Origin of the sequence: Antarcticirhabdus aurantiaca, assembly GCF_009765365.1 — a bacterium.
Taxonomy (GTDB): domain Bacteria; phylum Pseudomonadota; class Alphaproteobacteria; order Rhizobiales; family Rhizobiaceae; genus Antarcticirhabdus; species Antarcticirhabdus aurantiaca.
In genome coordinates this window covers 112,972-168,183 of the sequence record NZ_VTOM01000011.1, presented here as the reverse complement: position 1 = coordinate 168,183, position 55,212 = coordinate 112,972, and the positions used below count along the sequence as shown (strand labels likewise).

At 69.5% G+C, this 55,212-nt stretch carries 54 protein-coding genes and 1 tRNA gene (1 of these 55 only partly in view); 24 read left to right on the top strand and 31 right to left on the bottom strand.

The features are described 5' to 3' along the window. The 3 genes from FZN60_RS14915 to FZN60_RS14905 all read left to right on the top strand — a co-directional run. Window positions 1-25: the 3' portion of a glycoside hydrolase family 25 protein gene (locus tag FZN60_RS14915; RefSeq protein ID WP_158874284.1), read on the top strand. 746 nt of this gene lie to the left of the window's left edge; 25 of the gene's 771 nt are visible here — the last part of the coding sequence; its start codon lies off the left edge, out of view; the stop codon is at window positions 23-25. Window positions 26-111: 86 nt separating this feature from the next. Next, window positions 112-1,344 (top strand): lytic murein transglycosylase, encoded by a 1,233-nt coding sequence (locus FZN60_RS14910; RefSeq protein WP_158874283.1) that lies wholly within the window; start codon window positions 112-114, stop codon window positions 1,342-1,344. Window positions 1,345-1,626: 282 nt separating this feature from the next. Continuing rightward, entirely contained in the window at window positions 1,627-2,082 is a 456-nt protein-coding gene (locus FZN60_RS14905; RefSeq protein WP_158874282.1) for a DUF4112 domain-containing protein, read from the top strand. Between the two features lie 40 nt (window positions 2,083-2,122). On the opposite strand, the gene FZN60_RS14900 is transcribed toward FZN60_RS14905, so the two are convergent. Continuing rightward, a complete protein-coding gene (locus FZN60_RS14900; RefSeq protein WP_158874281.1) occupies window positions 2,123-3,343 on the bottom strand; it encodes a type III PLP-dependent enzyme domain-containing protein in 1,221 nt (406 codons plus the stop codon). Window positions 3,344-3,492: 149 nt separating this feature from the next. Here FZN60_RS14900 and FZN60_RS14895 point away from each other — a divergent pair, with 149 nt between their 5' ends. Then, window positions 3,493-4,752, top strand: a complete 1,260-nt coding sequence (locus tag FZN60_RS14895) for an amidase (protein WP_246726821.1) — start codon at window positions 3,493-3,495, stop codon at window positions 4,750-4,752. A 365-nt stretch (window positions 4,753-5,117) separates the two neighbouring features. Here the strand turns inward: FZN60_RS14895 and metF are convergent, their stop codons facing one another. Continuing rightward, on the bottom strand, window positions 5,118-6,035 hold the full coding sequence (gene metF / locus FZN60_RS14890) for a methylenetetrahydrofolate reductase [NAD(P)H] (RefSeq protein WP_158874279.1): 918 nt from the start codon (window positions 6,033-6,035) through the stop codon (window positions 5,118-5,120). Window positions 6,036-6,055: 20 nt separating this feature from the next. Next, window positions 6,056-7,072: an ArsR/SmtB family transcription factor gene (locus FZN60_RS14885; protein WP_158874278.1), complete on the bottom strand. Its 1,017-nt coding sequence runs from the start codon at window positions 7,070-7,072 to the stop codon at window positions 6,056-6,058. 105 nt (window positions 7,073-7,177) lie between these two features. Here FZN60_RS14885 and FZN60_RS14880 point away from each other — a divergent pair, with 105 nt between their 5' ends. Both FZN60_RS14880 and FZN60_RS14875 read left to right on the top strand, forming a co-directional pair. Further along, complete coding sequence (locus tag FZN60_RS14880; protein WP_246726820.1) at window positions 7,178-7,681, top strand: SAM-dependent methyltransferase; 504 nt, start codon at window positions 7,178-7,180, stop codon at window positions 7,679-7,681. Beyond that, window positions 7,681-8,049, top strand: coding sequence for a DUF2293 domain-containing protein (locus FZN60_RS14875; RefSeq protein ID WP_158874277.1), 369 nt, complete (start codon window positions 7,681-7,683; stop codon window positions 8,047-8,049). The genes FZN60_RS14880 and FZN60_RS14875 overlap by 1 nt, the downstream gene beginning before the upstream one ends. On the opposite strand, the gene FZN60_RS14870 is transcribed toward FZN60_RS14875, so the two are convergent. From FZN60_RS14870 to FZN60_RS14855, 4 genes are all read right to left on the bottom strand, one after another. Further along, window positions 8,022-8,642: an MOSC domain-containing protein gene (locus FZN60_RS14870; protein ID WP_158874276.1), complete on the bottom strand. Its 621-nt coding sequence runs from the start codon at window positions 8,640-8,642 to the stop codon at window positions 8,022-8,024. The two genes, FZN60_RS14875 and FZN60_RS14870, sit on opposite strands and share 28 nt — an antisense overlap. Continuing rightward, on the bottom strand, window positions 8,629-9,279 hold the full coding sequence (locus FZN60_RS14865) for a DedA family protein (RefSeq protein ID WP_158874275.1): 651 nt from the start codon (window positions 9,277-9,279) through the stop codon (window positions 8,629-8,631). The genes FZN60_RS14870 and FZN60_RS14865 overlap by 14 nt, the downstream gene beginning before the upstream one ends. A 105-nt stretch (window positions 9,280-9,384) precedes the next feature. Further along, the gene (locus tag FZN60_RS14860) at window positions 9,385-9,789 is read right to left on the bottom strand and encodes a response regulator (protein WP_246726819.1); all 405 of its coding nucleotides are present in this window, start codon (window positions 9,787-9,789) and stop codon (window positions 9,385-9,387) included. Next, complete coding sequence (locus FZN60_RS14855; protein ID WP_158874274.1) at window positions 9,767-11,248, bottom strand: sensor histidine kinase; 1,482 nt, start codon at window positions 11,246-11,248, stop codon at window positions 9,767-9,769. The genes FZN60_RS14860 and FZN60_RS14855 overlap by 23 nt, the downstream gene beginning before the upstream one ends. A 579-nt stretch (window positions 11,249-11,827) precedes the next feature. On the opposite strand from FZN60_RS14855, the gene FZN60_RS14850 reads away from it, so the two are divergent. After that, entirely contained in the window at window positions 11,828-12,799 is a 972-nt protein-coding gene (locus FZN60_RS14850; RefSeq protein WP_158874273.1) for a sll0787 family AIR synthase-like protein, read from the top strand. Between the two features lie 15 nt (window positions 12,800-12,814). On the opposite strand, the gene FZN60_RS14845 is transcribed toward FZN60_RS14850, so the two are convergent. Genes FZN60_RS14845 through FZN60_RS14835 form a run of 3 tightly spaced genes read right to left on the bottom strand, consistent with a single transcriptional unit; the run spans window position 12,815 to window position 13,844 of the window. Then, window positions 12,815-12,994, bottom strand: coding sequence for a hypothetical protein (locus FZN60_RS14845; RefSeq protein WP_158874272.1), 180 nt, complete (start codon window positions 12,992-12,994; stop codon window positions 12,815-12,817). Window positions 12,995-13,026: 32 nt separating this feature from the next. Then, on the bottom strand, window positions 13,027-13,392 hold the full coding sequence (locus FZN60_RS14840; protein WP_158874271.1) for a YbaN family protein: 366 nt from the start codon (window positions 13,390-13,392) through the stop codon (window positions 13,027-13,029). 35 nt (window positions 13,393-13,427) lie between these two features. Then, window positions 13,428-13,844 (bottom strand): DUF423 domain-containing protein, encoded by a 417-nt coding sequence (locus tag FZN60_RS14835; protein WP_158874270.1) that lies wholly within the window; start codon window positions 13,842-13,844, stop codon window positions 13,428-13,430. A gap of 276 nt (window positions 13,845-14,120) precedes the next feature. Between FZN60_RS14835 and FZN60_RS14830 the strand changes: the two genes are divergently transcribed. Then, on the top strand, window positions 14,121-16,226 hold the full coding sequence (locus tag FZN60_RS14830; protein WP_158874269.1) for a S9 family peptidase: 2,106 nt from the start codon (window positions 14,121-14,123) through the stop codon (window positions 16,224-16,226). A gap of 206 nt (window positions 16,227-16,432) precedes the next feature. Here FZN60_RS14830 and FZN60_RS14825 read toward each other — a convergent pair whose 3' ends face one another. The 5 genes from FZN60_RS14825 to FZN60_RS14805 form a co-directional block, all read right to left on the bottom strand. Further along, window positions 16,433-17,638, bottom strand: a complete 1,206-nt coding sequence (locus FZN60_RS14825) for a Gfo/Idh/MocA family protein (RefSeq protein ID WP_158874268.1) — start codon at window positions 17,636-17,638, stop codon at window positions 16,433-16,435. 74 nt (window positions 17,639-17,712) lie between these two features. Then, window positions 17,713-18,657, bottom strand: a complete 945-nt coding sequence (locus FZN60_RS14820; RefSeq protein ID WP_158874267.1) for a c-type cytochrome — start codon at window positions 18,655-18,657, stop codon at window positions 17,713-17,715. Between the two features lie 14 nt (window positions 18,658-18,671). Continuing rightward, window positions 18,672-19,136, bottom strand: a complete 465-nt coding sequence (locus FZN60_RS14815; protein ID WP_158874266.1) for a c-type cytochrome — start codon at window positions 19,134-19,136, stop codon at window positions 18,672-18,674. A gap of 189 nt (window positions 19,137-19,325) precedes the next feature. Next, window positions 19,326-19,928 carry a superoxide dismutase gene (locus FZN60_RS14810; RefSeq protein WP_158874265.1) on the bottom strand — a complete coding sequence of 201 codons (603 nt, stop codon included), beginning with the start codon at window positions 19,926-19,928 and terminating at the stop codon, window positions 19,326-19,328. Window positions 19,929-20,050: 122 nt separating this feature from the next. Next, window positions 20,051-20,923 carry a branched-chain amino acid aminotransferase gene (locus tag FZN60_RS14805; protein WP_158874264.1) on the bottom strand — a complete coding sequence of 291 codons (873 nt, stop codon included), beginning with the start codon at window positions 20,921-20,923 and terminating at the stop codon, window positions 20,051-20,053. Between the two features lie 127 nt (window positions 20,924-21,050). Here FZN60_RS14805 and FZN60_RS14800 point away from each other — a divergent pair, with 127 nt between their 5' ends. The 3 genes from FZN60_RS14800 to FZN60_RS14790 all read left to right on the top strand — a co-directional run bounded on the left by FZN60_RS14800 (window position 21,051) and on the right by FZN60_RS14790 (window position 24,266). Further along, complete coding sequence (locus FZN60_RS14800) at window positions 21,051-21,713, top strand: haloacid dehalogenase type II (RefSeq protein WP_246726818.1); 663 nt, start codon at window positions 21,051-21,053, stop codon at window positions 21,711-21,713. Window positions 21,714-21,837: 124 nt separating this feature from the next. Then, window positions 21,838-22,554, top strand: a complete 717-nt coding sequence (locus tag FZN60_RS14795; RefSeq protein WP_158874262.1) for a L,D-transpeptidase — start codon at window positions 21,838-21,840, stop codon at window positions 22,552-22,554. A gap of 158 nt (window positions 22,555-22,712) precedes the next feature. Then, on the top strand, window positions 22,713-24,266 hold the full coding sequence (locus FZN60_RS14790) for an FAD-dependent oxidoreductase (RefSeq protein ID WP_246726816.1): 1,554 nt from the start codon (window positions 22,713-22,715) through the stop codon (window positions 24,264-24,266). A gap of 9 nt (window positions 24,267-24,275) precedes the next feature. Here FZN60_RS14790 and FZN60_RS14785 read toward each other — a convergent pair whose 3' ends face one another. Then, window positions 24,276-24,515, bottom strand: coding sequence for an NINE protein (locus FZN60_RS14785; RefSeq protein WP_158874261.1), 240 nt, complete (start codon window positions 24,513-24,515; stop codon window positions 24,276-24,278). Window positions 24,516-24,748: 233 nt separating this feature from the next. Between FZN60_RS14785 and FZN60_RS14780 the strand changes: the two genes are divergently transcribed. From FZN60_RS14780 to FZN60_RS14765, 4 genes are all read left to right on the top strand, one after another. Then, window positions 24,749-26,380, top strand: a complete 1,632-nt coding sequence (locus FZN60_RS14780) for a sensor histidine kinase (RefSeq protein WP_158874260.1) — start codon at window positions 24,749-24,751, stop codon at window positions 26,378-26,380. 67 nt (window positions 26,381-26,447) lie between these two features. Beyond that, window positions 26,448-26,669: an AbrB/MazE/SpoVT family DNA-binding domain-containing protein gene (locus FZN60_RS14775; RefSeq protein ID WP_158874259.1), complete on the top strand. Its 222-nt coding sequence runs from the start codon at window positions 26,448-26,450 to the stop codon at window positions 26,667-26,669. Further along, a complete protein-coding gene (locus tag FZN60_RS14770; protein WP_158874258.1) occupies window positions 26,666-27,052 on the top strand; it encodes a type II toxin-antitoxin system death-on-curing family toxin in 387 nt (128 codons plus the stop codon). The genes FZN60_RS14775 and FZN60_RS14770 overlap by 4 nt, the downstream gene beginning before the upstream one ends. 88 nt (window positions 27,053-27,140) lie before the next feature. After that, window positions 27,141-27,944 (top strand): NYN domain-containing protein, encoded by an 804-nt coding sequence (locus FZN60_RS14765; protein ID WP_158874257.1) that lies wholly within the window; start codon window positions 27,141-27,143, stop codon window positions 27,942-27,944. A gap of 9 nt (window positions 27,945-27,953) precedes the next feature. Here FZN60_RS14765 and FZN60_RS14760 read toward each other — a convergent pair whose 3' ends face one another. Further along, window positions 27,954-28,973, bottom strand: a complete 1,020-nt coding sequence (locus tag FZN60_RS14760; protein ID WP_158874256.1) for an asparaginase — start codon at window positions 28,971-28,973, stop codon at window positions 27,954-27,956. 101 nt (window positions 28,974-29,074) lie between these two features. On the opposite strand from FZN60_RS14760, the gene FZN60_RS14755 reads away from it, so the two are divergent. The 3 genes from FZN60_RS14755 to FZN60_RS14745 all read left to right on the top strand — a co-directional run bounded on the left by FZN60_RS14755 (window position 29,075) and on the right by FZN60_RS14745 (window position 31,425). Continuing rightward, the gene (locus tag FZN60_RS14755; RefSeq protein ID WP_158874255.1) at window positions 29,075-29,827 is read left to right on the top strand and encodes a DUF3750 domain-containing protein; all 753 of its coding nucleotides are present in this window, start codon (window positions 29,075-29,077) and stop codon (window positions 29,825-29,827) included. Between the two features lie 96 nt (window positions 29,828-29,923). Beyond that, window positions 29,924-30,880: a carbohydrate kinase family protein gene (locus tag FZN60_RS14750; protein WP_158874254.1), complete on the top strand. Its 957-nt coding sequence runs from the start codon at window positions 29,924-29,926 to the stop codon at window positions 30,878-30,880. Between the two features lie 113 nt (window positions 30,881-30,993). Continuing rightward, a complete protein-coding gene (locus FZN60_RS14745; RefSeq protein ID WP_158874253.1) occupies window positions 30,994-31,425 on the top strand; it encodes a c-type cytochrome in 432 nt (143 codons plus the stop codon). A 27-nt stretch (window positions 31,426-31,452) separates the two neighbouring features. On the opposite strand, the gene FZN60_RS14740 is transcribed toward FZN60_RS14745, so the two are convergent. Genes FZN60_RS14740 through FZN60_RS14730 form a run of 3 tightly spaced genes read right to left on the bottom strand, consistent with a single transcriptional unit; the run spans window position 31,453 to window position 33,595 of the window. Beyond that, window positions 31,453-31,860 carry a Fur family transcriptional regulator gene (locus FZN60_RS14740; protein WP_158874252.1) on the bottom strand — a complete coding sequence of 136 codons (408 nt, stop codon included), beginning with the start codon at window positions 31,858-31,860 and terminating at the stop codon, window positions 31,453-31,455. Further along, entirely contained in the window at window positions 31,860-32,663 is an 804-nt protein-coding gene (locus tag FZN60_RS14735) for a metal ABC transporter permease (protein ID WP_158874251.1), read from the bottom strand. Before FZN60_RS14735 ends, FZN60_RS14740 begins: the two co-directional genes overlap by 1 nt. Then, window positions 32,663-33,595, bottom strand: coding sequence for an ATP-binding cassette domain-containing protein (locus FZN60_RS14730; RefSeq protein WP_158874250.1), 933 nt, complete (start codon window positions 33,593-33,595; stop codon window positions 32,663-32,665). Before FZN60_RS14730 ends, FZN60_RS14735 begins: the two co-directional genes overlap by 1 nt. A 53-nt stretch (window positions 33,596-33,648) precedes the next feature. Here FZN60_RS14730 and FZN60_RS14725 point away from each other — a divergent pair, with 53 nt between their 5' ends. Further along, the gene (locus tag FZN60_RS14725) at window positions 33,649-34,671 is read left to right on the top strand and encodes a zinc ABC transporter substrate-binding protein (RefSeq protein ID WP_158874249.1); all 1,023 of its coding nucleotides are present in this window, start codon (window positions 33,649-33,651) and stop codon (window positions 34,669-34,671) included. Window positions 34,672-34,767: 96 nt separating this feature from the next. On the opposite strand, the gene FZN60_RS14720 is transcribed toward FZN60_RS14725, so the two are convergent. Continuing rightward, window positions 34,768-35,682, bottom strand: coding sequence for a class I fructose-bisphosphate aldolase (locus FZN60_RS14720; protein ID WP_158874248.1), 915 nt, complete (start codon window positions 35,680-35,682; stop codon window positions 34,768-34,770). Window positions 35,683-35,910: 228 nt separating this feature from the next. Between FZN60_RS14720 and FZN60_RS14715 the strand changes: the two genes are divergently transcribed. The 3 genes from FZN60_RS14715 to FZN60_RS14705 all read left to right on the top strand — a co-directional run bounded on the left by FZN60_RS14715 (window position 35,911) and on the right by FZN60_RS14705 (window position 39,273). Then, on the top strand, window positions 35,911-36,522 hold the full coding sequence (locus FZN60_RS14715) for a glutathione S-transferase family protein (RefSeq protein WP_158874247.1): 612 nt from the start codon (window positions 35,911-35,913) through the stop codon (window positions 36,520-36,522). Window positions 36,523-36,760: 238 nt separating this feature from the next. After that, entirely contained in the window at window positions 36,761-38,932 is a 2,172-nt protein-coding gene (locus FZN60_RS14710) for a GumC family protein (RefSeq protein ID WP_158874246.1), read from the top strand. A gap of 251 nt (window positions 38,933-39,183) precedes the next feature. Beyond that, window positions 39,184-39,273 (top strand) — tRNA-Ser (locus FZN60_RS14705). A gap of 383 nt (window positions 39,274-39,656) precedes the next feature. Here FZN60_RS14705 and FZN60_RS14700 read toward each other — a convergent pair. Then, window positions 39,657-40,124 (bottom strand): hypothetical protein, encoded by a 468-nt coding sequence (locus FZN60_RS14700; protein WP_158874245.1) that lies wholly within the window; start codon window positions 40,122-40,124, stop codon window positions 39,657-39,659. A 78-nt stretch (window positions 40,125-40,202) separates the two neighbouring features. Next, entirely contained in the window at window positions 40,203-41,279 is a 1,077-nt protein-coding gene (locus FZN60_RS14695) for an acyltransferase family protein (protein WP_158874244.1), read from the bottom strand. Between the two features lie 187 nt (window positions 41,280-41,466). Here FZN60_RS14695 and FZN60_RS14690 point away from each other — a divergent pair, with 187 nt between their 5' ends. Then, a complete protein-coding gene (locus FZN60_RS14690; RefSeq protein ID WP_158874243.1) occupies window positions 41,467-41,793 on the top strand; it encodes a hypothetical protein in 327 nt (108 codons plus the stop codon). Here FZN60_RS14690 and FZN60_RS14685 read toward each other — a convergent pair. Next, window positions 41,778-42,842, bottom strand: a complete 1,065-nt coding sequence (locus tag FZN60_RS14685; RefSeq protein WP_158874242.1) for a hypothetical protein — start codon at window positions 42,840-42,842, stop codon at window positions 41,778-41,780. The two genes, FZN60_RS14690 and FZN60_RS14685, sit on opposite strands and share 16 nt — an antisense overlap. On the opposite strand from FZN60_RS14685, the gene FZN60_RS29160 reads away from it, so the two are divergent. Continuing rightward, window positions 42,824-43,210: an EAL domain-containing protein gene (locus FZN60_RS29160; protein WP_158874302.1), complete on the top strand. Its 387-nt coding sequence runs from the start codon at window positions 42,824-42,826 to the stop codon at window positions 43,208-43,210. The genes FZN60_RS14685 and FZN60_RS29160 overlap by 19 nt on opposite strands. A gap of 112 nt (window positions 43,211-43,322) precedes the next feature. Here FZN60_RS29160 and FZN60_RS14675 read toward each other — a convergent pair whose 3' ends face one another. From FZN60_RS14675 to cysS, 7 genes are all read right to left on the bottom strand, one after another. Further along, entirely contained in the window at window positions 43,323-45,449 is a 2,127-nt protein-coding gene (locus tag FZN60_RS14675) for a hypothetical protein (RefSeq protein ID WP_158874241.1), read from the bottom strand. Continuing rightward, window positions 45,440-46,507, bottom strand: a complete 1,068-nt coding sequence (locus tag FZN60_RS14670; protein ID WP_158874240.1) for a family 8 glycosyl hydrolase — start codon at window positions 46,505-46,507, stop codon at window positions 45,440-45,442. The genes FZN60_RS14675 and FZN60_RS14670 overlap by 10 nt, the downstream gene beginning before the upstream one ends. After that, window positions 46,504-48,825: a cellulose biosynthesis cyclic di-GMP-binding regulatory protein BcsB gene (locus tag FZN60_RS14665; RefSeq protein ID WP_158874239.1), complete on the bottom strand. Its 2,322-nt coding sequence runs from the start codon at window positions 48,823-48,825 to the stop codon at window positions 46,504-46,506. The genes FZN60_RS14670 and FZN60_RS14665 overlap by 4 nt, the downstream gene beginning before the upstream one ends. Window positions 48,826-48,851: 26 nt before the next feature. Continuing rightward, complete coding sequence (bcsA, locus tag FZN60_RS14660) at window positions 48,852-51,071, bottom strand: UDP-forming cellulose synthase catalytic subunit (protein ID WP_158874238.1); 2,220 nt, start codon at window positions 51,069-51,071, stop codon at window positions 48,852-48,854. A 446-nt stretch (window positions 51,072-51,517) separates the two neighbouring features. After that, window positions 51,518-52,336 carry an IS5 family transposase gene (locus tag FZN60_RS14655; protein WP_158874237.1) on the bottom strand — a complete coding sequence of 273 codons (819 nt, stop codon included), beginning with the start codon at window positions 52,334-52,336 and terminating at the stop codon, window positions 51,518-51,520. 144 nt (window positions 52,337-52,480) lie between these two features. Further along, window positions 52,481-53,449 (bottom strand): prolyl aminopeptidase, encoded by a 969-nt coding sequence (pip, locus tag FZN60_RS14650; RefSeq protein ID WP_199266568.1) that lies wholly within the window; start codon window positions 53,447-53,449, stop codon window positions 52,481-52,483. A gap of 213 nt (window positions 53,450-53,662) precedes the next feature. Next, window positions 53,663-55,090 carry a cysteine--tRNA ligase gene (gene cysS, locus FZN60_RS14645; protein WP_158874235.1) on the bottom strand — a complete coding sequence of 476 codons (1,428 nt, stop codon included), beginning with the start codon at window positions 55,088-55,090 and terminating at the stop codon, window positions 53,663-53,665. Window positions 55,091-55,212: the final 122 nt, after the last annotated feature.

Below are 55,212 nucleotides of genomic sequence, written 5' to 3'. Positions count from 1 at the left end.
GGCGCATACCGGCGCGGGCAGCTGACGCGGGACTGCCCTTCTTCAAACCGCCATCATGCGCGCCTAGCGGCGACTTCTCTGATTCGCTCAACGATTCGCCAAGGTCGCCGCATGCGCTCCGCCCGCCTGTCACTTCTTGTTCTGACCCTTTTCGCCGGCACGGGCCTCGCCCAGGCCCAGGCGCAGGCGCCGCAGGCCGAATCGTCGGCCGACGCGGCGGCGCGCGCCCAGTGCGGCGGCGACTTCTCCGCCTTCCTCGACGGCGTGCGGAGCGAGGCTCTGCAGCGCGGTCTGTCGCAAGGGGCGGTCGACCGGGCGGTGGCGGACATGCGCCTCAACGAGAAGGTCCTGAAGCGCGACCGCGCGCAAGGCGTCTTCGCCCAGACCTGGCGCGAGTTCGCCGGGCGCATGATCAACGGCGACCGCCTGGACAAGGGCCGCGCCAACCTGAAGAAGCACGCCGCCACCTTCGCCGAGGTCGAGGCCCAGACCGGCGTCCCGGCCGAGGTCATCACCGCCTTCTGGGGCCTCGAGACCGACTACGGTGCGGTTCTCGGCGACTTCGAAACGCTGCCCGCGCTCGCCACCCTCGCCCACGACTGCCGCCGCCCGCAGCTCTTCCGTCCGCACCTCATGGCGGCGATCGAGATCGTCGACCGCGGCTACCTCGCCCCCGAGGAGATGGTCGGCGCCTGGGCCGGCGAGATTGGCATGACGCAGCTGCTTCCGGAGGAGTACGTCGAGTTCGGCACGGACGGCGACGGAAACGGGCGCATCGACCTGCGCAGGGACGTCGCCGATGTCCTGTTCACCACGGGCAAGTACATCCAGTCGCTGGGCTGGCAGCGCGGCGAGCCCTGGCTCGAAGCGGTGCGGGTGCCCGACGACTTCCCCTTCGACCGTGCCGCGCTCGTCAACAAGGAGCCGCGCTCCGAATATGCCGCGCTGGGCGTCACCAAGGCGGACGGCTCGCCGCTCGAAAGCGACGGCGAGACCGCCGCGCTCGTTCTGCCGATGGGACGGGGCGGCCCGGCCTTCCTCGCCTTCCGCAACTTCGACATCTATCTCCAGTGGAACAAGTCGCTGGTCTACTCGCTGACGGCGGCCTACTTCGCAACGCGCGTCGGCGGGGCCGAGCCGGTCGACATGGGCAATCCGCAGCCGGGGCTGTCCGTCGAGGAAACCAAGGCGCTGCAGCAGCGCCTCGCCCAGCTGGGCTACGACGTCGGCAAGGTCGACGGCATCCTCGGCGAGAACACCCGCGCGGCGGTGCGCCAGGAGCAGCTGCGACGCGGCATTCCCGCCGACGGCTGGCCGACCCCGGACCTCCTCGCCGCGCTCTGACGAGCGCCGGCCGGGCCTCGACGAAGCGGGACGGGACCGGCGCGGCGGAGCGGGTCGACGCGTCGCGCTCCTGCCCCTCCGCCGTCATGCCCGAGCCCGTCGTCGAGCGTCCTGGCTCTTCGCGCTGCTGCCGATCGCCGTCGGCATCGCCCGCACGGACGGCCGGCGGCATCGCGGACCGGGCGGCGTCGCCCTTCAAATGGCGGGCCGACATCACCACTTGACGATGCGACGGCGTGCCCGGCCCGTGCCGGCAGCCACATCGTCGGGAGACTGAAAGAGATGATCGCCACCACCGCCGATTTCACCATGGTCGACGGACTGTCCCGCGCCGAGCGCGTCCGCCGCGTCCGGAGGCTCGCGCGGCTCGCCGACCTTCTCGACACGGCCCTGCGCGTGCCGGGCACGAACATCCGCTTCGGCCTCGACTCGATCCTCGGCGCGCTGCCCATCGGCGGCGACGCGGCGGGCGGGCTTCTCGGCCTCTACATCGTCAACGAAGCGCGCCGGCTCGGCCTGCCCAAGCGCAAGCTCGCGCGCATGCTCGCCAATATCGGCACCGACTTCGCCGTCGGCTCCGTGCCGCTGGCCGGCGACCTCTTCGACGTCTTCTTCAAGGCGCATCGCCGCAACATCGGCATCGTGCTCGAGCACTTCCGCGACATCGATCACGAGGACGTCGCGGACATCCATCCGCATGCCGACAAGGTGATCGAGATCACGCCGATCCGGCGCTGACGGTCCGAGCGAAGGGCGCCCTGCGGCGCCCTTCGTCGTTTCAGTCCGCCATCGTCTCCAGGCTCGCGAAGCCCTGGACGTCGCCGCCCTCGTCGAAGGGCGTCGTCACCTCGACGAAGGTGTCGGGATAGAAGCCGTTGAAGCGGGTGCGCAGCGACAGCGAGTAGGCGCCGATGTGGCCGATCTCGATCCAGTCGCCCGTGTCCACCGTTTCCGGCAGCCAGAACGGCCGCGACAGGATGTCGACCGAATCGCAGGTCGCACCGCAGACCCGGAAGGCGCCGACGGTGTTCGGATCGCCGTTGCGCGTCGTGCGTGCCGGGTCCGGGATGAAGCGGGCAGGCAGCGTGATCTTGCCGGTCCAGCTGTCGGAGAGCGACGCCCAGATGCCGTCGTTGATGTAGAGGCGCCGCCCCTTGCGGAGGAGGACGCGCACGATCAGCGAGAAGGCCCGCGCGACGACGACGCGTCCGGGCTCGGCGACGAGCGGCACGTCCGAGAAGCCCCATTCGGTCAGGTCCGAGCGCAGCCGCGACATGATCTGCCCGAGACCCGGCATCTGCGGCTTCTTGCGGCGCGGGTCGTGGCCGTACTCCGCCGGGAATCCGCCGCCGACGTCGAGGCCCGCCAGCGGCACGTCGGCGCGGTTGCGCACCCAGTCGGCCGAGGCGAGCGCCCGCTCGTAGGTCTCGGGGTCCTCGATCTGCGAGCCGACGTGGAAGCAGATGCCGACCTTGAAGCCGATGCGGTGGCAGCGCTGGAGCAGCTCGACCGCATGGGCGGGCGCGGCGCCGAACTTCTTCGACAGCTCGTAGGCCGCCTGCCCCTTCGTCTGGAGCCGCACGAACAGGGTGACGGTCGCCGGGTCGAGGTCGAGCGCCCGCACGATGCGCAGGATCTTGGCGACCTCGTCCTCGTGATCGAGCGACAGAACGCGGATGCCGTAGGTCTCCAGCGCCAGCCGAATGTCGGACTGCGCCTTGATCGGGTGCATGTAGAGCATGCCGGCCTTGGGCGCGACGGCGCGCACGGCCGCGAACTCGCCGGGCGATGCGACGTCGAACATCGTGACGCCGGCCTTGGACAGCGTTTCCAGGACCATCGGCTCGCCGTTGGTCTTCACGGCATAGGCGGTCTCGCCCGGAAAGGCGTCCATGAAGGCGCGGGCGTCGGCCATCAGCACCTGGGGCCGGAAGCAATAGACCGGCACGTCGGGGCGAAGGGCCAGCGCCGCTTCGGTCGCGGTCCGGAATGTCTGCATGGATGATCTCGGCTTGAGGTTGAAGCCCGGGACTTAGGGCGATTTGCGTGACGATCCCATGACGGGAGGCGATTCGCGGCCTGCTACCTTGCGGCAGGATGCGTGGCGCGGCAAACCGGTTGGTCCCGAACCGATGCCGGACCGCACCGATGACCTTCGCTCCCGTTCCCTTGCGCGCGACGCTCGCCGCCGTCGCCGGCGGCGCCGCGCCCGAGCGCTCGATCCGGGCGCGGCTGTCCGCGATCCATGCCGACGATCCCGCGCTGCGGGCCTTCCACGCGCTGTCGCCGGACCTGCGTCCAGCCTTCGCGGCGACGGGGCCTCTCGCCGGTGTCTCGCTCGGCGTGAAGGACATCATCGACACCGCCGACATGCCGACCGCCTACGGTTCGCCTATCCATGCGGGGCACCGGCCGGCCGCCGACGCCTCCGTGGTGGCGATGGCGCGCATGAAGGGCGCGGCGATCATCGGCAAGACCGAAACCTGCCCCTTCGCCTTCCTCGATCCCGCGCCGACCCGCAATGCCGTCGATCCCGCGCACACGCCCGGCGGCTCCTCGGCCGGCTCGGCGGCGGCCGTGGCGGCCGGGCTCTGCGAAGTCGCGCTCGGCACGCAGACCGCCGGCTCGGTGCTGCGCCCGGCCGCCTTCAACGGCGTCTGCGGCTACAAGCCGAGCTTCCGCCTCCTGCCGACGGTGGGCGTGAAGCCCTTCGCCTGGACCCTCGACACGCTCGGCGTCTTCGCGGCCGGCGTCGCGGACGCCGCGCTCTTCGCGGCGCTTCTGACGGGCCGCGATCTCGCGGTGCCGGAAACGCCCGCAGCCCCGCACATCGGGGTCTATCGCTCGGCGATCGACGGCGAGATGTCGGCGGCCATGGCGGAGGCGGTCGAGCGCGCCGCGCGGGCGGCCGAGCGCGCGGGCGCGCGGGTCACGATCGTCGAGGAGCCGGAGGCGCTGGCGCGCGGCCGGGACGCGCAGGGACCGATCCAGTTGCACGAAGGCGCCCTCGCCCTCCTCCACGAGCGGCGCGCCCACGCGGACGATCTCGGTCCGCGCCTCAGCGCAGCGCTGGACGAAGGCGCGGCGATCGTGCCCGAGCGCTACGACGAGTGCCGCCGTCTCGCCCGCATCGCGCGCCGGACGGCGGCGACGCTGTTCGAGTCGGTGGACGCCCTTCTGCTGCCGGCCGCGCCGGGCGCCGCGCCGCGCTCGCGCGACACCACGGGCTCGCCCGTCTTCAACAAGCTGTGGACGCTGACCGGCAATCCGGCCGTGGCCGTCCCCGGCCTCCTCGATCCGGCGGGCATGCCGCTCGGCATCCAGGTCGTCGCGCGCTTCGGCCGCGACCGCGTGGCTCTGGAAGCCGCGGCCTTCGTGGAGGCGGCGCTCCGGCGCTTCGAGGCCTGAGGCAAGCGAAAACACCGCAGCCGGCAGCGCTTTAAATATTTCAGCACAAAACAATGCGTCATCAGCGGCTTGCCGCGAACCCGCGGCGCCTCTCCCGCGTTGCGGCAACGAAGAGGGGTTTACGCTTTCGAAAGACAGGTTAACCTCGGCCCGTCCAACTGGAGCCAGACAATGGAACTGACGCGATCCCTCGATCTCCTGATGGTATGCGCAGCCTTTGCCTTCGTCGGTGCGATGGTCGTCGGCGTGCTCTAACGAGCGACACGAGAAGATGCGCGCTCCGATCCCCTCGGGATTGCCGGGCGCCGAACATGAAGAAGCCGGGGCTCATCGCCCCGGCTTCTTGCGTTTCAGGTCGCCGCTCGTCAGGCCGCGGCGGCGGACTTGTCGCCGGCGGCGGCGCTTTCCTGGTCCGGGCGCAGCCCCAAGATGTGGCAGATCGAGTAGACGAGGTCCGCCCGGTTCATGGTGTAGAAGTGGAAGTCGTCGATGCCGCGCCGGCGAAGGTCCAGCACCTGCTCGGCGCAGACGGCCGCCGCGACGTGGGCGCGCGTCTCCGCATCGCCTTCCAGCCCCTCGAAGCGTTCGGCGAGCCACGTCGGCACAGAGGCGCCGCAGGCTGCGGCGAAGCGCGACACCTTGGTGAAGTCGTGGATCGGCACGATGCCCGGCACGATCGGCACGTAGATGCCGGCCCGGCGCACGCGCTCGACGAAGCGCTCGTAAACGTCGTTGTCGAAGAAGAACTGGGTGATCGCGCGCGTCGCGCCGTTGTCGACCTTGCGCTTCAGGAGGTCGATGTCGGTGGCGAAGTCCGAGCTTTCCGGGTGCTTTTCCGGATAGGCCGAGACCGAGATCTCGAAATCGGCGAAGGCCTTGAGGCCGGCCACCAGCTCGACAGCGTTGCGATAGCCGCCTTCGACGGGCGTATAGGCGCCGCCGACGCCCGCCTGGCTGTCGCCGCGCAGCGCCACGAAGTGGCGGACGCCGGTCTGCCAGTATTGCCGGATCACCGCGTCCACCTCCTCGCGGGTGGCGTCGACGCAGGTGAGGTGCGCGGCCGGAACCAGGCTCGTCTCGTCGAGCAGGCGCTTGACGGTGTGGTGGGTGCGCTCGCGCGTCGATCCGCCCGCGCCGTAGGTCACGGACACGAAGCTGGGCTTGAGCGGCGCCAGGCGCTCGATCGAGGCCCAGAGCGTTTCCTCCATCTTCGGCGTCTTCGGCGGGAAGAACTCGAAGGACACGTTGATGTCCGAGCCGGGTTTGCGGGGAGCGTTGGACATGGCGGCTGAACTCCTTGCCGTCAGGATGAGCGAGCGGCAGCGCCGCTATTCGTGGTGGCCGGCGCATCGTCGGCAGCGTCCCGGGCGACCCAGATCGTCACGGTCAGCCCCTCGCCCGCCCCCTCGCCCGGCACGATGTCGCGGATCGCCACGACTTCGAGGCCGGCATCGGACAGGATCGACGAGACGGCCTCGTGCGAGAAGCCGAGCCGCAGGTGGGCGTGATCGGTGCGCAGGAATTCGTGGGCATGCGGCGCGAAGTCGACGATGGCGAGCCGGCCGCCCGGCGCGAGCGCGCGGCGCGCTTCGCGGATGGCCGCGGCGGGATCGTCGAGATAGTGCAGCACCTGGTGGAGCGTGACGAGGTCGAAGGAGCCGCGCTCCACCGGCAGGTGGAACAGGTCTCCCAGGCGCACCTGCGCGTTGCGGATGCCGGCGGCGTCGAGCTTGGCCCGGGCGATGCCCAGCATCTCGCGCGAGGCGTCGATGCCGACCGCGCGCTCGGCACGCGGCGCGAGGAGCTCCAGGACGCGGCCGGTGCCGGTTCCGATGTCGAGGAGCGCCTCGACCGGGTCGCCGCCCAGAGCCTCGCCCAAGGCCGCCTCGACGATGCGATCGGGCGCGTGCAGGGAGCGGATCGCATCCCAGTCCGCGGCGTTGCGGGCGAAGTAGTCGCTTGCCCGGCGGGCGCGCGACTCACGCACGGCCTGCAGCCGCTCGTCGTCGCGCTGCAGCTGCGGGTCGGCGAGATCGAGCCGGCTGACCAGCGCGGAAACGAGGCTCGCCACCATCGGCTCGTCGGAGATGCGGAAATAGGCCCAGGCGCCCTCCTGATAGCGCGACAGGACGCCGGACTCGACGAGAAGCTTCAGGTGGCGCGAGATGCGCGGCTGCGACTGGCCGAGAATGGACACGAGATCGGTCACCGTCAGGTCGCCGCGCGAGAACAGAACCACGAGCCGAAGACGCGTCGGCTCGGCGACGGCCTTGAGGACGTCGACGGCAGCGTCGAAGGTGAGCTTGCGGGATTCGAGCATCGGATGACCACGAGAACGATATAAAGATATGTTTATGTCAAAATCAGCGCCGCGGCAAGGCCGCGAAGCAGGCTTTTTGCGCCGCCCCACAGAAGGCGGCCCCGCGTGAGCGGCGACACGGAACACGGGGCGGCGCGAGCCGGCGAGATCGCGCTCGACGCTCCCTTTCCAGAAGCAGACGATGCGGGCCTCGTCTTCATCGGCCGGATCCGCTCAAGCCACGCCGACCGGTCCACCTGTCCGAAGAACATGGCGCGGGCGCGCGAAGGCGGGGCACCGGCGCGGGCGGAAGTCTTCGCGCCCTGGCGGCCGGCGCTCGCCGGGCTGGCGCCGGGCCGCTTCGTCTTTCTGCTGACCTTCCTTCACGCGGCGCGGCGCGATCTCCTCGTCCAGATGCCGCGCCATGCCGAACGGCCGACGGGCACCTTCGCGCTGCGCTCCCCGGTGCGGCCGAACCCCATCGGGCTCCACCTCGTGCGGCTGATGGGCGTGGACGAGGAGCGCGGCATCCTCGAACTCGACGCCATCGACGTCCTCGACGAAACGCCGCTTCTCGACATCAAGCCCTGGTTCGACACGGTGGACCGGCCTCCGGAGGAGCCGGCCTGATGGCGACCGAGCGGCAGAAGCGGATCGCCCGGGCTCTGACGGCGACGATCCCGCGCGCGCCCTTCATCGACGCCGAGGCGATCCGGTCCGAGGCCGGCGCGCGGCACCTGCGCGCCCTTCCCCCGGCCACCGCGCTGTGGCTCGCGGCGATCGCCCACATCCGCCACCAGCACACGGACTACGACGAGCTGATGGACGAGGGCTACGACAAGGATGCGGCCCGCTACTTCGTGGCCGATGCGATCAACGCCGTCCTCGACCGGTGGGGCGCGACGCGGCGGCTCGATCCCGACGCGCCGGACGAGGAGCGGGGCGCGGACGACGGCGATGGCGGCGGAGATCAGGACGCGGACGGTTCGGACGCGTAGATCCACTGCTCCGGAAGGCGCGCCTCGACGCCCTCCCCCGCCTCGATGCGGCCGGGCTTCTCCACCCAGGCGACGAGCCCGCGCCGATGACGAGCGGCCTTGACGAAGTCGAACTCGAGCGACGGGCGGTCGGTCACGTGCCGGGCGATCGCGCGGCCCGAAGCGCGGCACGGCGCGTTGTCGCCGTCGATCCGCAGAACCGCGCCGCCGGCGAAGACCAGCCGCGTGCGCGGCGGCAGCCAGGTGAGGCGCGCGATGCCGGAGAGGAGGAGGTTGCCGCCGATCCAGGCTGCGGGAAGGTCGTCGAGACCCAGCGCCTGCGCCACGTCCGCGAGTTCCTCGACGGAGAGAAGCGAGAGCTGCCGCTCGTTGCGGATCTCGGTTCCCCGCGGATACCAGGGCTCGCGCCCACCGCTCCGGCGCGTTTCACCACCGTGCCGGTCGCCCTGGATGCCGGAGAAGCCGAGGTCGAGTGCCGCCACCGGCTCCGTCTCGAAGCCCCGCGCGCCGGGCGGCGTGCGCAGCAGCTCGACGACGCGGCCCGACAGGCGCCGCGCCGGGTGCCGGATGCTCGGCGCCTCAGTCGCGGGCACGCGCGTGGTCGTCCGCCTTCAGGTCGATCGTGTGGGCGTTCTTCGACGGCTTGTAGGTGAACACGCGGTAGAGGTAGAGCACCACGATGCCGGCCACGACGATGTTGGAGACCGGGCCGACATACTGGTCGACCAGCTCGTAGTTCTGCCCGAGCATGTAGCCGGCCATGGCGAGGCCGGCCGTCCAGGCGAGCGTGCCGATCGCCGACAGGCCAAGAAAGAGCCAGAAGGGGATGCGCGCCAGCCCCGCGGGGATCGAGATCAGTGTGCGCACGGTCGGCACGAGGCGCCCGACCACGATCGCCCACTTGCCGTGGCGGCTGAACCACTCGTCGGCCTTCACCACGTCCTCGGGGGACAGGGTCATCCAGCGGCCGTACTTCTCCGCGAGGCGCACGATGCGCTTCTCGCCGACGTAGTAGCCGAGCGCGTACCAGGGGATGATGCCGAGGATCGCGCCGATCGTGCCGGCGATGATCACGGTCACGATCGACATGTTGCCGACGGCCGCCTGATAGCCGGCGAGCGGCATGATGATCTCGGAGGGGATCGGCGGAAAGATGTTTTCCAGAAACATCAGGAGCCCGATGCCGAAGGCGCCGAGGTTCTCCATCATGCCTTGAACGAACTGGTCCATGCCGTCTCCGCTTGGGTGGGCCTCCCCACGGGCCCGTTCGGCGCCCTCGCTAGCATCCCGGGCGCGGATTGTCGCCCGGCGCGTCCGCCGGCGGGCGAGATCGGATCAGGCGGCGGTGGCCGCGGCCGACGCCGTTTCGATGGCGAGCTCGACCTGCTCGGTGGTGTAGGGCTTCTGCAGGATCGGGTAGCACTGCCACTCGCTCTCCACCCCTTCGCGGCCGTAGCCCGTCGCGAAGACCAGCGGCACGCCCCGCTCGCGCAGGCGCGCGGCGACCGGATAGACCTTGTGGCCGCCGATGTTGACGTCGAGGATGGCGATCTGGATGGCCGGCAGGCGCTCGATCGTGTCCAGGGCGCGCTCGATCTTCATGGCGAGGCCGATCACCTCGCAGCCGATATCGGCCAGCATGTCTTCGAGCTGCATCGCGACGAGGCTCTCGTCCTCGACGATGAAGACCTTCATGCCCGAAACGACCACGCGCATCTCAGAGGTCTGATCCTGCGGCATTCAATCCCTCGGCATCTTCGATCTCGACCCGGCAGATGACGCCCTCCGAGCCGAAATCAAGTTCGAAACGCCCGCCGAGTTCACCTTCGACGATGCGCTTGATGAGCCGGATGCCGAAACCGGGCGCCGCGCCGGGGTCGGGCGGCTCGGACATGCGCTCGCGCCAGACGACCCGCAAGGGCCGGCCGGCCTGCGGACGCTCCCAGGCGATGTGCAGCCAGCCGCGGCGCGGCCCCAGCGCGCCGTAGCGCAATGCGTTCATGGTCAGCTCGTGGAACACCATGGCGAGCGCGACGGTCGCCTTCGCGCTCAGCTCCACCTCTCCGCCTTCCAGCCGCACTCGGTCCTTGTCCACCTCGGCGAGTTCCTGGCGAAGCAGGTCGTGCAGCGAGGCGGCTTCCCAGTGCCGCTCGCTCAGCAGGTTGTGCGCCTTCGACAAAGCGAGGATGCGGGCCTCGAAGGCGTAACGGGCCGCTTCCGGATCGCGGATGTTGCGGAAGCTCTGACGCGCGATCGCCTGAACGGCCGCGAGCGTGTTCTTCACCCGGTGGTTCAGCTCGTCGATCAGGACGCGCTGGGTGCGGCTCGCGCGAGCCGCATCGGTGCGGTCGGTTCCCTGGAGGAAGACGCCGGACGGCTCTCCGCTGGCGTCGCGCACCGGCTGGAAGGAGAAGTCCATGAACGCCTCCTCCGTCGGAGCGTCCGGCCGGCGGTGCAGCATCAGCCGGATCGACTCGCCGCTGAACGAGGTGCCGTGCGCGTAGACGTCGTCCAGCATCTCGAAGAGGCCCTGTCCGTCGATCTCGGGGATCGCGGCCTTCAACGGCAGGCCGACCACCGACCGACCGCCGAAGAAGCGCAGGAAGCTGTCGTTGGCGAAGGTGAAGATGTGGTCGGGCCCCGAAAGCACCGCGATCATGGCCGGCGCTTGCTGGAACAGCCGGCGGAAGTGCGAGCTTTCCTGCCGCGTCGCCTCGTAGGCCTGCTCCACCTCCTGCGCGCGCTGAAGCAGCGCGATCTCGCTGGACAGGATCGAATCCGTCTCGGCCTGCGCTTCGCCGGCCCGGCGCATGGTGATTTCGGTGACGTCGACGGTGTTCTGGAGAACGGTCTCGACCTGGCCGGCCGCGTCGAGGAGCGGCGTGTGGACCGCCGTCCAGTAGCGCTGGTCGAAGCCGCCGCCGAGCTCGTCCGGCAAGGGAATGGCGTAGGGAATGTAGGCGAGCGTGTCGGCCCGGCCGCTCTGGAAGACCCGGTCGATCGAGGCGCGCAAACGGGCGTCGTTGTCGCCCTGGCCGGGGAACAGGTCGAAGAGATTGCGCCCGAGGAGATCCTCCCGCCGCTTCATCACCACGGCTTCGTAGGCCGGGTTCGCGTCCACGAAACGATAGTCGCGGTCGACGATCATGTGCGGGCTGGGCAGCGCCCGAAACAGGGCCTGGAAGCTCGCCGACCTCATGGAAGACGCCCCCTTCGCCGAGACCGACCGTGCGCCATGGCCGAGCTCTTCCGCGTCGCATCCCCTTCAACCGTCACGATCGGTTCCTTTGCGCGCCCGGCGGGCATGACAACTGCCCGAAGCCGAACGCGACTGCCCCACATTCGTTGCCAGGACCGGATCATGAAGCCCGTCGAACTTGTGGACAAGCCGGCGTCGCCGCGCGGCGACGCGATGCTCGCGAAGCGAAAGCCAGGGAAATCCGCGGGACGTGGAGCATGGGACTGGTCGAGCCGTTCGCCTCGAGGCTGGCCTATAATGGAATGCACGAGCCCGCGATAGCGCAGCGGACGGGCTCGATTCGCTTCCGTGACGACGAAGCGGGCAGCCGCTTGCCCAAGCCTTGTGCGACCCGTCGCCGGAGGTCGGCGCACTGTCGCAAATTCGTCACGAGACGGCGTGGTCACTGCGGCGGGGCATAGCCCGGCAAGCTTGGCGCCGAGCAAGGGGCGCAGTCTGGCACGCGTGTTGCAACGCCTCCGGCGAGCGGTCGCCGCCGACGCGGACGCATCGCCGCCAGTTCGAGGGATTTGCGCCAGCATGATCGGGGATTCAGCCTTCGCAGCCTTTGCCGACAACCTTCGTCGGACCCGCGGCCTCTACGCCAAGGCGGACGTCGCGGTCGCCACCCGGCGCCTCGGCCTATCGAGTGAGAGCGTCGTGCCGGTGGGCGACGATTGCGCCGCCATTCCCGAGCACGACGGCTGGCTCCTCTTCTCGACGGAAGGCTTCGCCAACGAGTTCGTCGCGGGCGATCCCTGGTATGCCGGCTGGTGCGGCATCGCGGCGAACATGGCCAACGTCGCGGCGATGGGCGGCCGCGCGATCGCGGTCGTCGATTCCCTCTGGTCGCCGAGCGACGTCCATGCCGATCCCGTGCTGCGCGGCCTGCGCGACGCGGCGGGAGCCTTCAGCGTCCCGATCGTCGGCGGCCACACCAACCTCCAGTCCGACCGCAGCCAGCTCTCCGTTTCGGTCCTCGGCCGCACGCGCCATCTTCTGTCGGGCTTCGAGGCTCGGAGCGGCGAACGGCTCGTCGCGGTCTTCGACCTGCGCGGGCGCTTCCGCGAGCCGTTCAATCACTGGGACGCGGCAACGAACGCGTCCGGCGAACGCCTGCGCGGCGATCTCGACATCCTGCCGCAGCTCGCGGAAGCCGGGCTGTGCCGCGCCGCCCGCGACATCGGCCAGGGCGGCCTCATCGGCACGGCGGCCATGCTGTCGGAAGGCTCGGGCGTCTCGGTCGAGCTCGACCTCGACGCGGTGCCGCGGCCGGAGGGGGTCTGCGACGCGCGCTGGATGCAGGCCGTGCCGAGCTACGGCTTCCTTCTGTCGGTGCAGCCGAAGGACGTCGAGGCGGTTCTGTCCGCCTTCCGCCGCCGCAGCATCGCCGCCGCCGAGGTGGGCCGGCTGATGCCCGGATCGCACCTGCGCCTGCGCTCGGGCGGCTACCAGGAAACGATCTGGGACGTCGCCCGCGAGCCGCTGACCGGCTGCAAGGCGACCGCCTGACGCGCGCCCCGCTCCTCAGAGACGCGCGGGCGGGGATGCCGGCGCCCGGCCCTCCGGCCGCCGGTCCGGGTCGCGCTTGGCGGCGAGATCGTCGAGCGCGTTCGGAAACACCGTGACGGCGCGGTTCAAGCCGCCGCAGCCGGCCAGGATGCCGGCGAGGACGAGTCCGGCGATGAGCCGCGAAGCGAGCCGCATGAACGAAAACTCCTAGGAAGGGCCGTCGGGCCTCAGGCGGAGGGCCGCGTCAGAAGGTAGCCGGACACGAGCGAGCAGATCAGAACGACCCAGGCCACCAGCAGAAGTCCCGCCCCCGTCCACCAGAGAAGGGTGATGCTCGCCACCATCGAGACGACAGCCGCCAGTTTCGCGCGGGGCGGGACGACCCGCCGCTCCGACCAGTTCCGCAAGTAGGGGCCGAGGTGCGGATGGCGACGGATGCGCTCGGCCCAGGCCGGCGCGCCGCGGCTGAAGGCCCACACCGCCAGGAGCAGGAACGGCGTCGCCGGCAGTCCCGGCAGCAGCACGCCGATGATGGCGAGAACCAGAGCGACCATGCCCAGCAGCCGGTAGAGGAGCGCCATCGGGGCTCGCATGCCTGTCCTTTCCGCCTCGCCGTCGGGAATCGCCGTCACGGCCGGCGCGCGACAAGGAAGCCGAGGACGATCCCGGCCCACCCTGCGATCGTGAGGCCCCCGCCGAGCGGCGCCGCGCCGGGAAACAGCCGCGTCCCGAGATAATGGCGCGCGGCAAGGTCCGCGGCGAAGATCGCGACGCCGCCCGCCAAAGCGCCGCCGGCGAGTCCAAGGACGCGCGGCGCAAGGTCGCGCAGGGCCGCGAGCGCCAGGAGTGTCGGAGCATGGACGAGCAGCATGGCGGCGGCGATCGCGATGCCGCGCGGATCCGCGCCGTGGCTCGCGGCGGCGGCGAGCGCCGTGCCGAAGCCGCCGAAGAGGCCGGCCGCGATGCCGAAGAGCCGGGCCGGCGTCGACGCGCCGATCACGCGCGCCTCGTCCTTGCGGAACGCGGGCCACCGGGCGCCCGCCATCCAACCGCCGACATCCGATCCGCCATGCCCTGCCCGCTCCGTCGCCTGCCGCGTTTCGCGCCCGTTCACATGCCCTGCTCGATCCGGTCATAGAGCGGCGACCCGGCGAAGACAGCCGGGGCGTCCGCCAAATTCGCGCAGGGGGGAGCGAACGGCGTCGTTGCACCCTCCGGCTCCGCTGCCTACCTTGGCGGCGAATCGCGCCGGGGCGGGTCAGCCCGTTCCCGCCGAGTTTCGGCTGTCGCCCGATCCCGACTGGATGGACTTTCCCGACCGATGCACGACCCGAACGCCTCGCCCTTTCCCCATCCGCCCCTGCCCGAGCAGCGGCCGACGCGCGACGAGCGTCACGGGCGCGAAAGGGTCGATCCCTACGCCTGGCTGCGGGCCGACAACTGGCAGGAGGTCTTCAAGGACACGACGCTGCTCGATCCCGCCATCCGCGAGCACCTGGACGCGGAGAACCGCTACCAGGAAGCAGTGATGGCCGGTACGAAGGGCTTGCGCGACAAGCTCGTCGCCGAACTGCGCGCCCGCATCAAGGAGGACGACTCCTCCGTCCCCGCGCCCGACGGGCCCTTCGCCTACGGCATGTCCTATGTCGAGGGCGCGGAATATCCGCGCTTCGTGCGCGTGCCGACCGGCGGCGGCGACACCGCGATCATCCTCGACGGGCAGGCGGAAGCGGCCGACCGCGCCTACTTCTCGCTCGGCGGCGTCAGCCACTCGCCCGACCACCGCTTCCTCGCCTGGAGCCACGACGACAAGGGCTCGGAGTTCTACGCCCTGTCGATCCGCGACCTCGAGACCGGCGCCGACTTGCCCGACCGGATCGAGGACACCAGCGGCGGCGGCGTCTGGGACGGACGCGCGCGTGGACTGTTCTACGCACGGCTCGACGCCAACCACCGGCCGAGCCGCATCCACTACCACGCGCTCGGCAGCGACCCGGCCGACGACCGGCTGGTCTTCGAGGAAACCGATGCCGGCTTCTTCATGGGCGTCGGCGAGACGCAGTCGGGCGAGTACGTCGTCATCGACATCCACGACCACGAAACCTCCGAAGCCTGGCTCATCCCGGCGCAGAACCCGGCGGCCGAGCCGCGCCTCATCGCCGAGCGCGAAACGGGCGTCGAGTACAACGTCGACGAGGCGGACGGTACCCTCTACATCCTGACCAACGTCGACGGCGCCCGCGACTTCAAGATCGTCACCGCCCCCGTCGACGCGACCGGCCGCGCGGCGTGGGAAGACTACGTGCCGCACGAGGACGGCCGGCTGATCCTCGACCACCTCGTTCTCAAACGTCACCTCGTCTGGCTGGAGCGCCGCGAGGGCCTGCCGCGCATCGTCGTGAAGCGCCTGTCCGACGGCGCCGAGCACGCCATCGCCTTCGACGAGGAAGCCTATTCGCTGGGTCTTTCCGGCACCTACGAGTTCGACACGACCCGCATCCGCTTCACCTACTCGTCCCTCACGACGCCGACGCAGACCTTCGAATACGACGTCGAGGCTCGCACGCGCACGCTCCTCAAGACCCAGGAAGTGCCCTCCGGCCACGACCCGGACGCCTACGTCACGCGCCGCGTCTTCGCGCCCGCGGCGGACGGCGAGACCGTGCCGATCTCGCTCCTGTATCGAAAGGACACGCCGCTCGACGGCTCGGCCCCCTGCCTTCTCTACGGCTACGGCTCCTACGGCATCACCATTCCCGCCTCGTTCAACACCAACGCGCTGAGCCTGGTGAACCGCGGCTTCGTCCATGCCATCGCCCACATCCGCGGCGGCAAGGACAAGGGCTATCGCTGGTACGAGGCGGGGCGCCGGCAGCAGAAGCCGAACACCTTCAGCGACTTCATCGCCGCCGCGGACCATCTCGTGGCAGAGAAGTTCACGGCCTACGACCGGATCGTCGCCAATGGCGGCTCGGCCGGCGGCATGCTGATGGGGGCGGTCGCCAACATGGCGCCGGAAAAGTTCGGCGGCATCGTCGCGGTGGTGCCCTTCGTCGACGTCCTCAACACCATGCTCGACGACACGCTGCCGCTCACCCCGCCGGAATGGCCGGAATGGGGCAACCCGATCGTGTCGGGCGAGGACTACGAGATCATCGCCTCCTACAGCCCCTACGACAACGTCAAGCGGCAAGCCTATCCGCCCATTCTGGTGCTGGCCGGCCTCACCGACCCGCGCGTGACCTATTGGGAACCAGCCAAGTGGGTCGCGCGCCTGCGCGAGATGAAGACCGACGACAATCCGGTGATCCTGAGGACCAACATGGACTCGGGCCATGGCGGCGCGTCGGGACGCTTCTCCAAGCTGGAGGAGGTCGCCTTCATCTACGCCTTCGCGCTGAAGCTGGTGGGCAAGGACGGGATCTGACGGCGCCAAGGCGCGCCGCCGACGCTTCTCCCTTCTCCCGCTGGCGGGAGAAGGTGCCGGCAGGCGGATGAGGGTGGTTCGGGAAGAGTGCGGCGCACCTCGAAGTGACTTGCTTAGCCGCTTGGCGGCCGACACCCTCACCCGCCCCTTCGGGGCACCCTCTCCCGCAAGCGGGCGAGGGGAACAGAGCCTCATCCGGCCCTGCGTCAGCCCCGCGCCGACCCATCCTCCGCCAGTTCCACCCAGCGCCCCTCCGCCGCGCTCTTGTAGATCGCGTGGATGAGGTTGATGTCGCGCAGCCCCATCTCACCGGGCGTGGCGATGGGCGCGCCATCGCGGATGGCGTCGCAGAGGTGGTCGATCTCGTGCGAGAACTGCACCTCGCTCGGCTCCTTCGGCACGAACTGCTCGTTCGCCTCAGCCGTCGCAACGGTCAGGCGGTTGCCGGTGTAGGCGGTCGCGGGGTCGAGCTTGGCGCCGGCCTTGTCGCCGAAGACGTCGATGCGCTTCACGTTGCCCGTGTAGGACGAGGAGATGTTGGCGGTCACGCCCGAGGGGAAGACGAGCTGCGCCGTCATCAGGTTCTCGACCTCGGCGAAGCGTGGATCGTTCGGCGGCGAGTGGATCGTGGCGGCAAGCCGGACCGGGTTCTCGCCGACGAACCAGAGGACGCCGTTCAGCGAATAGATGCCGATGTCGACGAGCGAGCCGCCGCCGGCAATGGCCTTCTTCGCCCGCCACTCGTCGCGCGGCAGCGACAGGTCCAGCGGCCGATGATGATCCGACGACGCGAAGGCGATCGGGCCGATCTCGCCCGTCTCGATCAGCTCCTTCACCCGCACGTTGTTCGGCTCGAAGTGCGCGCGGTAGGCGACCATCAGCTGACGGTCGGCGGCTTTCGCCGCGTCGATCATGCGCCGGCACTCCTCCGGCGTGTTCGCCATCGGCTTCTCGCACATCACGTGCTTGCCGGCTTCGAGGGCGCGGATGGCGAGCTCGGCATGGGTCGAGTTGGGCGTCACGACGTAGACGACGTCGATCGTCTCGTCCTCGGCAAGCCGGGCCATGTCGTAGCCGTAGATCGCGCCCTCCGGCACGCCGTGGCGGGCGGCAACGCTCCGCGCCTTCTCGGCATTGCCGGAGATGAGGCCGGTCAGCTTCGCCTTGCGCGCGCCGCCGAGGCCTTTGGGGATGACGTAGCCCTGCGCGAAGTCGCCGAGGCCAGCGACGGCCCAGCCGAGCCGATCGGCCTCGGGCTCCGGCGGCGGGCTTTCGAGCTTTGGCTCCGGGCGGCCGATGGGCGTCGCGGGGATCTCCTGCGCCGCGGCGCGGCCGGCGACGAGGCCGCCGAGGCCGAGCGCCAGGGTGCCGACGAAAAGGCGGCGGTTGGGGTTCAGGACGTCGTCGCTCAAGGCAGGGCTCCTTCACGGCTGCCCTGGCCTAATCCGCGTGCGTGCGCGCCGTTCCGCGCGCCGCATCGCCGCAGCTACTGCGAGGGCGCCGCCTCTCCCCTCTCATCGATCGGTGGGACAGCCTTGAGATAGGCGGCGATCGCGTCGCGGTCGGCGTCCGACAGTTCGGCGAGGTTGCGCTGCACGTCGGCCATTGAGCCGCCGACCGAGTCGAAGTCCGGGGTGAAGCCGCTGGCGAAATACTCGACGAGGTCGCTCTCCGACCAGGATCCCGTCTCGCCCCCTGGCGTGATGTCGGGGATGCCGCCCCGCCCTTCCGGGTTCGGCGCGCCGGCCAGCCACTGCGTCTCGATCAATCCGCCGGCGCCGTTGAACGAGCGCGGCGTGTGGCACTGGCCGCAATGGCCGGGGCCTTCGACGAGATACTGGCCGAGCTTGACCGGCTCGGGCGCGTCGGGAGCAAGCGGAACGATGGGCCCCTCCTCCGGCAGGAAGGCGAGCTTCCACAGGCCGACGCCGCGGCGGATGTTGAAGGGGAAGGCCAGTTCGTTGGCGGGCGCCCGTCCCTCGGCCGGCGGCAGGCTCTTCATGTAGGCCCAGAGGTCGGCAAGGTCTTGCGTCCGCATCTTGACGTAGGAGGTGTAGGGGAAAGCCGGGTAGAGGTGCCGGCCTTCCGGGTCGAGCCCGCGCTTCATCGCGTTGGCGAAGTCGGCATAGCTCCAGGCGCCGATGCCGTCGGTCGGGTGCGGCGAGATGTTGGGGCCGTGGAAGGTGCCGAAGGGCGTTTCGAGCGGTTCGCCGCCGGCGAGGAGCGGCTGGGCGCCCACCTCCGGCCGCTCGGCCGCGTGGCAGGAGATGCAGCCGCCGACATGGAAGATGCGCTCGCCCCGCGCGACGTCGCCGCCCGCCCCGTCGCCCAGCGTCGCGGCGTCGAGCGGCCGTGGCGTGGTCAGGACGTAGAAGGCGCCGCCGCCGACCACGGCGAGCCCGAACACGACGGCAAGGGTCCGCTCCAGCATCTCCCGGACTCCGGTTAATTATCGACGCGGAAGTCCTCGTGGCAGCTGCGGCAATTGCCGCCCACCACCCGGAACTGCTCGGAAAGCGCCGCCACGTCCTGCGGCGCCGCGGCGGCAGCCGCCGCCGTGTCGGCCGCGAACTTATCGAGATGCTCCTGGAATTCGGAGCGGTTCGTCCAGATGTCCGGCGAGGCCTCGGTGTTGCCGCCCGTTTCGCTGCCCTCGGGGAACAGCGTGCCGAAGCGCTGGGCGTCCTGGTTCATCGCCTGGAAGGCCGCGACCGCCGCCGCCGCGTCGAAGGGCGCCTCGCCCTTCACCATCTGGTTGAGCGTGCGAGATTGGCGGCCGACGTCCTTCATCACCTGCTGGCGCTCGGCGATCGGATCGCCGTTCTGGGCCGTGGCCGGAAGAACGGCCGCGCCGGCCGCGGCCAGCGCGAGAGCGGAAAGAAGCGGAACGGAAGAGAAGCGGAATCGCATGCGCAGGGGCTCCGGTTTCGTGCCGGGAGCCGGCCGAGCGGCTCCGTCGCCGTAAGGTAGCGGAGCGGAGCCGAGTCGGCATCCGCCCTCCCTGGAATTATTCTCAACTTCGCGAGATGCACGCGCGGAACGCGAAAGCGCCCCGCCGCGGCATGCGGCGAGGCGCTCCGATCGATCGGACGAAAAGGCTTAGGCGCCGGTCTTCTCGTACATTTCCAGGACGTGGTCCCAGTTGACGAGGTTGTCGACGAAGGCCTCGAGGTACTTCGGCCGGGCGTTGCGGTAGTCGATGTAGTAGGAGTGCTCCCAGACGTCGACGCCGAGGATCGGCGACGCGCCGTGAACGAGCGGGTTCTCGCCGTTCGGGGTCTTCATGATGGCGAGCTTGCCGTCCTTGACCGCGAGCCAGGCCCAGCCCGAGCCGAACTGGCCCTTGCCGGCCTCGATGAAGTCGTTGCGGAACTTGTCGTAGCCGCCGAGATCGGAGTCGATCGCGGTCTGCAGCTTGCCCGGCAGGCTCTTGCCGCCGCCGTTCGGCTTCATCCACTGCCAGAAGTGAATGTGGTTGAAATGCTGGCCGGCATTGTTGAAGAGCGGCTGGTTCTTGCCGAAGGACTGCTTCACCACCTCTTCGACCGAGGCGTCGCCGAGGCCGGCTTCCGCCGCGAGCTTGTTGCCCATGTCGACATAGGCCTGGTGGTGCTTGTCGTGGTGGAACTGGAGCGTCTCGGCCGACATGTACGGCTGAAGCGCGTCGTAGGCATAGGGCAGTTCGGGAAGCGTGAAGGCCATGGGGTCGTCTCCTTCGTGGCAGGTGACCAACTGTCTCGGACGCGCCCCGTCGGGCGGCGCGCCGTCGATTCGTTGCGGCTCTTTCTAGCGCCCCCGCGGCGAATAGCCACCCGCGGGCCGATTCAGGCGGACGCGTTGATCCCGGCAAAGCGCCAATAGGCCTCGCGCGCCTCGCGCCAGACCTCGCCCGCGCCGTAGTCGCGCCCCTCGATGCGGGCGATCGGAACGACCTTGGAGAAGTTGCCGGTGGTGAACACCTCGTCGGCGGCGAGGAAGTCCGCGACGGTCAGCGAGCACTCCACCACCTCGCGCCCCGCCTCGCGCAGAAGCTTGATCACGCGCTGGCGGGTGATGCCGTCGAGCAGGCATCCGTTCGGCGTCGGCGTCTTCACGACGCCTTGGGCGACGAGGAAGATGTTGGAGGTTGCGGTCTCCGCCACGTTGCCGACGGGGTCGAGCATGAGCGCGTTGTCGAAGCCGCGTCCCGCCGCCTCCATGATCGCCCGGCCGCTGTTGGGATAAAGGCAGCCCGCCTTGGCGGCGGTGGGCATGGTCTCGGGACCCGGCCGGCGGAAGGGCGATACGCCGAGCGTCAGGCCCTTCGTTGGCGGCTGCATCGGCGTCTCGTAGAGGCACAGAAGGAAGCGCGTCGAGTTCGGATCGGCCGGCACGCCCATGAAGCCGCCCTCCTCCGCCCAGTACATCGGGCGGATGTAGACGGCGGTCGAGCCGTCGAAGCCTTCCAGGCCCTCCCAGGTCAGGCGGGCGATCTCCTCGGCCGGGACCAGGGCCTTGAGGCCGAGAGCCTCCGCCGAGCGGTTGACGCGCGCGCAATGGCGATCGAGGTCGGGCGCCACGCCCTCGAACCAGCGCGAGCCGTCGAAGACGCTGGTGCCCTGCCAGATCGCGTGGCTCCGCGGGCCGATGAGGCCCGGATTGCCGTCCAGCCACGTCCCGTCGACGAAGGTTCGCGTCTTCGACGTCTCGCCCGCCATGCCACTTGTCCTTTTCCGCGTCACCCCATCCCTTCGCAAACGCGAAGAACGGGTTCCATTCCGGCTCCACCCGCGTCATAGGCTTCTCGGCTGGACCTGCGCAACCGCCGCCCCGGAGGGACGACCCGTGCATTCCGTTTACGTCTTCGACGCCTATGGCACCTTGTTCGACACGGGCGCGGCCGCCAAGCGCCATGCCGGCTCGCTGGGCGCGAAGGAGCGCGAGATCGCCGAGATCTGGCGGCGCAAGCAGCTCGAATATTCCTGGACGCGCTCGATGATGGGCGCGCGGACCCGCGACTTCTGGCAGCTGACCGAGGACGCGCTCGACTGGGCCATGGCCAAGAAGGACTGCCGCGACGAGGCGTTGCGCGAGCGCCTTCTCGACGCCTATCGCGACCTCGACACCTTCGAGGAAGTGCCGGCGACGCTGCGGCGGCTGAAGGAGCGCGGGGCGCGGCTCGCGATCCTGTCCAACGGCAGCCACGCCATGCTCGCGCGCGCCGTGCGCAGCGCCGGTATCGAGAGCCTCTTCGACGCGGTCCTTTCGGCCGACGATGCGGGCTGCTTCAAGACCGACCCGCGCGTCTACGACCTCGTGACCACGCGCTTCCGCATCTATCCCGACGCCGTCAGCTTCCAGTCCTCCAATCGCTGGGACGTGGCGGGCGCCTCGCGCTTCGGCTTCCACGCAGTCTGGATCAATCGCGGCAACGAACCCGACGAATATCTCGACATGCCGCCGAGCGCGGTGCTGCCGGACCTTGCCGGACTGCCGGACCTGATCTGAGGCGCGGACGCGCGATCCTTGTCGATTTCAAGGAAGAGGAACTTTTTTCCTCGAACTCCGTTCAGCGCCTAAGTCAAAAAGCGTCGCCGGCGTGATCGGCGGCCAAAAAACCGCAGGCTGGATCATGACCTCTTCCCCCATCGCGGGGCGCGACGGGCTGTCGCGCCGCTCTCTTCTCGTCGGCCTGGGGCTCGGCGCGACGACGCTCGTCGCCGGCTGCACCACGGGCCCGCGCGCCCGCATCGCCGGCCTGACGCCCTTCGCCGGCGGATCGCCCTATGCGAGCGCCTATCTTCCCGACATGTACGGGCCGATCTACGACGACGGGTTCCAGATTCCGGCCATCGATCCCTCCCGCGTCGATCCGCGCTTCTTCCGCCAGGAAGTCGCCGATCCGACCGGCGCTATGCCCGGCACGGTCGTCGTCGACACGGCCTCGCGCTACGCCTACTTCGTCGAGCCGGGCGGCCGGGCCATGCGCTACGGCGTCGGCATCGGCGGCGAGGGCTTCTCCTGGGGCGGCAACGCCGTCGTGCAGTTCAAGAAGCGCTGGCCGCGCTGGACGCCGCCGCGCGAGATGATCCAGCGCCGGCCCGACCTCGCAGAATATGCCGACGGCATGGAAGGCGGCCTCGGCAACCCGCTCGGCGCGCGCGCCCTCTACCTCTTTCAGAACGGGCAGGACACGCTGTACCGCCTGCACGGCACGCCGGAATACTGGACGATCGGCAAGGCGGTCTCGTCGGGCTGCGTTCGCTTCATGAACCACGACATCATCGACCTCTACAACCGCGTGCCGGACGGAGCGCCGGTGATCGTGACGCAGGTCGGAATCGCCTGAGCGCTTCGAACACGAGCGAATAATCGCGAGGGCGGGCGCCGACGGGCTCCCGCCCTTTCGTTTGTGCGCTCCAGTGACGATCGTCAGCCGGCCACGGAACGGTGGCCGCCTGTCGTCGTTCCCGGCGAACCGATTGGAACGATGCCAGGGAGCGCCCCATGCCGATGACCGACGTCTGCGCCTTCGACGATCTCTCCCGCGACGGCCTGACCGAGGTCGAGGCGCAGGGCGTCAAGATCCTCCTCGCGCGCAGCGGCGAGCGCGTCCTCGCGACCGGCGCCCGCTGCCCGCACAAGGGCGCGCCGCTGAAGAAGGGCCTGCGCGTCGGCGACCAAGTGATCTGCCCCTGGCACCACGCGATCTTCGACCTTGCCGACGGCGAGCGCCTGGAACCGCCGGCGCGCGAATGCCTGGCCCGCTTCGAGACGCGCGTCGAGGACGGCCGCGTTCTCGTCGACGTCGAGCCGGGCGCTGCGACGAGCCGCCCGGCCGTGACCGCCGCCGACCGCCGGCGCGGCGGCTCGAAGGTCTATGCGATCGTCGGTGCCGGAGCGGCCGGCCTCGAATGCGCCGACGAACTCGTCGCTGCCGGCTTCGATGGCCGGATCGTCCTCATCTCGGCGGAAGACGAGAACCCTTACGACCGGACCGACCTGTCCAAGACCTATCTCCAGGGCAAGAAGAAGGACGACGGCCTGCCGATCGCCGATCGGGACGATCTCGCGGCCCGCGGCATCGAGTGGATGAACCGCGCGGTTGCCGCCGTCGACGCGCCGTCGCGCGTCATCCGCTTCGCCGACGGCGGCTCGCTCGCCTACGACGCCTGCTTCGCGGCACCCGGCAGCGATGCAGCGCCGCTCGATCTCGCCGGCGCCGATACGGCCAAGCTGTTCTCGCTGCGCAGCCATGCCGACGCCAAGGCCCTGAAGGCCGCGGCGGATCCGGCCGCGAGCGTCGCGATCATCGGGTCGGGCTTCATCGGCATGGAGGCCGCCGCCGCCCTCGCGCAGAGCGGCAAGCGCGTCACGGTGATCGCTCGGGATCCGCTGCCCTTTGCCAAGCAGTTCGGCGAAGCCGTAGCCCGCCGCCTCCTCGCCCGGCACCGCGAGAACGGCGTGACGGTGCTGACGGGAGCCACCGCGGCCTCGGTCGAGCCGGGCGCCGTCGTCCTGGACGACGGGCGGCGGGTGGAGGCCGACCTCCTGATCTCCGCCGTCGGCGCCGCGCCCCGGTCCGGCCTCGTCGAAGGCGCCGAGACGGCCGGCCGAGGCCTGTCCGTCGACGAACGGCTGATGGCGGCCGATCAGCTGTTTCTCGGCGGCGACGTCGCGTCCTTCCCCTTGCCGGGGCACGAGAAGCCGATGCGGATCGAGCACTGGCGCGTCGCGCAGCAGCACGGCCGCCATGCCGCGCGCGCCATGATGGGACGGGACGCCGCCTTCGACGGGGTGCCCTTCTTCTGGACCGCGCAGTTCTCGCCGCTGCGCTATGTCGGCCACGCCGAAGGCTTCGACGAGGTCCATATCGAGGGCGACATCGACGGCGACAGCTTCACCGCCTTCTATGTCGAGGGCGGCATCGTCCGGGCCGCGCTCGGCGCCGGCGAGAAGGACCAGACGCCGGCCTTCCACGCGCTGCTGCGGCGCGAACCGGCGCCGCGCCGCGAGAGCCTGGCAGCGGCCGGCTGGACGGTCCGGTCGCTGCTGGTTTGAGCCTGCTCCTTACCGCGCGGGCACGTAACGGCGCTCGCGCTCGATCGCCTGAAGGCGCGAGGTCAGGTTTTCTTCCCGCACCATGCCGGGAAGCAGGAACAGGTCGATGAGCTGCCCGACGCCGAGAAGACCGAAGGTGAAGATCCACAAGAGGCCGGTCCAGAATCGGCCGAGATAGATGCGGTGCAACCCGCAGATGCCGATCAGGCAGCAGAGCCATAAGATGAACGCGACAGGTCCCGATTTCACGGACGGATTCTCCTTGAAGCCTTTCCTCCAGACATAGGAAGCCGGGCGAGGATTTGCACGCACCGGGCGTATCGATGTCGCTGCGAAACTTCTCGGAGCGACCGCAGGGCTCCTGCATCCTGGCACTTCCGCGGACCATCACCTATAGTCGTGACACGCTCGCGCGGCGGCGGGCGGGTCGAAGGGGCCGTCCCACCGCCGCGCGTGCCGACCATCACCGGAATTGCCCCCTCATGGCCGCCGACGCCGAAAAAACGGGTCTTCTCCGCGCCGGGCTGCGGCCGTTCCGCATGGCGCGCCGGCTGCGACGCCGACCGCCGCTCATCGCCTATCTCATCGGCTTCGCGCTCGTCGTCATGGCGCCGGCGATCCTGTTCAGCGTCTTCCTGATCCTGGAATTCGACCGTCAGCAGGAAGAGGTCGCGCTGACGCAGGTGGCGGACACGGCGGAGATCATCTCCAACGCGGTCGACCGCGAGATCTTCGGCATGATCACGACGGCGCGGGTCCTCGCCTCCTCGCCCTCGATCGACGCCAACGACCTCGCCAACTTCCACCTGCGCACGGCCGTCGCGCTGGACGGGAGCGAGACCAACGCCGCGCTCGTCACGCCGAACCTCGACGTCGTCATGAACACCCGGCTTCCTTATCCGTCGCCGCCGCGGAAGGTCACCTATCCGCCCGCGATCGAGCGCGCCTTCGTGACGGGCGAGCCGCAGGTGTCGGGCGTGTTCTACGGGCCCGTGGCCGGGGAAACGGTGTTCTACGTCGCCGTGCCCGTGCGCCGGGGCGACACCGTCCCCTACGTTCTCGCGATCAACAAGAGCGCGGCGGACCTCGACGAGGTGGTCGCCGCCCGCCAGCTGCCCCATAGCTGGACGGCGGAGATCAGCGACGACGAGAAGCGCTCCATCGTGCGCGTCGCGCCCGATCCGGCCGAGCCCGCCGCGCCATCCGACGACCGCGCGCTGGAGGCGGAGGTGCGCTCCCAGCTGTCCGGCTGGACCACGCACGTCACCGTGCCCGGCAGCGCGGTCGAGCGGCCGATCATCCGGTCCTGGGCTCTCCTCGCCTGGGGAACGGCCCTGCTGCTCCTGTTCTGCATCTTTCTGGCCTGGTACCTCGGCCGCAAGATCGCCCGGCCGATCGAGGTGCTGAAGATCCAGGCCGAGCGGATCGGGCGGGGCGAGCCGGCCTCGGCGGTCTCCACCGAGATCATGGAGATCGGCGAGGTGTCGAAGGTACTGGCCCAGGCATCCCGCGACCGTCGCGAGGCCGAGCAGCAGAACCGCTTCCTGATGCGCGAAATGACCCATCGCGCCAAGAACCAGTACGCGCTGATCGCGGCGATCGCCCGCCGGGCCGCCAAGGAAAGCTCGGACACGACGCAGTTCCTCGCCACCCTTTCCGAGGCCCTGAGCTCGCTCGCCCGCTCGGCCGATCTCCTGGCCGGCCGGGGCTGGGACTCGGCCTCCGTCGCCGAGCTCGCCGCGTCGCAGCTCCGCGCCTTCGGCGCAGGCGGTCAGATCCGGGCGTCCGGCCCGGAGGTCAAGATCAACCCGTCCGCAGCCCAGACCATCGGGCTCGCCTTCCACGAACTCGCGACCAACGCGGCGAAGTACGGCGCCCTGTCCGTCGACGAGGGACGCGTCGAGATCGACTGGACGCTGGCGGACGACTTCAGCATCACCTGGCGCGAGATCGGCGGCCCGATGGTGGTCGAGCCGAAACGCTCGGGATTCGGCACCCTGGTCACGCAGAAGATGACCGCCCGTGGTCTCGGCGGATCCGTCCACATGGCCTACGACCCTGCCGGCGTCGTCTGGACCCTACGCGCGCCCCTCGATACGATCCTCGCCCATTGACGCCCTTGAAGCGATCGATCGGGCACCGTAGTTATAACGCTTGTTATTACTGCAGGAGCGACGCGTCATGAACACGGTGGTTCGCAAGATCGGCAATTCGGAGGGCGTGATCCTGCCGAAGGAGCTTCTCGATCGCGCCGGCTTCTCCACCGGCGATCGTCTCCAGGCGATACCGACGGAAGATGGCATCCGCCTCGTCAAATCGACGGACGAGTTCGAGGAAGAGCTCGCACACGCCCGCGAATTCATGGACAAGTATCGCGACGCTCTGACCAGGCTGGCGAAGTGAACTGGCGCTGGGTTTCCCAGGCGGCGGTCGAGCAGATCCAGGTCGAGCAGATCGACCGCTTCGGTGGCCTTCGAGGCATCCGCGACTCGTCACTTCTCGAATCCGCGTTGGCCCGGCCCGTGAACAAGGCGGCCTATGGCGAACCCGAGGTACACGACCTCGCAGCCGCGTATCTTTACGGAATCCTCCGCAACCACCCCTTCATCGACGGCAACAAGCGCACGGGGATTCTCGTCGCGGCGGTGTTCCTGGCCAAGCATGGCTACGCCCTTACCGCCGACAACGGGCTTGTCTACCAGTTCGTCATGGACGTCGCGGCCGGGGCGGTGGAGGAGGCGGAGACGGCGCGCTGGTTCCGCGACTTCACGGAGCGGCGCGCCTGAACCGGCTTGCCGACGGCCGGATACGATCCATCGTCCCGCACTGGGCGTTTCGTGCTATGCCCGCCACCGAACGCAACAGGGAGCCCCGATGGCCGACAACCGCTCGCACCGCCTCGCCGTCCTGATCGACGCCGACAACGCTTCCGCCCGGATCGTCGACGGACTGTTCGACGAGATCGCCAAGCTCGGCGAAGCCAGCGTGCGCCGCATCTACGGCGACTTCTCCAGTCCGCGCATGAAGGGTTGGACCGACGTCCTGTCGCGCCACGCGATCCTTCCGCAGCAGCAGTTCGCCTATGTCACAGGCAAGAACGCCTCCGACATCTCGCTCGTCATCGACGCCATGGACCTCATGCATTCGGGGCGCTTCGACGGCTTCTGCATCGTGTCGTCCGATTCGGACTTCACCCGCCTCGCCGCGCGCCTGCGGGAGAACGGCCTTGCCGTCTACGGCTTCGGCGAGGCGAAGACGCCGGAAAGCTTCCGCCAGGCCTGCATGCGCTTCATCTACACGGAGAACCTCCTGCCGGCGCCGGCCGGCGGAGCGGCGGCTCCGGCGCCGCAGGGCGGCATGGGCGAGGCCCGCGACCTCCTTCGCGAGGTCTTCGCGCTGGCCGAGCGCGACGAAACGGAGGACGGCTGGATCGGGCTCGGCGAATTCGGCAAGCAGATCTTCAACCGCTATTCCGACTTCGACTCGCGCACCTTCGGCCACAAGAAGCTGAGCGACCTCGTGCGCGCGTCCGGCCTCTTCGACATCCAGAGCGGCGCGAACGGCATGGCGCGCATCCGGCTGAAGACCCGCAGCGCCGCCGAGACGGCGGACGAAGCCAAGAAGCCCGCGCGCACGCCGCGCCGCCGCACGAGCAAGGCCGCCGCCAAGCCCTCCTGAGGCGGGCCCTCAGCGAGCGGCCGCGACCACCGCCGGGGTCGGGCAAAGGCCGCCGACCTCGGCGCCTTCCCAGTTGCGCAGGACCGGTGTCGCCAGCGCGTCGAGGCGCGCGGCGAGATCCGGCTCGGTGCGCCTGACGAGTTCCGCCAGAAGCGCCGCGACGAGGCTCTCGGCCGCCCGCGTCGCCCCGTCGTCGATCTTCAGCGCGAAGCCGAGGCCCTGTTCGGGTAGGGCGCCGCAGAAGACGCCCTCGGCGCCGGTCTTGGCGAAGATCCGGCCCGGCGCCGCCTCCATCACGCGCAGACAGGCCCGGCCCGTGCCGGACATTTCCCAGGGCTGCGCCATGCAGGCCTCGATCAGCCGGCGCCCGGCCCGCGCCCGCTCGGCCGGCACGCCCGTGCCGGCGGCGAGCCGCGCGAAGCCGCGGGCGAAGCTCGCGAGCGGCGCGGCATAGGTCGGGATCGAGCAGCCGTCCGTGCCGCGGACGTCCGGCGAGAGCACGGCGCCCGTCACGTCGGCGATGGCCGCGGTGACGCGGCGCTGAACGACGTGCTCGGCCCGCACGTATCCCGCGATGTCCTCGCCGAGATGGGCGGCGGTGCAGAGGAAGCCGGCATGCTTGCCCGAGCAGTTGTTGTGGAGCGGCGTCGGCTCCGCGCCCGCCCGCGCCATGTCACGCGCGACCGCCGGATCGAAGGGCCAATGGGCGCCGCATTCGAGGCAGACGGGGCCGAGGCCGGCGCGCTCCAGCATGGAGGCGGCGAGCGCCGCGTGGCCGGGCTCGCCCGAATGCGAGGCGCAGGCGAGCGACAGCTCGGCATCGCCGAAGCCGAAGGCGTCCGCCGCGCCGCTCTCCACCAGCGGCAGGGCCTGGAACACCTTGATGGCCGAGCGCGGATAGATGGGCCGCTCGACGTCGCCGGCGCTCGCGACGATCGCGCCTCCGGCGTCCACCACCGCGAAGGCGCCGCGGTGGCGGCTCTCGACCAGCGGACCCCGCGTCACTTCGACCAGAACCGGATTTTCCATGCGCCATCTCATTTCGGCCCGCAGGCGCCGACACCATCTTTGCCGATGCGGTCGACGGGCCGCGCCGCTCCTAGCAACCTCATCCCGGTCCCGCCAGCCGCATGCGCCGCGTTCTTATGCTCTGCCTCGCCGCCTTCGTTCTCATCTACCTCGTTCCCGCCGCGGTCTCCGCCGCGCTCTGGGTCATGGGCGACCATCCCCGCTCCTGGCGCCAGGCCGACTGGGGCTCGGCCGCCATCCTGCCGCCGGCCAAGGAGAGCCCGGAAGCGGCGCTCTTCGTCATGGCGGCGCGCACCGGCGGGCTGAAGGGCGCGATCGCCGAGCATTCCTGGATCGTCGTCAAGGAGCCCGGCGGCGCCCCTTACGAGCGCTGGGACAAGGTCGGCTGGGGCTCGCCGGTCCGCTACAACGGCTATCCCGCCGATGGGCGCTGGTACTCGAACGTGCCGCGCGTCATCTTCCAGGTGAAGGGCGAGGCGGCCGAGCGTTTGATCCCGAAGGTGCGCGAGGCGATCCGCGCCTATCCCTACGCCATGAGCGGCGGCTACCACATCTTTCCCGGGCCGAACTCGAACACCTTCACCGCCTTCGTGATCCGCTCGGTGCCGGGGCTCGACGCGGCCATGCCGGTCGCCGCCGTCGGGCGCGACTATCCCTCGGACGGCCGCCTCGTATCGGTCGACGCGGACGGGCGGGACCTCCGCTTCTCGCTGTTCGGCTATGCGGGGCTGGCCGTCGGCGCGAAGTCGGGGCTCGAGCTCAACATCCTCGGCCTCGTCGCGGGCCTGGACCTGCGCCACGTCGGCGTGAAGATCCCGGCCTTCGGCACCTACACGCTGCTCGGGGAGCGCTGATCCCCATTTCGCGCACCCGCAAAGCTTGTTAGAGCGTCGGCCGACGGGATGCGGCGGGGAGATGACGACGGCCGCCCCGATGGAGGGTGCGATCCGATGTTTCTGTGCTGCGGCGATTCCCTGTTCGACGTCTTCGCGGAAACCGGCGAGGACGTGTCGCGCATCGACCTCCAGGCGCGCATCGGCGGCTCGGCGCTGAACGCCGCGCTCGGCCTCGCCCGGCTCGGCCACCCAGTCGCCTTCTTCGGCAAGATCTCGAACGATCTCTACGGCCGGCAGCTGCGCGCCTTCATGGCGGCCGAGTCGATCGACCAGAGCTTCCTGATCCCGACGGGCCGCAACACGACGCTCGCGATGGTCTCGCTCTCGGCGGCGGGCGTGCCGCAATATTCCTTCTACACCGAAGGCACGGCCGACCGTTCGGTGGTGCCGGACGAGGTGCCGGAGGCGCTGGCGCCCGAGGTCGCGGCCATCCATATCGGCGGATCCTACACGACCGTCTCCGAGCCGACCTCGCTCGCGCTGTCCAAGCTCGTCGCGCAGGAAAAGGACCGGCTGTTCATCTCCTACGATCCGAACATCCGCGCCTCGATCGTGCCGGATCTCGACGTCTGGCGGGTGAAGGTCGCCGAGTTCGTGGCCTCCGCGGCGCTCGTCAAGGCGAGCGACGAGGATCTCGCGCAACTCTACCCCAACCGGGAGATCGCCGACGTCCTCGGCGAATGGGTCTCGCTCGGTGCAAGTCTGGCCGTCTGCACCCGGGGCGAGAAGGGGGCGATGGCTCTGTCCGCCTCCGGCGTGTCCGTTTCCGTCGACGGTGTCCGCGTCGAGGTCGTCGACACCGTCGGGGCGGGCGACACTTTCTTCGCAGCCATGCTGTCGAAACTCGCCGAAGACGGGCAGATGTCGCGCGAGGCACTGGCGCAGTTCGGCCGGGGCGACCTCGAAGCGCTGATCGGCTTTGCCGTACGCGCGGCGGCCGTCACCTGCGGGCGGCGCGGGGCCGACCTGCCGCGTCGCGCCGACCTCGGCCTCGCGCCCCTGGCCCGATAAGCCGCACCGCTCTTCATCCTGGAATCGTTCGAAGGTCCGGATTGCCGCGGCGGCGCCGGGCGCTATCGTGCGATCCGGGTTGGGCACCTGATTCGAACGGGTGTGGAGGAAACATGCGGATCGCAATCGTGGTCGCTGCGGCGCTCGCCGCCGCGGGCATTGCGGGCATCGCCGCGACGGAGGCTGCGGCGCAGGGCGCCGGCGACCCCAAGGCCGGCGCGACGATCTTCAACAAGTGCAAGGCCTGTCACGCGCTGGGACCGGGCGCCGCCAACAAGATCGGCCCCGAGCTCAACGGCATCATCGGCGAGCAGCCCGGCGCCGTCGAAGGCTACCAGTTCTCCAAGCCGTTCATGGACTGGGCGGCGAGCCAGGGTCCTTGGACCGCCGAAACGATGCGGCCCTGGCTGGAGAACCCGCGCGCCGTCGTGAAGGGCACGAAGATGGCCTTTCCCGGCCTGAAGAACCCGGCCGAGATCGACAACCTCATCGCCCATCTCCTGACCTTCGACGAGGCCGGCAACCCGACCGCCCCGGCGAATTGAACGCAAACACCATCCCGCCGGACGGGCTCAGCCCGCCCGGCAATCGGCGCAGGTGCCGTGGATCTCGGTGGCGGCGAAGCGCGGCGTGAAGGCGGTTTCGGCCGCGAGCGCCTTCACGCGCTCCCCGAGGGCGGGATCGGCGAACTCGCGCACGGTGCCGCAGCCGTCGCAGATCGCGAAGACCAGCGCGTGCCCGTCTTCCTCGCCCTCCCCGTGGGTGCAGGAGCAGGCGAGATAGGCGTTGAGACTTTCCAGCCGGTGGACGAGGTGGCGCTCCGACAGGCTCTTCAGCGCCCGATACACCTGGAGCGGCGCCTTCAGCCCTTCGGGCCGGAGCGTCTCGAGCAGCTGATAGGCGGTGCGCGGCGCCCCCGAGGCGTCGCGAAGCGCCTCCAGCACCAGGTTTTCATTGCGGCCGATCTTGGTCTTGGCCATCAGCGGCTCCCCATGATCAGGCGGCGAGGCACGGCAAGGCTCGCCAGGAAGACCAGCAGCGCGGCCGCGACGATGGCCGGTCCCGGCGGCAGGTCGAAGTTCAGCGAGGCGAAGAGCCCGGCCACCACCGCGGCCATGCCGCAAAGGCTGGATGCCACGGCCATGACCTCGGGGCTCGGCGACACGCGCCGCGCGGTGGCGGCCGGGATCACCAGCATGGCGGTGATCAGGAGGACGCCGACGATCTTGATCGACACGGCGACCACCGCTGCGACGAGCACCACCAGGATCAGCCGGGCGATGCCGGGCTTCATGCCCTCGGCGCTGGCGATCTCCGGGCTGACGGTGGAGGCGAGGAGCTGGCGCCAGAACAGCGCGAGAACCCCGAGCGCTCCGAGCCCGCCGCCGAACACCACGGCGACGTCGAACCAGGTGACGGCGAGGATGTCGCCGAACAGGAAGCTCATGAGATCGACGCGAAGGTTCGGCACGAGCGCCGCCGCCACCAAGCCGAGCGCCAGCGAGGCATGCGACAGGATGCCGAGCAGAGCATCCGTCGACAGCCCGCCCAGCCGCTCCAGGCCGAGAAGCGCGAGCGCGACGAGAACCGCCGTCGCGAAGACGGTGGGCGGCAGCGGCAGGTCGAGCAGCAGGCCGAGGCTGACGCCGAGCAGCGAAGCATGGGCCATGGTCTCGCCGAAATAAGCCATGCGCCGCCAGATCACGAAGCAGCCGAGCGGGCCGGACACCAGCGCCACGCCGAGCCCGGCGACGAGCGCCCGCACAAAGAACTCGGCGAACATCAGGCCGCCTCCCCGCCCGTACCGTGCGGCGGGTGGGAATGCGCGCCGCCGTGATGATGGTGATGGTGATGGTCGTGATGCGACGGCCCCTCCCCGTCGCATCCGCAGGCGGCGTCGTGGAGGTGGTCGTGCACCGTGCCGTCGGTATCCACCGACACGACGCGGCCGTCGGGAAGGTGCGCGTGGTCGTGGTGGTGGGCGTAGACGGCGAGCGCGCCCCGCGCCCGCGGGCCGAAGAGCCGGGCATATTCGTCGCTTTCGGCGACGATGCGCGGCGGGCCCTGGCAGCAGACGTGGCCGTTGAGGCAGATCACCGTGTCGGTCTCGGCCATGACGATGTGGAGGTCGTGGCTGACGAGGAGGATGCCGCAGCCGGTTTCGCGGCGGATGCGGCCGATCAGTTCGTAGAGCGCGACCTCGCCGTTGAAGTCGACGCCCTGCACCGGCTCGTCGAGGACGAGGAGGTCCGGTCGCCCGGCAATGGCGCGGGCGAGAAGGACGCGCTGGAACTCGCCGCCCGACAGGTTGCGCATCTCGGCGCCGACAAGGTGCGCAACGCCCGTGGCGGCGAGGCTCTCCTCGATCGCGGCGCGCGGATGGTTGGCGACGAGCCGCATCATGCGCTCGACGGTCAGCGGCAGCGTCCAGTCCACGGCGAGCTTCTGCGGCACGTAGCCGACCTTGAGCCCGGCGCGCCGCTCGATGCGTCCCTCGTCGGCGGAGAGGACGCCGAGCATCGCTTTGACCGTCGTGCTCTTGCCCGAGCCGTTCGGGCCGATGAGCGTCACGATCTCGCCGGGGCGCACGGACAGGGACACGTTGCGCACCAGCCAGCGACCATCACGCCGCACGCCGAGGCCCGCGGCCTCGATGAGCGGCGCAGCGGCGGCTGAAGGAGACGGAGCGGAAGCGCTTGACAGGCTGCGGGTCATGATCGTTATGTAATAACATTACTGACAAAACACGATACAGGACGCCTTCTCCCATGTCCATTCGCCCGCTCCTTCGCGCGCTCGGCGCCGCCACCCTTCTGTGCCTGCCGGCCGCCGTTGCACGCGCCGAGGCGCCGGACGTCGTCGCCTCGATCCGCCCGCTGCATTCGCTCGTGTCCGCCGTGATGCAGGGCGTCGGCGAGCCGCACCTTCTCGTCGACAGCGCGCAGTCGCCGCATTCCTACGCGTTGAAGCCCTCGGACGCGGCGAAACTTTCCGAGGCGCGGGCGGTATTCTGGATCGGCCCACATTACGAGACCTTCCTGACGGACTCGCTGCCCAACCTCGCGTCCGGTGCCAAGCTCGTCGCGGCCGACGACGCGCCGGGCATCGAGCGCCTTCCGAACCGCGAGGGCGGGGCCTTCGAGGCGCATGACCACGGCCATGGCCAGGAGCATGGACACGATCACGCCGAAGCGGGCGGGGATCACGACCATGATCATGAAGCCGAGCAGGCGGAGGCGAGCCACGATCACGAGGGCCACGAGGGGCATGGCCACGGCGAGTTCGACCCGCATGTCTGGATGAGCCCGGCCAATGCCGAGCGGATCGTCGACGCCATTGCCGCGGAACTCGGCGGCATCGACCCTGCCAACGCGGCGACCTACGAGGCCAATGCGGCGGCCGAGAAGGCCAAGATCACGGCCGCGGCCGAGAAGGCGAAGGCGATCCTGGCCGCCAATACCGGCAAGGGCTTCGTCGTCACCCATGACGGCTTCCAGTACTTCGAGCACGCCTTCGGGCCGAAGGCGGTCGCCTCGGTGACCATCAATCCGGACGTGACGCCGAGCGCCGGTCGCGTCGCCGAGATCAAGGCGAGGATCGCCGAGACCGGAACGCGCTGCCTCGTGTCGGAACCGCAGTTCCCGAAATCGCTGACCGCCCTCTTCGCCGACGAGACCAGCCGCATCGCGCCGCTCGACTATGTCGGCATCGACCACGCGCCCGGGCCGGATCTCTACACCGACCTCATGATCGAGAACGCGGAGAAGCTGCACGCCTGCCTTAACGGCTAGGCGCTCCGCCGCCCACCGACCGGCTCGAAAACGAAGCACCCCGGCGGATGCGATCCGCCGGGGTGCCGGTGCGTCGTCGGATGGCGCGAAACGCCCTCAGGCGTAGACGCTCATGACCTCTTCGAGGAGCGCCAGGGCTTCGGACTTCTCGCGCTGGAAGGAGTTGCGGCCGATGATCGAGCCGTTGCCGCCGCCGTCGCGGATGCCGCGGACCTCGTCGAGCAGCTCCTCGCGCGTCTTGGCCGCGCCGCCGGAAAAGACCACGATGCGCTTGCCGGCGAACGAAGCCTGCATGACGTGCTGCACGCGCTCCGCGATCGTCGCGCTCGGCACGTGGTTCTTCTCGTAGGTCGACTTGGCTTCCTTCAGGTCGATGTAGTCGCTCGGCAGCTTCACCTTGATGATCGTCGCGCCCATCAGCGCGGCCATGTGGGCGGCATAGGCGATGATGTCGAGCGCGGTCTCGCCTTCCTTCGACACCTTGCCGCCGCGCGGATACGACCAGACGACGGTCATGAGACCCTGGCTCTTGGCCTCGTAGGTCAGCTCGCGCAGCTCCTCCTGCATGTCGTAGAACTTGTCGGAGCCGGGATAGATGGTGAAGCCGACGCCCACGCAGCCGAGGCGCAGCGCGTCCTTGACCGTGCCCGTCAGCGCCTGATCGTTGGAACCGGCGGCGAGCGAGTTGCCGCTGTTCAGCTTCATGATCAGCGGAACCTCGCCGGCGAAGGTGTCGGCGCCCTGCTCCAGGAGACCGAGCGGCGCCGCGTAGCCGGACACGCCGGACTCGATGGCGAGGTTGTAGAGATAATGTGGGTCGTAGGCGGCCGGATTCGGCGCGAACGAGCGCGCGGGACCGTGCTCGAAGCCTTGGTCGACCGGAAGGATGACGAGGCGGCCGGTGCCGGCGAGGCGGCCATGCATCAGCAGGCGTGACAGGTTCGCCTTGAGGCCGGGTGTTTCACCCTCGTACCAGGACAGGATCTTGCGGACTGTTTCTGTGCGGATCATGGGAGAATCACCTTCGCCTTCATCTCGGACGGTCTTGGCCGCTGTCGGCCTGACACTCCTTGTGTCGGTAGCCGGGCGTCCCGTCCAGAGAGGCCGGACCGCGCTTCGCCATTAAAATCGGTTGAATGAAGGGTCGTCTTCAACCACCGTTAAGATGCGTGTTTGGGCGTGCACGCGGGCCCGCGGAGGACCTGCAGCACGCCCGCTCGATCCTTGGGGGAACCGATCATGGCCGACCACCTGAAGCTGTACCACAATCCGCAGAGCCGCGCCGTGATCGCGCACTGGGCTCTCGAGGAAGCCGGCGCCGAATACGACCTCGTGCCCGTCGACTTTCAGGCCGGCGACACCCGGCGCCCGGACTTCCTGGCGCTGAACCCGATGGGCAAGGTGCCGACGCTTCTCCTCCCCGACGGCACCGTCGTCACCGAGACGCCGGCGATCGTCGCCTGGGCGGCCGATGCCTATCCCGAGGCTCGTCTTGCGCCGGCGCCCACCAGTTCCCAGCGCGGCGCCTATTACCGCTGGCTGTTCTTCGGCAGCGGCTGCTTCGAACCCGCCATGACCGAGGTGATGATGCGCAAGGAGGCCGCTCCCCTGCCCCGCTCGACGGTCGGCTGGGGCACCTTCGACGACGTCGTCAGCGCGCTGGAAGGAACGCTCGGGAAGACGCCGTATCTTCTCGGCGACGGTTTCAGTGCGGCCGACCTCTACATCGCCTCGCAGCTTTCCTTCGGCTCGATGTTCGGCGCACCGCGGCTGAAGGACAGTTTCGTCCTTCAAAGCTACATCGAACGCTGCGTCGGCCGCGAGGCCCATCGGCGCGTCAACGCCGGCTGACGCTCCGCCGAGCCAATGAGTCGGTTCGGCACATTCGACGCGTTAAGGGTGAGATCAAAATCCACAACCTTACCACAACCAAAGGGAGAGATTATCCACACGCCTTGAGTTAATCTCGTTCGGCGAGGCATCGGCTCGTCGATGCTGGTCTCCTGGTCCAGGCGGTGGCGATGGTGCCTTCCACGATGCCGGCGATGACGGTGCTCCCGGCCTCGCGCGATCGCGCGGGGAGCGATCCATGACGAGCCTTCATCTCGATCATCCGCGATCGACGCTCCCCGCTGATCCAGCTCCCGCCGGCATGCCGATGGATTTCAGCCTCGCCGGCTTCGGGGGCATGGTGGGCCGGCAGGCGCGCCCCATGCTGCTCACGCTCGTCGCCGTGCTCGCCGCCGCCGGCCTTGTTCTCGCCTTCCTGTCTCCGCGCTTCGATGCGTCGGCGATCGTTCTCGTCGATGCGAGCCCGCAGAACCTTCTTCAGCCGGACGCCGACGCTCCGGCCCCGGACGGCGACACCGTCGACGGCGAGGTGGGCATCCTGCGCTCCGACGGAATCCTGCTCGAGGTCATCGAAGCGACGAACCTCGTCGCGGATCCGGAATTCGGCGCCCGTCTCGGGCTCGCCGGAAAGATCGGCGTCGCGCTTCGGCTCGGCGGCGCGGCGCCGTCCGGCCCGGATGCGCTGAGCGCCGTTCTCGACAACCTGCGCGGCGCGCTCACCGTGCGCCGCCAGGGCCAGACCGGCCTCGTTTCGGTCGGCCTGCGCTCGATCTCGCCCGAGCGCGCGGCGACGCTCGCGAACGCCGTGGTGGAGGTCTACATTCGCCAGCAGATCGGCTCCAAGGTCGATGCGATGCTCCTGGCCCGCGAAGCACTCGAGCGCCAGCTCGAACGGGCCCGGCAGACGCTGGTGGAGGCGGAGGCCGCCTTCAGCCAGTCCGTGTCGGACAATCTCGACGCGCTGGTCTCGTCTACCGGGCAGGCGGACCTCCTGACCCTGCACGCGGCCCTGCGCGATCTCGTCGCCGAGCAGGCCCAAACGAGCGAGACGGTCCGGGTCCTGAGAAGCGAGGTCGAGCGCAAGGACTGGACGGCGCTGCTCGCGCAGCTCGACGACGACGCGGCCGAGGAACTGGCGCGGCAGCGAAGCCGGATCATGCGCGCGCTCGCCGGCGCGACGCCTGGCAGCGCCCCGGAAACCGGCTTTCGCGCCGAGCTCGCGGCCGTCGAGGCCTCGGTGTCGACGCAGGCACAGGAACGGATCGCGTCCCTCGAAGCGGCGCTGTCGGACGGCGAGACGCGCATCGCCGCCGCGCGCCAGGAACTGAATGCGGCGCTCCTGCACGCCGGCCTCCCCCCCGACATCCAGGCTCGGTTCCACGAGATCCTGAAGGCCTCCAAGAATGCGGCGACGCTTTACCAGACGCTTCTCTCGCGCTTGCAGCAGCTCGACGCGCAGGCGCTTCTTCAGGTGGCCGACAGCCGGATCGTTTCGCGAGCCCGCGCTCCGGTCGCGCCCGCCTTCCCCAACGTGCCGCTCGCCGTCGCCGTCTCCATCCTCATCGCTTCCGGCGCGGCTCTGGGCGTCGGCTGGCTTCTCGACGCGAGACGGGGCGGCTTCACCTCGGCCGAGGAGCTTCACGCGATAACGGGGCGCCGGGTCGGGGGTCTGGTGCCGAAGATCCGAGGCGCACCCGACCAGCTCACGGTCGCCGACGAGATCGTCGACGAGCCGCTCTCGCCCGCCGCCGAAAGCCTGCGCCGCCTGCGCGCGGCCGCCGACCGGGCGCTCGCCGGCCGCAGTCCCGGGCCGCTGCGCCTGCCCCGCTGCGGAGCGGTGGTGATGGTCACGTCCGCGCTGCCGGGCGACGGCAAGACCACGCTCGCCCTCGCTCTGGCGCGGACCTGGGCGGCCGACGGGCGGCGTGTCCTGGTGATCGACTGCGACCTGAGGCGCCCGAGCATCCACCGGCAGCTCGGCCTCGACCCCGCGGCCGCGCTCGCCGATCTCCTCGACGGCAGCCTGCCGGCCGACGGGCGGCGCGGGTTCGCCATGCAGGATCCGCTGAGCACGGTGCGCGTCATTCCCGGCCGCGACATGGCCTCGGTGAACGCCGACGCGTTGCTGCGCAGCGCCGCCTTCGGCGAACTCCTGGAAGCCATGCAGGCGATCTTCGACATCGTCGTCCTGGACACGCCGCCGGTCGAGCCGGTGATCGACGCCCTGCACGTCGCCGGCAAAGCCGACCTCTTCGCCTTCGTGGTCAAGGCCGGACGCACGCCGCGCAGAGCCGTTTCCAACGCCCTTGCCAGCCTGACGGAAGCGGCAGACGGGCGCGGCGAAACGCTTCTCGTTCTCAACGGCCGGAGCGGCCGTACCACACGTCTCTACGGAACGTCGGCGGGATAAGTGCGCGGGCAAGCGTGCGCCGCCTTCGCCTTTAGGTGGCCGTACGCCCCGCCGGGCGCGCCGCGCAAGGGTGAGCCGCGCCACCAGAGACGAGCCACATCCTGAGCGACGTCAGCGTCGGCGCGGAGGGCTGGCGGTGCCGAACCGGCTGCAGCGGCGCGCCCTGATGGCGGCCTGATCGGCGGCAAGTTTCCGCGCGGTTCTGCCGAGACGGCTTGCGAAGCGGCGGGAATATGCTATCCCCGCCGCGTGGAGAGGTGGCCGAGTGGTCGAAGGCGCTCCCCTGCTAAGGGAGTATACCGGAAACGGTATCGTGGGTTCGAATCCCATCCTCTCCGCCACAAAACATCGGAATCATTAGGATTTCAGATGCTGCGCGAGCGGCATCTCTCGTCTGCACGTGCCGCCGAGAAGCGGTACAGGACGAGAACAGACGCCCGTTTCAACGAGCTTCCCGCAAGATTTCCGCAAAGTGCCTCGCCCTCCCTCTCCGACGAGATGAAGGCGGCGATCGCCAAGTCAGTCGCGGCCATGCGCTCGGTGAAGGTGCCGGCGCTGGGGCTCAAGCTCCCGAGGGCGTCGCTATGAGCCTCCATGGCATGATGGGCCTGGTGGCCGCGATGGATGTCGGCTATCGGCGGGGCGATTTCACCACCTTCTCGATCCTCTCGCCGCCGCGCTGGGACTTCGACGCCTTCCGTTTTGCCGGCGAGGCGCCATGGCCTCAGCGGCGACGCCGGCCCAAGGCTGAGAAGCGCGCCAAGCGGAAGCCGATGATGTCGCCGATCGTGTTGCCCGAGCTCCCGCTCCCGCCCCCGTCCCCGTTCCCGCTGACGACTTCCAGGATCTGCAGATCGCGCATCGCCCCAAGGTCTAGCGCGCGCTCGATGCTCTCCGCCGAGAACGCGCCCTGGTTCTCCAGATCGAGGTCCTGCGTGAACGGGACGTTCCGTAGGATGGTGATCTGCGTTCCGGCCGGCGGTGCGACCCCGAAGGTCACGGCGCCGCCGTTCGCCGCGTCCACGCCCGACACCGTGTATTTGCCCGGGTCGACCGTCGAGCTCGTGACGCCGACGGTGCAGAGGACCTTCAGGTGCGACGATGCCAGAACGCGAAAGGCGTAGGGAACACTGACGGAACTGCCGTTGCCGGCATAGGGTCCGGAGCGGAGGGTCGTGGAAGAAACGGTCATGGGCGCCTCGATTCGGTCGAGGCACCGTAGAAGTGGAGGGTTGTTGCGGTGATCGCTCCCGCATTCCGCCCTTTGGACTTAGCGGAGGCGCCCGGCCACGTGCCCGTCGAAGCTCCGATGCTGCCGGAACGCTGCGCCGCCGGCCTTGAGGCGCATGGCCGGTCGCTCGATAAGGAACCAGGAGGCCAGCGCGAGTATGGTGGTCACGGCCGCCGAGATAAGGAAGAGGGTGATCGGGTCCATGGCCCCACCGTTCACCTGAACGAGGAGCTGCTGGATTGGAAAGGCGTAGAGGTAGAGGCCGTACGAGATGTCGACGCGGTCGAGCGCGCTGAAGGCGGAGAGGCGGGCGGCAAGTCCGATGACCAGCCAGGGCCAAGCGAGGAGATAGATCGCCGGGAACCATCGCCAGTCGATCTGGCCGGCGGCCAGCGCCGCCGCGACGCCGAGACCCGCCAACAGGGTGACGGCGGGCGAGACCGTCCAGGGCCGGTCGATGAGCTTGATCAGTGCGCCGCCAGCGAATAGCGCGGTGAAGCGGCTGAGGTTGCGGAGTTCCATGCCCCCTTCGTAGTGGAACAAGATTTGCCCGAAAGGGAAGGCCTGCGACACGACGAGAGCGTAGCACATCAGCATCAGGACCAGCGCGCCGCGCCAGTTGAAGCAGCCGCACCAGGCCATGACTAGGAGAAAACCGTAGCAGGTCGCTTCGATCGGCAACGTCCAAAGCGAGCCGTTGACGACGGGCGTCGTGTTGGTCTCGAACACGCCGGGAAGGAAGGGCTGCCATGCGTAGACAAGAGCGTTGCGGAAGTAGGCGTAGGTCTCGCTCTCCCGAAAATAGCTGTCGCTCGTCGTGGCAAGGGGGCCTATCACGAATACAGTGACGGCGCAGAGCACGAAGAGCGCCGGCAGAATGCGCAATGCGCGGTTGCGTAAGTAATCGCCGAAGCTCGCGCTGCGACGAAGCGAGCCGCTGATCAGGTATCCGCTGACGACGAAGAACAAGTCGACGCCGACCGTGCTGGCCGGCAGGAGCCCCGTTGCCGCCTGCACAGGGTCGGCGATGTTGGCGCCGAGAACGTAGGGATGGGTGAAGATGACGAGGACGGCCGCAATAAGCCGAAGCGCCGTGAACCCGTTCTCTCGCCCCATCGCCGCCCTCGCAGGTTATCATTGGAGCGGGGTACTAACCCAACCGCCGCGGCCACGCTACGGCCTCTGCTGTGAGCCGCCTGAGCACGCATGACGTGCGGGCCGCATTGCCTTCGTAGCCCCCGCTGGGCATGAATTGGCCAACCGCGGCAGGCGGCCTTCTCGCCATTCAAGGACATCTCGTGAAATGGCCCTTCTCCGCCTCTATGCCCGTGTCTGGTCAGCTATCGAGCGGCTGCCGACGCGCCAGCGTGAGGTCGAGTGGTGGCAGGCCTTATTCATCGTCGCCTCCATCGCGACCGTGGCCGGCCTCTTCCTGCAGGAAACCCGGTTGCGCGGAATGGATGCGGCACTCTTTGGCGTGGCCGTCATCCTGATTTTCGCTGCGGCCCTTGGCTATCTGGCCGCCGGCCTGCGCGGCTTTGCGGCTATCATATTTGTCACCGTCATGGGGTGGCTGGCGCTTACGGTAGGCGGCGCGGCGCTCTTCGTCCTCGCTCAGTTGAGCAGTTGACGATCCCCGAGATAGGGCACGGTCGACTGACCATAGTCCGTCATGCGCCGCTTCTCCTGCCGCTTCATGTAACCCGGCGAGATGGCGTTGCATAGCTGGTTCACGATCAGGAAGTCCAGCGTGGGGCGAACGTAGAATAGGTTCACGAAAGGCGTGTTCCCGAGCGCGAGCGTCAGCGCCTCGGTGGCCGGCGCCTTCGCCTCCTGCCCCGTTACCTTGCCGATGACGGCGTCGCGCGTCTTAAGGGCCACCTCGCCGAGCGCTGCGAACTCCGCGGTCGTCGGTCCCGCGATCGTGTCCAGCAAGCCACCGCCGCAGCGGTTTACTGAGCCGAAGAGGAAGTCGCCGTAGATGCCGGTGACGCCGCCTTGGATGAAGGCCGCGCCCCAGGTCTCCGGGTCTATGGGGTCGCGCGGCGGCCAGTAGCCACGCAGCATGTCCTTGACGACGATCGACATGTAGCCGGCCATGGTGAGGCCGGCGAGAAGCGAGCCAACGTGAGCCGATCGGTCGAGGGACGAGGCATCCTTGCGATGCCCGTAGAGCACCCGTCCGCCGACGCGCTGCGTGAATGCCACCGGGAAGCCCTTGAACTGGCCAATGAAGCGGATGGCCTCGCCCGCGACGGTCCCGGGCCGATCGCCGGCCGTCATCGTGCGTCGCGTGCGCGCATCGACCTCGATCAGGCCATAGTTCGTCTCGTCGGCCACGAAACGCAGAAGCGCCATCTCAAGGCGGCGGCGGCCATCGGCGACAATCTCGCCCGTCTGCTCCGCCAGCTTCGCCTCCCGCTCCTCGCGCGTGCGCTTCGACTTCGCCTCGTCGACCTTCAGCGCGGCGCGCGCGGCGGCGATGCGGCCCTCGACGGTCGGCAGGATCACCTCGTCGGGCAGATCGCGGATCCGGTCGGGCGTGACGTAGATGCCGCCCTCGTCGGTGCGGAACTGAGCCTGACGGATCGCATCCCACTGCGCTTCGTCAATGCCATGCAGGCCGAGGACGTGCCGATAGGCCGGCGGGAGATCGCCGAATCCGGTCTTCGCACGCATACCCATCTCGGCGGCGATCGTGCGGGCGGCCGTCGCACGCTGAACGTCCGTCCACCAGGACAGGCCGTTGTAGCGGAAGAACTTCTCCTGGAGGCTCGCCAGCTTATGCGAGTCTCCAGCACATCCTCGAACTGCGGCCGGACTTCATCAAAGTCGACATGAGCCTCGTGCGCGACGTCGATCACTGCCCCTCCCGCGAGGCGCTCCTGTCCGGGCTCATCCGCTACGCCGCCACTGTGTACAGCCGCGTCCTGGCCGAGGGCGTGGAGACGGCCAGCGAACTCGCCAAGCTGCGCAGCATGGGCGCCCATCTCGCTCAAGGCTTCCTCCTCGGCAGACCGGCACGTGCCCGGATGTTCGGCGGATAGGACCTTCGGCTTCCCGGAAGCACAAACATGGAAACGCCTGCCGGGGATGACCGGCAGGCGCTGAATGATGCCATTCCGGCGGGAGGATGCCCCGCCGCGCTCCTGCGCCGGACTATTCCGGCCACATGCGATATTGCGAATTGGAGACCGCGCCCATGCCGAAGCGCGTGTCGCGCGTGGAGCGGATCTCGTCCTGCGCCTTGAATACGGCGCGGGCTTCGCGCCAGCGGCTGAGCTTGAGGTTTGCCCAGCCGCGCAGGAGCTCGGCATCGCGGGACTTGCCGCGCGATGCCTGGCGCTGATCGAGCGTCGCCAACGCCGCCTCGTAGCGGCCGGCGTCGAACTGCGCCTGCGCCTGGGACATCATGGCGTCGCGCCCTCCCTTCGTGCGCCGCACGGAGCCGTGCGTCGAGGCCCTGGACGACGACTGCACCGAGGCGCGGCGGGTGCTCCGGGTGGAGCCGGCAGCCGGACGCTCGGGCGCGGCGGCCGCCACCTCGAAGTCGGAGAGCTGAGGGAAGGTCTCGCCGTAGCGCGCCTTCAGCGCGGCGACCGTCTCGGGGTCGTTCTGGCGGGCGGCGACCGACGCAAGGCCCGTCACGCCTTCTTCGGTCGGCTTCCAGTCGACGGACTTCTCGAACCATTCGCCGGCTTCCGTCACCTTGTCCTGGTTGAACAGGTGCCAGCCGATGGACTGGGCCCCGAGTGCCGAGCGCTTGTCGACGACGAAGGCGCTGAAGCGCTTCAGCATGTCCGGATCGATCGCGCTCTCGCCCTCGCTCGCCATGACGGCGTCGGCGACTTCGCCGTCCTCCCCCGTCAGGCGTTCGGACATCATCTCGATGTAGATCTTGGCGAGATCGGGCGAGGCGGCGCGCTTGGCATAGGCGAGGTCGAGGGCCTTGGAAACGTCGCCCCCGTTGCGCAGCGACAGGACGTAGCCCTCGACGAACTTCGGATCGCGACCCCAGCTCATCGCCGCCTGGAACCAGCCGCCGGCGGTGCTCCATTCCTGGAGGCCATAGGCATACCAGCCGATCAGCGCCGCGTCCTCGGCCGAGCGGGTCTTGGCGACAAGGGCGCCGAAGGTGGCGAGGCGATCGGCGTCCACCGGGTCGGTGGACGTGCCGGCCGCCACCGCGCCCATCGCGGAGCGCAGGTCGGCGAAGCGCACGCTGTCGAACTCGCCCGCCCCGTTCGGGGCGATCCGGGCGAAGGCGGACAGGGCGCTCAGGCCCTCCGGCGGCAGCAGGCCGGACGCCTTCTGCCAGCTGGCGAGGCGCTCGGCCGGAACCTCGCAATGGGCGAGGATGTAAGCGTAGAGGTCGTAGGCGCGCGCCATGTCGCCGAGCCGGGCATAGGCCTCGCCCACCTGCCAGAGGGCGTTCATCTCGCCGCAGACGAGAAGGCTCGGCCGCTCCTGCGCGGCGGCGATGACCGCGGGCCAGTTCGCGGCAGCCGCGGCCGCGGCGAGTGCGCCGCGGGCCTCCGCGTCCGCCAGCTTGGTCGTCAGGTCCGCCGAGGGCGTCCAGTCGGGCGTGCGCTCACGCTCCGCGTCGATGGCTGCGCGGGCTCCCGCGACGTCGCCGGCCGCCAGGCGGTCCCAGAACGGCTGCTCCTCGACCTGGTTCACTTCGACGAACAGGTCGGCGGGCGGCGCCCAGTTCGGATGCAGCAGCTTCAGGCGACGGATTTCGGCGCCGACGCGGCCGAGGTCTCGGGTCGAGGCGTAGTAGCGAAGCGCCCGCTCGTCCACGGCGTTTGCGACCGGCTGAGCGGTCGCGCCGCTGGCGGCGGCGGCTGTCGGCATGGCGAAAGCCGGAGCGCTGATGCCCGGAGCGGCGGCAGCGGTCGCCGCTTGGCCCGGGATGGCGAAGGCGGCGGCGGGCGCCGGCTGGGGCGCGGTCACGGCGACGAAGGGATTGGCACCGGGAACCGCGCCGGCAGCGGGAACAGGCGGCGGCGCAGCGGGCAGCGGAGGGGCAGGCAGCGCCGTATCGGGCGCCGCGCTCGCGATCGCGGGAACGATCTCGTTCAGGCCGGGATAGGTGCTGCGGGCGAGCGCTTCGTTGTCGTACGTCTTGGCCGCGACGCGCGGCGACGCCGGGACCGCCGGGACGGCGCTTGCGCTGGTAGCCGGGGCGGCGGGGATGCCGCCGAAGCCGGCGGGAGCGGCCCAGGTCACCGCGACGCTGAGGAAGGTGGCGGACAGAAGCGTTGTGGGGCCCTTCAGAGACATTGCGGATACCTTTCCGAGAGAGCCATCTGGCTGAGAATGTGAAGGGTGCTGGCGTAGTAGGTGGTGGGCGCGAAGGCGGCGGTCGCCGGCGCCTTCGCCTGCTCGCCGAGACTGCAGACGAGGGCGTCGACAAGGGCCTGGTAGCCGGGATCCAGCATGGGCTCGACCGGCACGGCCTCGTCGGGCGAGAGCCGGAAGACGGCCGGTCCGTCGTTCGGCTTCGGCGCCGAATAGGCCTTCGCGTAAGGCGCGACGATCGCCGCGTTGTCGCGCGAGGCCCAGGCGAAATAGAGGGGCACGCGCACCGCGTTGTAGCCGGACAGCGGCTCGAAGCCATCGGCAGGTCCGATCGCTTCGCCGCCGAGGGCGGCCCAGTCGGGCGCAAGCGGATAGCCGGCCTCCGCCAAGCGCGCGGCGAGCCTCGCGCCGCTCGCCTCGAGATGCAGGTCCGCGAAGTTCGGCGATGCAGCGGCCAATTCGGCGATGGCCGGCATGACCCAGTAGGACAGGTTGACGACCGGCGCGCCCGGCCGTCCCTCGGCGAAGCCGTCGACGCCGGGCAGCAGCATGGCACCCTCGTCGGTGTGCAGGACGGCGTGCTCGGCGATGGCGTCGGCGAGCGCGAGCGCCGCGTCCCGCAGATCCGGCGCCTCCCATCGATGTCCGGCGCGCAGCAGCGCCCAGGCGATCAGTAGGTCGCCGTCGGTCGCATTGTTGCGGTCGGCGACGTGCGGCGTCGCGCTGGGGTCCCACTTCCAGGCCGCGAGACCGTCCTCGCGCAGGAAGAGCTCGCGCTTCGTCCACGCCCACAGGTCGTCGAATGCCGCGCGGTCGTTCGCGGCGACGGCCATGAGCATGCCGTAGCCCTGCCCCTCGCTGTGGCTGATGCCGCCGTTTTCCTTGTCGACGATCCGCCCGTCGCTCGTCATGAACAGGCTACGATACAGGGCGAAGGACCCCGTGACGTAGTCGCCCGGGAGAACGGGCGCCGGAGCAGCGCTGCCGACGGCGGCACCGGACAGCACGGCCGCGGTCAGCATGGGCAGGAACCGGCTCACTTGCCGCCCTTGCCGATACCGCGCAGGAAGAAGCGCGTCGTGGCCGCGAGAAGCAGGCCGAGCAGCATGACGACGAACAGATAGTTCTCGGTATGGCGGGAGAACCAGCCCGCCAGGATGTAGCGGCTGTTCTGGATGGAGAAGGGCTGCGTCTGGAACAGGCGCTCGCCCTGCGCCGCCACCGTCGACACCGTGCCGTCGCGCGACAGGAGCGTGGCGGCGCCCTCGATGCGCGGCCAGACATCGGGCTGGACGAGACTGCGAGCGCCCTGCTCCAGCTCCTCGGAGGTGCGCGCGGCGATCACCGTCCAGGCGGTCGAGGCGGAGCCTGCCATCGGCGCCTGAGCGAGGGTCACCAGCGTGTCGGCGCCGGGCTTTACCGCGGCGCCGGCCGGCTCGTCGCCGAAGACCTCGGAGGACCAGCCGAAGGCGTCGAGGAACGAGCGGGCCGCGGGTTCGACGAAGGCGAGGAACTCGTCCTTCAGGTCGGCCGTATCGGAGAAGGCGGCGAGGAGGTTGGACGGGCCGGTCGCCGCGTTGGCGGCGATCGACAGGATGCCGCCCTCTGCAGGCGCGTCCTCGCCGAGCGTCGCAGCGCTGGCCCCTTCGACCGGATCGAGGCGTACCGCCTGGGTCAGGGAGACCGGCAGCGAGGCGTAGGTGCCGGCGGCCAGGACGTCGCCGGTCTCGCCGACGGGCAGGGCTGAGACGAGGCGCACCTTGTGCGTACGCCCGTCCGCGAGGGCCGTGCGCGATAGCACCGAGGCCGCGGCGCCGAGGCCCGCAGGATCGAGGCCCGGGACGAGTACGGTGAGGCCGTCGCGATCGCCGCCCCGATGCTGGCCGCCGCCGGCGAAGGCGGCGACGTCGGGCAGGTGCCCGATGCGCGCGAGATACGGCATCTTCAGGACGGAGGTGTCGGACAGGGCGAAGCGCACCGCGGGGCTCGCCTCGGCCGCGGGATCGCAGACGGCGTCACTGTCGCGGGCGAGGTTCGCCTCGAAGGACAGGATGTTTCGGCCGGGCTTCAAGGCGCCGAGCGGGATGCGCAAGGCTTGGCGGCTGATCCGGCCGGCACGGGCCGAGCTCAGCGACAGCGAGGAGACTTCGCGGCCGTTGGCGCGCACCAGGAGCCGGGCCTGGGAACCGAGGCCCGCGGCATAGGCCGCATCGAGCACCAGCGAGGCGTCGGCATAGTCGGCGGCATAGAAGTCGGCGGGCAAGGTGAAGGCGACCTCGTCGCGGAAGAAGCGGCCGGCAAATTCCTTGGACACGAAGCCGAGTTCGGCGAGCGAAGCGGCGCGGCCGGCGCCGAGAGCGTGGCCGTTCTGCTCGTCGTGGGCGCGAAGCCCGGCGGGGGTGCCGGCCGCGCTCGTCTCGGACACCTCGGCGGCCAGGAGCGAGACGGTGCGGGACAGCTCACTCGCCGTCGCGCTCGACACCGCCAGGAGGGCGCGCCCGCTCGGCGCGGGCTGAAGCAAGGCGACGCCGGGAACCGTCGTGTTGGGGCTGGCCGCGACGACGGGCAGTCCCGCGGCCGCCAGATCGGCCGGCGTTCCGACGGCGACATCGAGGCCGGGACCGGTGCCGGGCCCCTCGCCGAACTCCACCGCGGCACCGTTGAAGCCGCCGAGCAGGATGGCGGCCTGGACGGCCTCCATGACGGTGCCGATCGCGTCGGGGCCAGCGTTCGGCGGCAGGATGCCGCGGACGAGGAGCGGCTCGCCGCCGTTGCGGCCGAGCGCCGGAAGCTCTCCCAGACCCGCCAGCCGCGTGACGCCGAGCCCGAAGTCGATGCCGCTCGCCGCCGGATCGATGCGCGACCAGAGCTCGTAGGTGGCGTTGATGGAGCAGTCGACGCGATGGTGCTGCGTCAGGGCGAAGCGCACCGCGTTGTAGCCGGGCTGAAGCAGGCCCGGCGGCAGGTCGACGGCGAGGCGCGCATCGCTCCCCAGCCTCGTCGAGGTGACCGCGACGTCGTTGACGAAGACCTGGATGTTGGAGGTTTCCGGCGCGATCGACACCGCGCCGGTCAGGGCGAGAACGAGGCGGGCGGGCCGTGACGTTTCCTCCGCCGTGACGAAGAAGGGCAGGCTCGCGTCGGCCATCTCGCCCGAGAAGGTGAGCGCCGCCTGGCTGTCGCCGAAGCGCCGCAGGGTCGGCGCAACCGTCGCGTTCGCCGCGGCCGGTGACGGTGATGCGACGGCGAAGGCCGAGGCGGGGGCCACCGGGACCGTCTGGGCTCCGGCGGGCAGGCAGGGGGCGAGAGCGGCACCGGACAGGAGCAGCCCGGACAGGATGCGCATCTTGGAGACCATGACGTCCCTCCGTTCGAGCGTTTCGATCAGGCGCCGACGGCGCCTGTGTTGGGCGCGCGCTCGGGAGCGGCCGCGCTTTCGATGTCCCGGGCCTGCGAGTGGTCCCGGTCGAAGACCAGGTGGCGCAAGGCATTCAGCGGGTGCGCCACGCTCCAGCGGATGAAGCCGAGGCTGCCGGAGACGATGCCGCGGCTGCGGCGACGTCGAGCCCGCTGCTGGCGAATGGGCTCCATGTCGGCCAGCATGAGGTCGGCGATCACGCCGTATTCGGTCGGCGAGGCGTCGAAACGGATGCCGAGAACGGTCTCCGTATCGCTGCCGGAGACATCGACGAGGCTGACCGGCACGGCGCCTCGCAGCTCAAGCCCATCCTCGTCGAGAACCTCGAGGCGCAGGCTGGCGGCCCGTCCGAGGGCGGGCATGGCGGCCTTGGGTAGGAGGCGGGCGCCGCTCAGGGACACGTCGTCGACATCGACCGCGAAGCGCTGCGAGCCGTCCACCACCAGGACGCCGCGTCGCGCCGTCGAGAGGCGGGGCGACTGGCGACGCTCGCGGCGCTCCACCACGACGCCCAGGGCCGCGCCGGCGACGATGAGGTTCATGAGGTTCCAGGCGCCGACGACGAGGAGCATGCCGCCGATCTCGGGCTCGGTCTGGAAGCGGTAGACGGCGACGCCCATCGCGACGGCGAGGACGCCGAAGATGAGGAAGTAGGGCCAAGCGAGCTCCGACAGGCGGTCGCGGTCGAGGGTCTGGCCTTTATCGGTGACGTTGAAGGTGGGACGGCGCGGGTTGACGATCACCGACAGGATGGCACGGAACAGGTAGACGGACTGGATGTATTCGTAGAGGTCGGACACCCAGGGCCAGCGGACCCGTCCGTACAAGTAGTTGCGCATCAGCTCGCCGACGACGAGGTAGGTCACGGTATAGGAGACGAACTCGTCGACCGAAGCGTTGAAGATCTTGAAGTCGAAGAGGATGAACAGCAGCGGCGAGACCAGGAAGATCATCCGCATGATCGGGAAGAACCAGAACATACCGCTCGACATGTAGCAGATGCGCTGCGCGAAGGTGAGGCCAGACCGGAAGGCCGGGGTCTTTAGGAGGAGGATCTGGATCATGCCGCGACACCAGCGCGAGCGCTGCCCGATGAAGGAAGCCAGCGTGTCGGGCTGCAGGCCGGTAACCATCGGCTTGTCGACGTAGAGGCTGTTCCAGCCCTTCGAATGGAGGTCGAGCGCGGTCTCGCAATCCTCGGTGATCGAGACGCCGGAGAAGCCGCCCACCCGCTCGAGCGCCGCGCGGCGCAGAACCGCCGCGGAGCCGCAGAAGAAGGCCGCGTTCCACTTGTCCAGGCCCTTCTGGATCGTGTGGTAGAACATCTCGTTCTCGGAGGGCATCGAGCGGAAGGTGCCGAGGTTCTTCTCCAGCGGGTCCGGATTGGAGAAGAAGTGCGGGGTCTGGACCAGAAAGAGCTTGGGATCGCGCTTGAAGTGCCCGACCGTTTCCTGGAGGAACTCGCGCGCCGGAGCATGGTCGGCATCGAAGACCACCACCAGCTCGCCGCGGGAATTGGCGAGGCCGTTGTTGAGGTTGCCGGCCTTGGCGTGCAGGTTGGCGGCACGGGTGAGATAGGAGACGCCGAGCGCCCGGCAGAGTTCCTGAAGCTCCTCGCTGCGGCGGATCGCGGCAGCCGCGACTTTGGGATCGCGCGACAAGCGCTTCTGATCCGTGCCGCCGTCGTCCAGCAGCCAGACGGTGAGCTTCTCGGCGGGGTAATCGAGCGCCTTGGCGGCCGAGAGCGTCAGCGACAGGATCTCGCTGGACTCATTGTAGGACGGGACGAACACGTCGACGCTCGGCAAGTCCGCGTCGGGATAGAAGGGCGCGGGGGCCCGGTCGATGGGATCGGCGACGACGAACAGGCTCATCGCCAGCATGAGCAGGCAGTACATTTCGGCCCCGTAAAGGGTCATACCGAGTACGAAGCTCAAGGGATCGTCGAGCGAGGGCAGCGTCGCGGTCGTGCGCCAATATGCGTAGCGCAGAACGACGACCGAGGTGACGGCAAGAAAGACGAAGCGCCAGGGCCCCTGAAGCCGGAGCACGTAGATGCAGACACCGATGCCGATCGCCGTGGCGGCCGTCAGCCACTGGACGTCCGTACTGATGGGCTGCGCGATAAGAAACAGGAAGGCTGCCGCACTCAGCAGCCAGAGTATACCTGCAAATGAAGCACGCATCCGTTGCCCCTTTTATGATTTCGAGTTCATCTCACCCCCAGTGCATATGATTGACATTACTCTACGTCGCAACCGAAGTCTTAATGCAGAGTTAATGGGCTAACAGGCTCAATTTGCTCGAAATATATTAGATTTTTAGCTCTTTTAGCGAGGCTGCCTGGAAGTCTTACCGATCGTCAGCGACGCCGCTGGGATGCGATCATCGCGACGTCAAGCGCAACGGAACCTGCGTCCAGCAAATAGCCCCCCTTTGGAGGCACCCTGTTGCTGTCCGATTCCGCCATGGACCGGCTGCAGATCGAGCGGCCTGTTTGAAAATAATGCAGGCGAAGGCGGCGGCGGACTGCCAGCCGAAACGCGTGCTTCCGCCTCGCGATCCTCGGCGAGGCTTACGGACGCGCGCGGTCCATGCGACGAATCGCGCTGTCGGTTTGTTAGAGCCTGTTTCATAAGTGCTTGGCGAGGCGTCTGACGAGGATCATGGCGGCGGCGAGCATGAAGAAGGCGAGTGCCGAGGAGGGTGTCGCCTCATGGTCGCGGGCAAGCCTGCGGCATCGTGCGAGCCAACCGAAGGTGCGCTCGATGACCCATCGCCTGGGATGCACGGCAAAGCCCTTCTGCCCCGGCGCTGTCCCGACGATGGCGACCTTGACGCAGGTGGCCTGAGCGACCCGCTTGCCCGCATAGGCGCGGTCGGCGAAGGAGCAGACAAGGAAGGGCCATGGTCGGCGCGAGGCGCGCAGCAGCGCCACGCCGCCGTGGCTGTCGTGAAGGTTGGCAGGCGAGACGGTGGCCACGAGCACGCGTCCATCCGTGTCGGTCATGGCGTGACGCTTGCGTCCGACCACGCGGCGGGCCGGCTCGAAGCCGCGGTCCCCTGAAACGCCTGTGCCGCCCGAGCGCGCGGCCTGGGCGTCGATGACGGCAGCGGTCGGGCTTGCTTCGCGTCCCGCTCGCTCGCGATCGGCCATTGTCAGCGCATGGGCGAGGCGCTCGAACACGCTGGTGCGGGCTAGGCGCACAAACCAGCGGTGCACACTTGGCCAAGGAAGGAACTCGCGAGGTAGGTGTCGCCAGGCTCCACCCGTCCTGAGCACGTAGAGGATCGCGTCCATGATAGTTCGCATCGGCCATCGGCGGGAACGGCCTGTCCGAGCCGGAGCAGGCAGGAACGGCGCCACGACGCTCCACTCGGCGTCGGTCAGCGAGGTTGAGTAAGTATCGGGCGAACGCGCAAGCTGCGCGCGGGCGGCGGGGGTCCACATGGGGCGATCTCGGAAGCGTCAGATACTCCCGAAACGCGCGCGATCCTCGTCGCTCAACCCCTCGCAAGCCCCAACGCAGCCGTTATGAAACGGGCTCTGACCCGGCAAACGGCGCAACTGGCGTTCTGCCAGCCGAATTTACCGTCAGGCGGCGAAGGCGTCGGTGGCTTCGAGGAGTTCGTGCAGGATGCCGGGCTCGGCGAAGGCGTGGCCGGCCGCTTCCACGATCCGCAGCTCCGAGCCGGGCCAGGCCGCCGCGAGGTCGTAGGCGGTGACGGCCGGCGTCACGACGTCGTAGCGCCCCTGGACGATGCGGCCGCGAACGTCCGCGAGGCGGTGGGCGCCCGCGATGAGCTGCCCCTCCTCCAGCCAGAGGGCGTGGCGGAAGTAGTGGTTCTCGATCCGGGCGAAGGCGATCGTCCCCTCGCTCGCCAGGGGTGCCGCGTCGCCAGGGCTGGACGGTGCGAAGGGGCGGTCGCGCAGCATCACCGTCGCCGTTTCCCACGCGGTCCAGCGCGCTGCCGCACGGGCGCGCACATTCCGATCCGGGTCGTCGAGCCGCCGGCCGTAGGCGGCGACGAGATCGTGCCGCTCCTCCGGCGGGATGTGCTCCGCGAAGCGCGCCCAATGGTCCGGAAAGAGCCGGCTCGCGCCCTCGCGGTAGAACCAGTCGAGTTCCGCCCGCCGTCCGGAAAAGACGCCGCGCAGGATCATCGCCTCGACGCGGTCCGGTCTGGCTTGGGCGTAAGCGAGCGCCAGCGTCGCGCCCCAGGAGCCGCCGAAGAGCGTGAAGCGATCGAGCTTCAGCTCGTCGGCGATGCGGTCGATGTCGGCGACGAGGTGCCAGGTCGCGTTGGCTTCGAGGCGCCCGAGCGGGCTCGAGCGGCCGCAGCCGCGCTGGTCGAAGAGGACGATGCGCCACCGCTGCGGATCGAACAAGCGCCGGTGCTGGGGCGAGCAGCCGCTGCCGGGCCCGCCATGCAGGAAGATCACCGGCTTCCCCTCGGGGTTGCCGCACTCTTCGACGTGGAGGACGTGCCCGTCGCCGACGTCCAGGCGCCCGGTACGCAGCGGCTCGATCGGTGGATAGGGCTTTCGGAACGTGTCGGTCATGCCGTTCGGTGAAATGCTCATGCCGTCAGGATGGCGCCGGGACAGCGCGGGACGAGGGCGTGTGCGGCACGAAGGTGAGCCCCTCGACGCCGCGTGGGCGAAGAGGAGACCGTGGAAGGCGTCGCCGCGACGATGGCACGATCATCGACCAGCGGCACCGCGGCGAACGTAAGTCGACAAACCTAGTCCGCCGAAAACCGGCTCACAAGACGGTCAGCGCTTGAGCTCCCAGGTGGTCACGCGCTTGCCGGTCGCGGGATCCTTGCCGTCCTTGAGCTGGATACCTTCGGCCAGGAGGGCGTCGCGCACGCGGTCGGCCTCGGCGAAGTTGCGCGCCTTGAGGAGTTCCAGCCGTTCCGCGATCCGGGCGGCGACGCCCTCCCCCACCGCCTGCTCGCGCACGGGATCGATGCCGACGAGGTGCAGGCTGGCCAGGGCCTCGGCCGCGCGCCCCGCGTCGAAGAGTTCGTGGACGCGCGCGAAGGCCTGCGACAACGAGAGATCGTCGAGGAGTGCGGCGAGAAACGCTTCGTCGGGCTCGGTGCCCGCCGTCGCGCCTGCGCTCGCCCGTTCCCAGCGATCGAGCTCGCGCAGCGCTTCATCGAGCTTGGCCGCGGTGAAGTCGATCGGCTCGCGGTAGTGCGTCTTCAGCATGGCGAGGCGCAGCACCTCGCCCGGCCATTGGCGGCCGCCGAAGCGCGTCGTTCCGAGCAGCTCGTGGATGGTGAAGAAGTTGCCGTCGGACTTCGCCATCTTGCGCCCGTCGACCTGGACGAAGCCGTTGTGCATCCAGATCTCGGCCATGGCGTGCGTGCCGTGGGCGCAGCGCGACTGCGCGATCTCGTTCTCGTGGTGCGGGAAGATGAGGTCGAGCCCGCCGCCGTGGACGTCGAAATGCGGTCCGAGATAGGCCGCCGACATGGCCGAGCACTCGATGTGCCAGCCCGGCCGGCCGCGGCCCCAGGGGCTGTCCCAGCCCGGCTCGTTGGCGTCCGAGAGCTTCCAAAGGACGAAGTCGGCCGGATTGCGCTTGTGCGCGTCGACGGCGACGCGGGCGCCGGCGATCTGGTCCTCCAGGCGGCGGCGCGAGAGCTGTCCGTAGTCGGCCATGGACGAGACGTCGAACAGCACCTCGCCGCCCGCCTGGTAGGCGTGGCCCTTCTCGATGAGGGTCCCGATCATCGAGATCATGTCGGGCTTGCCGTCCGCGCGCGGTGACACGAAGGCGGTGGCGCGCGGCTCGGCCGTCGGCGGCAGGCAGCCGAGCGCGGCGATGTCGGCGTGGAACTGCGCGGCGGTGCGCTCCGTGACGAGGGCGATCGCCTCGTTCAGCGCCAGGCCGGCATGGTCGCGCGCGGCCCGCGCGTTGATCTTGTCGTCGACGTCCGTGATGTTCCGGACATAGGTGACGTGCGCCTCGCCGTAGAGATGGCGCAGCAGGCGGAACAGGACGTCGAAGACGATCACCGGCCGGGCGTTGCCGATATGGGCGAAGTCGTAGACGGTCGGCCCGCAGACATACATGCGCACGTGCTTGTCGGCTTCGGGCAGGGCTGCGTTCCGCCAGTCGAGCGGCCGAAGCGCTTCCTTGGCGCGGCTCATCGTGTTCCAGAGCGTCAGTCCGCGAAATCCGTCGTCCATGTCCGGGCTCCGTCGCCTCGATTGTTCGATGCGCCGGGAGCGCGTCCCGGCGGCGACGCCGTGGCTAGCGCGTCACTTCCCGGACCGCCACCCTTCGCGCGCAAAATCCTTGCCGCTGCGGC

Coding starts and splice junctions, on each gene's coding strand:
- FZN60_RS14910 (WP_158874283.1), top strand. CDS start 112: ATGCGCTCCGCCCGCCTGTCACTTCTTGTTCTGACCCTTTTCGCCGGC.
- FZN60_RS14905 (WP_158874282.1), top strand. CDS start 1,627: ATGATCGCCACCACCGCCGATTTCACCATGGTCGACGGACTGTCCCGC.
- FZN60_RS14900 (WP_158874281.1), bottom strand. CDS start 3,343: ATGCAGACATTCCGGACCGCGACCGAAGCGGCGCTGGCCCTTCGCCCC.
- FZN60_RS14895 (WP_246726821.1), top strand. CDS start 3,493: ATGACCTTCGCTCCCGTTCCCTTGCGCGCGACGCTCGCCGCCGTCGCC.
- metF (WP_158874279.1), bottom strand. CDS start 6,035: ATGTCCAACGCTCCCCGCAAACCCGGCTCGGACATCAACGTGTCCTTC.
- FZN60_RS14885 (WP_158874278.1), bottom strand. CDS start 7,072: ATGCTCGAATCCCGCAAGCTCACCTTCGACGCTGCCGTCGACGTCCTC.
- FZN60_RS14875 (WP_158874277.1), top strand. CDS start 7,681: ATGGCGACCGAGCGGCAGAAGCGGATCGCCCGGGCTCTGACGGCGACG.
- FZN60_RS14865 (WP_158874275.1), bottom strand. CDS start 9,279: ATGGACCAGTTCGTTCAAGGCATGATGGAGAACCTCGGCGCCTTCGGC.
- FZN60_RS14860 (WP_246726819.1), bottom strand. CDS start 9,789: ATGCCGCAGGATCAGACCTCTGAGATGCGCGTGGTCGTTTCGGGCATG.
- FZN60_RS14855 (WP_158874274.1), bottom strand. CDS start 11,248: ATGAGGTCGGCGAGCTTCCAGGCCCTGTTTCGGGCGCTGCCCAGCCCG.
- FZN60_RS14850 (WP_158874273.1), top strand. CDS start 11,828: ATGATCGGGGATTCAGCCTTCGCAGCCTTTGCCGACAACCTTCGTCGG.
- FZN60_RS14845 (WP_158874272.1), bottom strand. CDS start 12,994: ATGCGGCTCGCTTCGCGGCTCATCGCCGGACTCGTCCTCGCCGGCATC.
- FZN60_RS14840 (WP_158874271.1), bottom strand. CDS start 13,392: ATGCGAGCCCCGATGGCGCTCCTCTACCGGCTGCTGGGCATGGTCGCT.
- FZN60_RS14835 (WP_158874270.1), bottom strand. CDS start 13,844: ATGGCGGGCGCCCGGTGGCCCGCGTTCCGCAAGGACGAGGCGCGCGTG.
- FZN60_RS14830 (WP_158874269.1), top strand. CDS start 14,121: ATGCACGACCCGAACGCCTCGCCCTTTCCCCATCCGCCCCTGCCCGAG.
- FZN60_RS14820 (WP_158874267.1), bottom strand. CDS start 18,657: ATGCTGGAGCGGACCCTTGCCGTCGTGTTCGGGCTCGCCGTGGTCGGC.
- FZN60_RS14815 (WP_158874266.1), bottom strand. CDS start 19,136: ATGCGATTCCGCTTCTCTTCCGTTCCGCTTCTTTCCGCTCTCGCGCTG.
- FZN60_RS14810 (WP_158874265.1), bottom strand. CDS start 19,928: ATGGCCTTCACGCTTCCCGAACTGCCCTATGCCTACGACGCGCTTCAG.
- FZN60_RS14805 (WP_158874264.1), bottom strand. CDS start 20,923: ATGGCGGGCGAGACGTCGAAGACGCGAACCTTCGTCGACGGGACGTGG.
- FZN60_RS14795 (WP_158874262.1), top strand. CDS start 21,838: ATGACCTCTTCCCCCATCGCGGGGCGCGACGGGCTGTCGCGCCGCTCT.
- FZN60_RS14790 (WP_246726816.1), top strand. CDS start 22,713: ATGCCGATGACCGACGTCTGCGCCTTCGACGATCTCTCCCGCGACGGC.
- FZN60_RS14780 (WP_158874260.1), top strand. CDS start 24,749: ATGGCCGCCGACGCCGAAAAAACGGGTCTTCTCCGCGCCGGGCTGCGG.
- FZN60_RS14775 (WP_158874259.1), top strand. CDS start 26,448: ATGAACACGGTGGTTCGCAAGATCGGCAATTCGGAGGGCGTGATCCTG.
- FZN60_RS14765 (WP_158874257.1), top strand. CDS start 27,141: ATGGCCGACAACCGCTCGCACCGCCTCGCCGTCCTGATCGACGCCGAC.
- FZN60_RS14760 (WP_158874256.1), bottom strand. CDS start 28,973: ATGGAAAATCCGGTTCTGGTCGAAGTGACGCGGGGTCCGCTGGTCGAG.
- FZN60_RS14755 (WP_158874255.1), top strand. CDS start 29,075: ATGCGCCGCGTTCTTATGCTCTGCCTCGCCGCCTTCGTTCTCATCTAC.
- FZN60_RS14750 (WP_158874254.1), top strand. CDS start 29,924: ATGTTTCTGTGCTGCGGCGATTCCCTGTTCGACGTCTTCGCGGAAACC.
- FZN60_RS14745 (WP_158874253.1), top strand. CDS start 30,994: ATGCGGATCGCAATCGTGGTCGCTGCGGCGCTCGCCGCCGCGGGCATT.
- FZN60_RS14740 (WP_158874252.1), bottom strand. CDS start 31,860: ATGGCCAAGACCAAGATCGGCCGCAATGAAAACCTGGTGCTGGAGGCG.
- FZN60_RS14735 (WP_158874251.1), bottom strand. CDS start 32,663: ATGTTCGCCGAGTTCTTTGTGCGGGCGCTCGTCGCCGGGCTCGGCGTG.
- FZN60_RS14730 (WP_158874250.1), bottom strand. CDS start 33,595: ATGACCCGCAGCCTGTCAAGCGCTTCCGCTCCGTCTCCTTCAGCCGCC.
- FZN60_RS14725 (WP_158874249.1), top strand. CDS start 33,649: ATGTCCATTCGCCCGCTCCTTCGCGCGCTCGGCGCCGCCACCCTTCTG.
- FZN60_RS14720 (WP_158874248.1), bottom strand. CDS start 35,682: ATGATCCGCACAGAAACAGTCCGCAAGATCCTGTCCTGGTACGAGGGT.
- FZN60_RS14715 (WP_158874247.1), top strand. CDS start 35,911: ATGGCCGACCACCTGAAGCTGTACCACAATCCGCAGAGCCGCGCCGTG.
- FZN60_RS14710 (WP_158874246.1), top strand. CDS start 36,761: ATGACGAGCCTTCATCTCGATCATCCGCGATCGACGCTCCCCGCTGAT.
- FZN60_RS14700 (WP_158874245.1), bottom strand. CDS start 40,124: ATGACCGTTTCTTCCACGACCCTCCGCTCCGGACCCTATGCCGGCAAC.
- FZN60_RS14695 (WP_158874244.1), bottom strand. CDS start 41,279: ATGGGGCGAGAGAACGGGTTCACGGCGCTTCGGCTTATTGCGGCCGTC.
- FZN60_RS14690 (WP_158874243.1), top strand. CDS start 41,467: ATGGCCCTTCTCCGCCTCTATGCCCGTGTCTGGTCAGCTATCGAGCGG.
- FZN60_RS14685 (WP_158874242.1), bottom strand. CDS start 42,842: ATGCGTGCGAAGACCGGATTCGGCGATCTCCCGCCGGCCTATCGGCAC.
- FZN60_RS14675 (WP_158874241.1), bottom strand. CDS start 45,449: ATGTCTCTGAAGGGCCCCACAACGCTTCTGTCCGCCACCTTCCTCAGC.
- FZN60_RS14665 (WP_158874239.1), bottom strand. CDS start 48,825: ATGGTCTCCAAGATGCGCATCCTGTCCGGGCTGCTCCTGTCCGGTGCC.
- bcsA (WP_158874238.1), bottom strand. CDS start 51,071: ATGCGTGCTTCATTTGCAGGTATACTCTGGCTGCTGAGTGCGGCAGCC.
- FZN60_RS14655 (WP_158874237.1), bottom strand. CDS start 52,336: ATGTGGACCCCCGCCGCCCGCGCGCAGCTTGCGCGTTCGCCCGATACT.
- pip (WP_199266568.1), bottom strand. CDS start 53,449: ATGACCGACACGTTCCGAAAGCCCTATCCACCGATCGAGCCGCTGCGT.
- cysS (WP_158874235.1), bottom strand. CDS start 55,090: ATGGACGACGGATTTCGCGGACTGACGCTCTGGAACACGATGAGCCGC.